This window comes from Gemella sp. 27098_8_155 (genome assembly GCF_041433725.1).
GTDB classification, from domain to species: Bacteria; Bacillota; Bacilli; order Staphylococcales; family Gemellaceae; genus Gemella; species Gemella haemolysans_D.
Map to the genome: position 1 here is coordinate 1 of NZ_JAPWCA010000012.1, position 57,671 is coordinate 57,671.

General features: G+C 29.8%; 56 protein-coding genes and 6 tRNA genes (1 of these 62 running past the window's edge). 11 read left to right on the forward strand and 51 right to left on the reverse strand.

All coding sequences use genetic code 11. From position 1 onward, the window contains the following. Positions 1 to 70 precede the first annotated feature (70 nt). A complete protein-coding gene (locus tag O5Y44_RS05925) occupies positions 71 to 1,549 on the reverse strand; it encodes an aldehyde dehydrogenase family protein (RefSeq protein ID WP_371465716.1) in 1,479 nt (492 codons plus the stop codon). Between the two features lie 367 nt (positions 1,550 to 1,916). Between O5Y44_RS05925 and O5Y44_RS05930 the strand changes: the two genes are divergently transcribed. Next, on the forward strand, positions 1,917 to 2,462 hold the full coding sequence (locus tag O5Y44_RS05930) for a thermonuclease family protein (protein ID WP_371465717.1): 546 nt from the start codon (positions 1,917 to 1,919) through the stop codon (positions 2,460 to 2,462). A 76-nt stretch (positions 2,463 to 2,538) separates the two neighbouring features. On the opposite strand, the gene O5Y44_RS05935 is transcribed toward O5Y44_RS05930, so the two are convergent. The 4 genes from O5Y44_RS05935 to O5Y44_RS05950 form a co-directional block, all read right to left on the reverse strand. Beyond that, on the reverse strand, positions 2,539 to 3,909 hold the full coding sequence (locus O5Y44_RS05935; RefSeq protein ID WP_371465718.1) for an amino acid permease: 1,371 nt from the start codon (positions 3,907 to 3,909) through the stop codon (positions 2,539 to 2,541). A gap of 265 nt (positions 3,910 to 4,174) precedes the next feature. After that, positions 4,175 to 5,290, reverse strand: a complete 1,116-nt coding sequence (gene ald, locus O5Y44_RS05940) for an alanine dehydrogenase (protein ID WP_371465719.1) — start codon at positions 5,288 to 5,290, stop codon at positions 4,175 to 4,177. A 688-nt stretch (positions 5,291 to 5,978) separates the two neighbouring features. Beyond that, the gene (rpsD, locus tag O5Y44_RS05945; protein ID WP_003145898.1) at positions 5,979 to 6,581 is read right to left on the reverse strand and encodes a 30S ribosomal protein S4; all 603 of its coding nucleotides are present in this window, start codon (positions 6,579 to 6,581) and stop codon (positions 5,979 to 5,981) included. 265 nt (positions 6,582 to 6,846) lie between these two features. Beyond that, on the reverse strand, positions 6,847 to 7,509 hold the full coding sequence (locus O5Y44_RS05950; RefSeq protein ID WP_371465720.1) for a gamma-glutamyl-gamma-aminobutyrate hydrolase family protein: 663 nt from the start codon (positions 7,507 to 7,509) through the stop codon (positions 6,847 to 6,849). A gap of 359 nt (positions 7,510 to 7,868) precedes the next feature. On the opposite strand from O5Y44_RS05950, the gene O5Y44_RS05955 reads away from it, so the two are divergent. Then, positions 7,869 to 8,489, forward strand: a complete 621-nt coding sequence (locus O5Y44_RS05955; RefSeq protein ID WP_371465721.1) for a hypothetical protein — start codon at positions 7,869 to 7,871, stop codon at positions 8,487 to 8,489. Positions 8,490 to 8,660: 171 nt separating this feature from the next. Here the strand turns inward: O5Y44_RS05955 and rpsI are convergent, their stop codons facing one another. The 15 genes from rpsI to O5Y44_RS06030 form a co-directional block, all read right to left on the reverse strand. Continuing rightward, positions 8,661 to 9,053: a 30S ribosomal protein S9 gene (rpsI, locus tag O5Y44_RS05960; protein ID WP_003145894.1), complete on the reverse strand. Its 393-nt coding sequence runs from the start codon at positions 9,051 to 9,053 to the stop codon at positions 8,661 to 8,663. Between the two features lie 19 nt (positions 9,054 to 9,072). Beyond that, positions 9,073 to 9,510 (reverse strand): 50S ribosomal protein L13, encoded by a 438-nt coding sequence (gene rplM / locus O5Y44_RS05965; RefSeq protein ID WP_003144827.1) that lies wholly within the window; start codon positions 9,508 to 9,510, stop codon positions 9,073 to 9,075. Between the two features lie 253 nt (positions 9,511 to 9,763). After that, entirely contained in the window at positions 9,764 to 11,227 is a 1,464-nt protein-coding gene (gltX, locus tag O5Y44_RS05970) for a glutamate--tRNA ligase (protein ID WP_271964784.1), read from the reverse strand. A 305-nt stretch (positions 11,228 to 11,532) separates the two neighbouring features. Next, complete coding sequence (locus O5Y44_RS05975) at positions 11,533 to 13,395, reverse strand: acyltransferase family protein (RefSeq protein WP_316447724.1); 1,863 nt, start codon at positions 13,393 to 13,395, stop codon at positions 11,533 to 11,535. Between the two features lie 11 nt (positions 13,396 to 13,406). Further along, entirely contained in the window at positions 13,407 to 15,575 is a 2,169-nt protein-coding gene (locus tag O5Y44_RS05980) for a Tex family protein (RefSeq protein ID WP_371465722.1), read from the reverse strand. 1 nt (position 15,576) lies between these two features. Then, the gene (gene alr, locus O5Y44_RS05985; protein ID WP_316447722.1) at positions 15,577 to 16,704 is read right to left on the reverse strand and encodes an alanine racemase; all 1,128 of its coding nucleotides are present in this window, start codon (positions 16,702 to 16,704) and stop codon (positions 15,577 to 15,579) included. A gap of 4 nt (positions 16,705 to 16,708) precedes the next feature. Next, a complete protein-coding gene (gene acpS / locus O5Y44_RS05990; protein WP_316447721.1) occupies positions 16,709 to 17,062 on the reverse strand; it encodes a holo-ACP synthase in 354 nt (117 codons plus the stop codon). Between the two features lie 513 nt (positions 17,063 to 17,575). Then, the gene (locus O5Y44_RS05995) at positions 17,576 to 18,301 is read right to left on the reverse strand and encodes a zinc metallopeptidase (RefSeq protein WP_371465723.1); all 726 of its coding nucleotides are present in this window, start codon (positions 18,299 to 18,301) and stop codon (positions 17,576 to 17,578) included. 239 nt (positions 18,302 to 18,540) lie between these two features. Beyond that, on the reverse strand, positions 18,541 to 19,848 hold the full coding sequence (gene der, locus O5Y44_RS06000) for a ribosome biogenesis GTPase Der (RefSeq protein WP_003145884.1): 1,308 nt from the start codon (positions 19,846 to 19,848) through the stop codon (positions 18,541 to 18,543). 102 nt (positions 19,849 to 19,950) lie between these two features. Then, on the reverse strand, positions 19,951 to 21,159 hold the full coding sequence (gene rpsA / locus O5Y44_RS06005) for a 30S ribosomal protein S1 (RefSeq protein ID WP_316447730.1): 1,209 nt from the start codon (positions 21,157 to 21,159) through the stop codon (positions 19,951 to 19,953). 81 nt (positions 21,160 to 21,240) lie between these two features. Then, the gene (trmD, locus tag O5Y44_RS06010) at positions 21,241 to 21,972 is read right to left on the reverse strand and encodes a tRNA (guanosine(37)-N1)-methyltransferase TrmD (RefSeq protein WP_048803329.1); all 732 of its coding nucleotides are present in this window, start codon (positions 21,970 to 21,972) and stop codon (positions 21,241 to 21,243) included. Further along, the gene (gene rimM, locus O5Y44_RS06015) at positions 21,972 to 22,481 is read right to left on the reverse strand and encodes a ribosome maturation factor RimM (protein WP_271965738.1); all 510 of its coding nucleotides are present in this window, start codon (positions 22,479 to 22,481) and stop codon (positions 21,972 to 21,974) included. The genes trmD and rimM overlap by 1 nt, the downstream gene beginning before the upstream one ends. 24 nt (positions 22,482 to 22,505) lie before the next feature. Beyond that, entirely contained in the window at positions 22,506 to 24,065 is a 1,560-nt protein-coding gene (locus O5Y44_RS06020) for a PhnE/PtxC family ABC transporter permease (protein WP_316447729.1), read from the reverse strand. Continuing rightward, positions 24,040 to 24,777, reverse strand: coding sequence for a phosphonate ABC transporter ATP-binding protein (gene phnC / locus O5Y44_RS06025; RefSeq protein ID WP_271965736.1), 738 nt, complete (start codon positions 24,775 to 24,777; stop codon positions 24,040 to 24,042). Before phnC ends, O5Y44_RS06020 begins: the two co-directional genes overlap by 26 nt. 205 nt (positions 24,778 to 24,982) lie before the next feature. Beyond that, positions 24,983 to 25,330, reverse strand: a complete 348-nt coding sequence (locus O5Y44_RS06030) for a DUF6568 family protein (protein WP_271965735.1) — start codon at positions 25,328 to 25,330, stop codon at positions 24,983 to 24,985. A gap of 206 nt (positions 25,331 to 25,536) precedes the next feature. Here O5Y44_RS06030 and O5Y44_RS06035 point away from each other — a divergent pair, with 206 nt between their 5' ends. Next, positions 25,537 to 26,877 (forward strand): ISL3 family transposase, encoded by a 1,341-nt coding sequence (locus O5Y44_RS06035; RefSeq protein WP_371465724.1) that lies wholly within the window; start codon positions 25,537 to 25,539, stop codon positions 26,875 to 26,877. Between the two features lie 123 nt (positions 26,878 to 27,000). Here the strand turns inward: O5Y44_RS06035 and O5Y44_RS06040 are convergent. From O5Y44_RS06040 to O5Y44_RS06105, 14 genes are all read right to left on the reverse strand, one after another. After that, positions 27,001 to 27,076: transfer RNA gene (locus O5Y44_RS06040), tRNA-His, on the reverse strand. A 26-nt stretch (positions 27,077 to 27,102) separates the two neighbouring features. Beyond that, a tRNA-Phe gene (locus O5Y44_RS06045) sits at positions 27,103 to 27,175 on the reverse strand. Positions 27,176 to 27,180: 5 nt separating this feature from the next. Continuing rightward, a tRNA-Asp gene (locus O5Y44_RS06050) sits at positions 27,181 to 27,256 on the reverse strand. A gap of 31 nt (positions 27,257 to 27,287) precedes the next feature. After that, a tRNA-Glu gene (locus O5Y44_RS06055) sits at positions 27,288 to 27,362 on the reverse strand. Positions 27,363 to 27,372: 10 nt separating this feature from the next. Further along, positions 27,373 to 27,460, reverse strand: a tRNA-Ser gene (locus O5Y44_RS06060). A 2-nt stretch (positions 27,461 to 27,462) separates the two neighbouring features. Beyond that, positions 27,463 to 27,536, reverse strand: a tRNA-Asn gene (locus O5Y44_RS06065). A gap of 198 nt (positions 27,537 to 27,734) precedes the next feature. After that, the gene (locus O5Y44_RS06070; protein ID WP_316447507.1) at positions 27,735 to 28,619 is read right to left on the reverse strand and encodes a phosphate/phosphite/phosphonate ABC transporter substrate-binding protein; all 885 of its coding nucleotides are present in this window, start codon (positions 28,617 to 28,619) and stop codon (positions 27,735 to 27,737) included. A gap of 157 nt (positions 28,620 to 28,776) precedes the next feature. After that, complete coding sequence (locus O5Y44_RS06075) at positions 28,777 to 29,547, reverse strand: YlmH family RNA-binding protein (protein WP_316447506.1); 771 nt, start codon at positions 29,545 to 29,547, stop codon at positions 28,777 to 28,779. Positions 29,548 to 29,551: 4 nt separating this feature from the next. Next, positions 29,552 to 29,806 (reverse strand): YggT family protein, encoded by a 255-nt coding sequence (locus O5Y44_RS06080; RefSeq protein WP_371465746.1) that lies wholly within the window; start codon positions 29,804 to 29,806, stop codon positions 29,552 to 29,554. A 29-nt stretch (positions 29,807 to 29,835) separates the two neighbouring features. Continuing rightward, entirely contained in the window at positions 29,836 to 30,252 is a 417-nt protein-coding gene (locus O5Y44_RS06085; RefSeq protein ID WP_271986836.1) for a cell division protein SepF, read from the reverse strand. A gap of 267 nt (positions 30,253 to 30,519) precedes the next feature. Next, positions 30,520 to 31,668 (reverse strand): AI-2E family transporter, encoded by a 1,149-nt coding sequence (locus O5Y44_RS06090; RefSeq protein WP_316447505.1) that lies wholly within the window; start codon positions 31,666 to 31,668, stop codon positions 30,520 to 30,522. A 20-nt stretch (positions 31,669 to 31,688) separates the two neighbouring features. Then, positions 31,689 to 31,895 carry a DUF1146 family protein gene (locus tag O5Y44_RS06095; RefSeq protein WP_316447504.1) on the reverse strand — a complete coding sequence of 69 codons (207 nt, stop codon included), beginning with the start codon at positions 31,893 to 31,895 and terminating at the stop codon, positions 31,689 to 31,691. Positions 31,896 to 31,919: 24 nt separating this feature from the next. After that, positions 31,920 to 32,873, reverse strand: coding sequence for a magnesium/cobalt transporter CorA (gene corA / locus O5Y44_RS06100; protein ID WP_316447503.1), 954 nt, complete (start codon positions 32,871 to 32,873; stop codon positions 31,920 to 31,922). Between the two features lie 68 nt (positions 32,874 to 32,941). Then, on the reverse strand, positions 32,942 to 33,697 hold the full coding sequence (locus tag O5Y44_RS06105; protein ID WP_371465725.1) for a TrmH family RNA methyltransferase: 756 nt from the start codon (positions 33,695 to 33,697) through the stop codon (positions 32,942 to 32,944). Positions 33,698 to 33,818: 121 nt separating this feature from the next. Between O5Y44_RS06105 and O5Y44_RS06110 the strand changes: the two genes are divergently transcribed. Next, a complete protein-coding gene (locus O5Y44_RS06110; protein ID WP_003145865.1) occupies positions 33,819 to 34,205 on the forward strand; it encodes a rhodanese-like domain-containing protein in 387 nt (128 codons plus the stop codon). A gap of 163 nt (positions 34,206 to 34,368) precedes the next feature. Continuing rightward, a complete protein-coding gene (locus O5Y44_RS06115; RefSeq protein WP_271965727.1) occupies positions 34,369 to 34,629 on the forward strand; it encodes a TM2 domain-containing protein in 261 nt (86 codons plus the stop codon). Between the two features lie 108 nt (positions 34,630 to 34,737). Here the strand turns inward: O5Y44_RS06115 and O5Y44_RS06120 are convergent, their stop codons facing one another. The 3 genes from O5Y44_RS06120 to dnaG form a co-directional block, all read right to left on the reverse strand. Further along, complete coding sequence (locus tag O5Y44_RS06120; RefSeq protein ID WP_316447502.1) at positions 34,738 to 36,162, reverse strand: peptide MFS transporter; 1,425 nt, start codon at positions 36,160 to 36,162, stop codon at positions 34,738 to 34,740. 365 nt (positions 36,163 to 36,527) lie between these two features. Beyond that, on the reverse strand, positions 36,528 to 37,613 hold the full coding sequence (gene rpoD, locus O5Y44_RS06125) for an RNA polymerase sigma factor RpoD (RefSeq protein ID WP_271965798.1): 1,086 nt from the start codon (positions 37,611 to 37,613) through the stop codon (positions 36,528 to 36,530). A 12-nt stretch (positions 37,614 to 37,625) separates the two neighbouring features. Then, positions 37,626 to 39,416 (reverse strand): DNA primase, encoded by a 1,791-nt coding sequence (gene dnaG, locus O5Y44_RS06130; RefSeq protein ID WP_271986845.1) that lies wholly within the window; start codon positions 39,414 to 39,416, stop codon positions 37,626 to 37,628. Positions 39,417 to 39,844: 428 nt separating this feature from the next. On the opposite strand from dnaG, the gene trkA reads away from it, so the two are divergent. Both trkA and O5Y44_RS06140 read left to right on the forward strand, forming a co-directional pair. After that, positions 39,845 to 41,224: a Trk system potassium transporter TrkA gene (gene trkA, locus O5Y44_RS06135; protein ID WP_271986846.1), complete on the forward strand. Its 1,380-nt coding sequence runs from the start codon at positions 39,845 to 39,847 to the stop codon at positions 41,222 to 41,224. 3 nt (positions 41,225 to 41,227) lie between these two features. Further along, positions 41,228 to 42,721 carry a TrkH family potassium uptake protein gene (locus tag O5Y44_RS06140; protein ID WP_271965801.1) on the forward strand — a complete coding sequence of 498 codons (1,494 nt, stop codon included), beginning with the start codon at positions 41,228 to 41,230 and terminating at the stop codon, positions 42,719 to 42,721. 21 nt (positions 42,722 to 42,742) lie between these two features. Here O5Y44_RS06140 and O5Y44_RS06145 read toward each other — a convergent pair whose 3' ends face one another. From O5Y44_RS06145 to O5Y44_RS06175, 7 genes are read right to left on the reverse strand one after another with little or no spacing between them, the layout of a single operon-like run. Further along, a complete protein-coding gene (locus tag O5Y44_RS06145; RefSeq protein WP_371465726.1) occupies positions 42,743 to 43,060 on the reverse strand; it encodes a hypothetical protein in 318 nt (105 codons plus the stop codon). Then, positions 43,053 to 43,883, reverse strand: a complete 831-nt coding sequence (gene rsmI / locus O5Y44_RS06150; RefSeq protein ID WP_371465728.1) for a 16S rRNA (cytidine(1402)-2'-O)-methyltransferase — start codon at positions 43,881 to 43,883, stop codon at positions 43,053 to 43,055. Before rsmI ends, O5Y44_RS06145 begins: the two co-directional genes overlap by 8 nt. Further along, positions 43,884 to 44,195 carry a GIY-YIG nuclease family protein gene (locus tag O5Y44_RS06155; protein ID WP_371465729.1) on the reverse strand — a complete coding sequence of 104 codons (312 nt, stop codon included), beginning with the start codon at positions 44,193 to 44,195 and terminating at the stop codon, positions 43,884 to 43,886. It abuts the gene before it with no gap. Continuing rightward, positions 44,179 to 44,913 (reverse strand): tRNA1(Val) (adenine(37)-N6)-methyltransferase, encoded by a 735-nt coding sequence (locus O5Y44_RS06160; RefSeq protein WP_371465730.1) that lies wholly within the window; start codon positions 44,911 to 44,913, stop codon positions 44,179 to 44,181. Before O5Y44_RS06160 ends, O5Y44_RS06155 begins: the two co-directional genes overlap by 17 nt. Position 44,914: 1 nt before the next feature. Continuing rightward, on the reverse strand, positions 44,915 to 45,751 hold the full coding sequence (locus tag O5Y44_RS06165; protein WP_371465732.1) for a DNA polymerase III subunit delta': 837 nt from the start codon (positions 45,749 to 45,751) through the stop codon (positions 44,915 to 44,917). Further along, positions 45,741 to 46,367: a dTMP kinase gene (tmk, locus tag O5Y44_RS06170; protein WP_371465733.1), complete on the reverse strand. Its 627-nt coding sequence runs from the start codon at positions 46,365 to 46,367 to the stop codon at positions 45,741 to 45,743. Before tmk ends, O5Y44_RS06165 begins: the two co-directional genes overlap by 11 nt. 21 nt (positions 46,368 to 46,388) lie before the next feature. Next, on the reverse strand, positions 46,389 to 47,567 hold the full coding sequence (locus O5Y44_RS06175) for an aminotransferase class I/II-fold pyridoxal phosphate-dependent enzyme (RefSeq protein WP_371465734.1): 1,179 nt from the start codon (positions 47,565 to 47,567) through the stop codon (positions 46,389 to 46,391). Positions 47,568 to 47,859: 292 nt separating this feature from the next. Here O5Y44_RS06175 and O5Y44_RS06180 point away from each other — a divergent pair, with 292 nt between their 5' ends. Beyond that, positions 47,860 to 48,945, forward strand: a complete 1,086-nt coding sequence (locus O5Y44_RS06180) for a branched-chain amino acid aminotransferase (protein ID WP_271965809.1) — start codon at positions 47,860 to 47,862, stop codon at positions 48,943 to 48,945. A 195-nt stretch (positions 48,946 to 49,140) separates the two neighbouring features. On the opposite strand, the gene O5Y44_RS06185 is transcribed toward O5Y44_RS06180, so the two are convergent. From O5Y44_RS06185 to rny, 4 genes are all read right to left on the reverse strand, one after another. Next, positions 49,141 to 49,926, reverse strand: a complete 786-nt coding sequence (locus tag O5Y44_RS06185; RefSeq protein WP_371465735.1) for a formate/nitrite transporter family protein — start codon at positions 49,924 to 49,926, stop codon at positions 49,141 to 49,143. Between the two features lie 348 nt (positions 49,927 to 50,274). After that, positions 50,275 to 50,739: an IS200/IS605 family transposase gene (gene tnpA, locus O5Y44_RS06190; RefSeq protein WP_371465736.1), complete on the reverse strand. Its 465-nt coding sequence runs from the start codon at positions 50,737 to 50,739 to the stop codon at positions 50,275 to 50,277. Positions 50,740 to 50,948: 209 nt separating this feature from the next. Beyond that, positions 50,949 to 51,740, reverse strand: a complete 792-nt coding sequence (locus O5Y44_RS06195) for a formate/nitrite transporter family protein (protein ID WP_371465737.1) — start codon at positions 51,738 to 51,740, stop codon at positions 50,949 to 50,951. Positions 51,741 to 52,191: 451 nt separating this feature from the next. Continuing rightward, positions 52,192 to 53,745, reverse strand: a complete 1,554-nt coding sequence (gene rny / locus O5Y44_RS06200) for a ribonuclease Y (protein ID WP_271986857.1) — start codon at positions 53,743 to 53,745, stop codon at positions 52,192 to 52,194. 483 nt (positions 53,746 to 54,228) lie between these two features. Between rny and rplK the strand changes: the two genes are divergently transcribed. Next, positions 54,229 to 54,654 (forward strand): 50S ribosomal protein L11, encoded by a 426-nt coding sequence (gene rplK, locus O5Y44_RS06205; protein WP_003145837.1) that lies wholly within the window; start codon positions 54,229 to 54,231, stop codon positions 54,652 to 54,654. A gap of 13 nt (positions 54,655 to 54,667) precedes the next feature. Continuing rightward, complete coding sequence (gene rplA, locus O5Y44_RS06210) at positions 54,668 to 55,360, forward strand: 50S ribosomal protein L1 (protein ID WP_271965652.1); 693 nt, start codon at positions 54,668 to 54,670, stop codon at positions 55,358 to 55,360. Between the two features lie 134 nt (positions 55,361 to 55,494). Here rplA and O5Y44_RS06215 read toward each other — a convergent pair whose 3' ends face one another. From O5Y44_RS06215 to O5Y44_RS06225, 3 genes are read right to left on the reverse strand one after another with little or no spacing between them, the layout of a single operon-like run. Beyond that, positions 55,495 to 56,328, reverse strand: a complete 834-nt coding sequence (locus O5Y44_RS06215) for a hypothetical protein (protein ID WP_371465739.1) — start codon at positions 56,326 to 56,328, stop codon at positions 55,495 to 55,497. Then, positions 56,321 to 57,034, reverse strand: coding sequence for an ATP-binding cassette domain-containing protein (locus tag O5Y44_RS06220; RefSeq protein ID WP_371465740.1), 714 nt, complete (start codon positions 57,032 to 57,034; stop codon positions 56,321 to 56,323). Before O5Y44_RS06220 ends, O5Y44_RS06215 begins: the two co-directional genes overlap by 8 nt. Continuing rightward, entirely contained in the window at positions 57,021 to 57,410 is a 390-nt protein-coding gene (locus tag O5Y44_RS06225; protein WP_371465741.1) for a GntR family transcriptional regulator, read from the reverse strand. Before O5Y44_RS06225 ends, O5Y44_RS06220 begins: the two co-directional genes overlap by 14 nt. Positions 57,411 to 57,651: 241 nt before the next feature. Between O5Y44_RS06225 and O5Y44_RS06230 the strand changes: the two genes are divergently transcribed. Then, a protein-coding gene (locus O5Y44_RS06230) for a TIGR04283 family arsenosugar biosynthesis glycosyltransferase (protein ID WP_371465743.1) crosses the window boundary here: on the forward strand, positions 57,652 to 57,671 show its 5' end (the start). 664 nt of this gene lie beyond the right edge of the window; only the first 20 of its 684 coding nucleotides appear in the window; it begins with the start codon at positions 57,652 to 57,654; the stop codon falls past the right edge of the window.

A 57,671-nucleotide genomic window follows, 5' to 3' on the forward strand; every position in this document is an offset into this window, starting at 1 on the left:
TAACAAAAGAAGTAACTCAAAACTATATTAATTCTGAGTTACTTCCTGATCATGGTTTTATTTAATTATACTAGTTGTAAAATCCTGATACATCATCACTTAAATCAATTAGGATGTTTTTCATTTGTGAATAGTGTTCTAGTATCACTTTGTGAGTTTCACGTCCAATTCCTGATTTTTTGTATCCTCCAAATGGTGCGTGTTCTGGGATTTGATTATAAGTATTAACCCACATTCTTCCTGTTTCTACTCTACGGGCGATATTTAAAGCACGAGTAATATTTGTAGAGAATACTGCTCCAGCAAGTCCGTATTCACTATCGTTAGCTTGAGCAATTACTTCTTCATCTGTTTTGAATTTAATAATTACTGACACTGGTCCGAATACTTCTTCTTGTGAGATACGGCATCCATTGTTTACTCCAGCGATCAATGTTGGTTTAACGAATGCCCCTTTATCACATCCATTATCTGTATAACGTTCACCACCAACGATTACTTCTCCACCTTCTTTTTTAGCTATTTCGATATAATTAACAATTTTTTCTGCTTGTTTTTCATCTATTTGGCTACCCATTTGTGTATTTGGATCTAGCGGATCACCGATTTTAATTTTTGCAAATTTTTCTTTTACTTTTGCTACAAAATCATCGTAGATTCCTTCTTGTACAAAAATTCTTGAACCTGCACAACATACTTGACCTTGGTTAAATAAAATACCTAATTGTACCCCGTCAAGTGCTTTTTCAATATTAGCATCATCTAAGATAATATTAGCAGATTTACCTCCTAATTCTAATGTAGCTGGAATTAGTTTTTCTGCAGCTGCCACTGCAATTTTTTTACCAATTTCTGTAGATCCTGTGAATGCAAGTTTATTTAATCCTTGATGATTTTTTAGGAATTCCCCTGATTTACTTCCTCGTCCTGTGATTACATTTAATACACCTTTCGGCAATACATCTTGAATTAATTCTACGAATGTTAGTATGCTAAGCGATGTAATACTTGATGGTTTTAGCACAATTGTGTTTCCAGCAGCTAAAGCTGGTGCAATTTTCCAAGCTGCCATTAAGAATGGAAAGTTCCAAGGAATAATTTGCCCTACTACTCCAATAGGTTCCCTTAAAACTAAGCTTAGGAATTTTTCATCTAATACTGTTGCTTGTCCTTCATCAGCTAATATACACCCTGCAAAGTATCTGAAATGTCTTGCACTCAATGGAACGTCTACATTTAATGTTTCACGAATTGGTTTTCCATTATCTAAAGATTCTACGGCAGCTAATAATTCTGTATTAGCATCAATTATATCTGCAATTTTGTTTAGTAAAGCTGCACGTTCAGATACTGTTGTATATTTCCAAGTTTTAAATGCTTCTTGCGCAGCTTCTACTGCTCTATTTACATCTCCTTCTGTTGCATCTGGGAAGTTTGCTAAGTATTCAGAATTAGCTGGATTATATGATTTTAATACTAATTTATCTTCAGCATCTACCCACTCCCCATTGATAAACATTTTAAAATTTTCTTTTTTTAATTTAGTCATATTCTTTTCTCCTTTGTTTTTTATCGTAGTCTTATACTATCATTGAAAGAGTGCGTTTACAAAGCATCTGTTTAGGTAATTACCCTTACTATTAAAATAAAATGTTATTTAGAATATTTTAAACAATAATTTAACCTTGTATATATAAGTTTAAAATACTGTTACTTATATTATTTACCACGATAAATATAAACCTTATAAATTGAGATTTTTATTATATTTATCGTTTTTAACTTTATAATTATTAAAGATAATTTAATATTATATATATTTAATTTTAGTGTTAAATTATTCATTATTTATTTCATCTATTTTCTTTATTAGTTATGATAAAAGTGTTAGAATTAAATATACAGGGGGGATTATTATGAATAAAAAAGTCTTTATGGTGTTCTTTATTCTTTTTTTAACAGTATTTATGATTATTATTTCAATTATTAATACTCATAGAGAAGATTATAAAGAAGCCACAGTGAATGGAATTTTGATTAAAGGTGATAACACCAAATATAGGGTTAAATTTCTCAAAAAAATAGATGGTGATACAATTATCGTTCAATTTAATCATAAAGAACTAAAAGTTAGATATTTACTTATCGATACTCCAGAAACAGTAAAACCTGGTGTGAAAGTTCAAAAATATGGACCTGAGGCTAGTGAATTAAACGGAAAACTTTTGTCTAATGCTAAAAATGTTGAAATTGAATTTGATGTTTATCAAAAAGAAGATAAGTATCATAGAGCTCTATGCTACGTTTATGCTGATGGTAAAAATGTTCAAGAAGAATTACTAGTATCTGGTTTAGCTGAAATAAAATACGTAAAACCACCTGATACTAGATACCTAGAAAAATATAAAAAGGCACAAAATAAAGCAAAAAGTAATAAACGTAACCTATGGTCTGGTGTATAAATTAAATATTTATAAAAAAGCAACTCAACAATTAAGATCTCTAAGAAATCTCTTTTGATGAGTTGCTTCTGTTTTATTATTTTAATTTACTGTTTTTGTATGAGAATGTGAAGTAAATTATCATACCTACGATTACCCAAACGATGAAGATAATCCATGTTGTTAATGTAACACTGTATAGTAATGCTCCAAATAAAACGATAGATATAATTGGTAATACTGGCATTCCAGGTACTTTAAATCCACGTTTTAAGTCTGGGAATTTTTTGTAGAATACTATAGTAGTATAACTTACTAACGCAAATGCTATGATTGAAGCTACGTTAGCTAAGTCTGCTAGGTTACCTAATGGTAAGAAACCAGCTAGAACCGCTGTTAAAATTCCTAATCCCCAAGTTACAGTACTAGGTACTTTATTCGAATTAACTTTTGTTAATCCTTTTGGTAATAATCCATCACGAGCAATTGTATAAGTAATACGAATACCTGCATACATGAATGATAAAATACCAGCCATAAGTCCGATTACCGCACCAAGAGACACGATACCTGCAACTTTGTTTTGTCCAACTTCTTCTAAAACGAATGCTAACGCATCTCCAGTTCCAAGTCTGCTGTATTCAACAACACCAGTTAATACTAAACATACTAGAATATAGAAAGCCGTACAAACGATCATTGTAATAATAATTGCTTTAGGCAATGCTTTTTCAGGATTGATTGTTTCTTCTGCAGAAGTAGAAATCGCATCAAATCCTAAGTATGCAAAGAATACTGTTGTTGCAGCTAACATAACTCCAGAAAATCCAGTTGGAGCAAAGTTATTTGTCCAGTGTGTTGGTTCAACGTAAAATGCACCAACAACAATGAATAAAATTACAATACCTACTTTTGCAGCTACCATAAGATTATTTACCATTTTACTACTTGAAGTTCCTTTTGATAGAATAAAAGTAATTAACAGTACGATAACAATCGCTGGGATATTTCCATATCCTCCAAGTGAAGGTAATGTATAAATTTCTTTTGGAAGGTCTATACCTAACCCAGCTAATAGACGTGAGAAGTAACTAGACCACCCATTGGCTACTGTTGCAGCTGTAAGAACATATCCTCCTATTAATACCCATCCTATCGCATACGCTACAATCTCACCAACTGATACATATAAGTAAGTATATGTACTACCACTTGATGGAATTGTCGATGCTAGCTCTGCATAACAAAGTGCTGCTAAACAACATGCTAATCCTGCAATTAGGAATGAAAATACAACTGCAGGTCCTGCTTCTGCTGAAGCTTTACCTGTTAATACTAAAATACCTGATCCAATAATAGCCCCAATCCCGAATAGAACTAAGTCCATAGTTTTCATCGTGGGGTTTAACGTTTTGTTACGCGACTCAGCTAAAATTAAGTCAATTGATTTTTTTCTAAAAACGCTCATAATATCCTCCTAATTTATAATAAATATTCTCCCCTATTAATAATATTTATTAATTATATCATAGTTATAGATTATTTGCTACTAATTATTTTACTTATGTAAGTAAAGAATAAAACAAATAATAAATAACCTAATAAAATAATATATTTTCTCTTTTACAATTTTTACCTACTATCTAATAAAAGGAAGTGGATAACATACTATAAATATACATACCACTTCCTCTACAATATAACTATTCTATATTTTATTTTTTAATATTATATTACAAAGCTTGCTCTACTGGAGTATATTCATATCCTAAATCATCTGCAACTGCTTTGAATGTTACTTTACCGTTAGCTACGTTGATACCTGGTACTAATTCAGGGAATTTAGCTACTGCTTCTTTAACTCCTAATTTAGCTATTAGTTTAACATATTTAGCTGTAGCATTACATAATGCGTATGTTGCTGTTTCAGCTACTGCACCTGGAATATTAGCAACTGAATAGTGTAATACACCTTCTTCTACAAATATTGGTTTATCATGACTTGTAGGACGACCTTCTGTATATTCTGTTGTACCACCTTGGTCGATAGCTACGTCTACAATAACACCTCCATCAGGCATATCTTTAATCATTTCTTTAGTAACTAGTTTTGGTGCTTTAGCCCCTGGAATTAACACTGTACTTACTACTAAATCAGCAGTTTTAATTGCATTTGCAATATTTAATTTATTAGAGTAAACTGTTTCTACTTTACCACCAAAAATATGTGATAATTCAGTTAAACGATCTAAGTTAACGTCTAACATTGTAACACGAGCTCCTAATCCTGAAGCTGCTGTAGCTGCTGCAGTTCCTGCTACCCCTGCACCAATAACTACAACATGACCTGGTTGAACTCCTGGAACACCTTGTAATAATTTACCTTTACCACCTTGTACTTTTGATAAGAATCTTGTACCCTCTTGAATAGCCATTCTTCCCGCAATTTCACTCATAGGTCTTAATAACGGTAAAGTACGACCTACTTTTACTGTTTCAAAAGCAATACCGATAGTCCCTGATTCTACCATTGCTTTAGTTAATTCTGGATCTGCTGCTAAGTGTAAGTAAGTATAGATAATTAAACCTTTTCTGAAGTATTTATATTCTGATGGAATTGGTTCTTTTACTTTATAGATTAAATCTGATTTATTCCATACATCTTCTGCTTTATCTAATAAAACAGCCCCTACTTTTTCATACTCCGCATCTGAAATACCCGAAGCTAATCCAGCTCCTTTTTCTACATAAACAGTGTGCCCATCTAGTACTAATTCATGTACTACTCCCGGAATTGCAGACACTCTACTTTCATTGTTTTTAATTTCTGTTGGTACTCCGATAATCATTTCCCTTACCTCCTAATTTTTTCTGTACTTATATATTACCACAATTCTTGTATTAATGAAAGCGTTTTTCTAATGAAAGTAATGGTGAAAATATTTTCCCTATTTTATTATATTAATACAGGAACAAAAACCTATAAAATAGCTATTCTTTAATTTTACTTAATACTATTTTTGTGAAAATAAGTATCAATTGTTTTAGGAAAAGAAATTTGAAAAACAGCTGTTATATTTTCTAAGTAATTCTGTTTCATAAGAATAAAAGGATTAATTTTATTTTCAAAATTTTTAATTTATACAAAATTATTTACTAGAAGTATATACTTTTATTGAAAACTAAAATATTTATACAAAATTAATTTTTCCTTTTCAGTTTATTATATTTCACATTATTTGATGAAAAATATAACTTCTTGATAATACAATAAGCATTGATGTGATATAACTAACTATTTATGCTTTTATTGGAAACTCGATATTAAAAAATATAATTAGAGTTATTTCTTATATTATTTTTCTTCTTTTTATGATAAAATAATAATAGTGAAAAGAGGTATTCTCTTTGACCTTATAATCTATAATAATTTTAAAGCAAAAAACAAATAAATTTTTTCCTTTTTTTATTTTGAGCAGATTTTGCTCATAAACAAAAACAAGCCCTTTAAACATTAGTTTAAAGGGCTTATTTTTATTATCTGCTGTAGTACTCAACGATAAGTTGTTCGTTGATTTCTGGGTGTAATTCACTTCTTTCTGGAAGTCTTACTAATGATCCTTCTAATTTATCAGCATCAAAAGTTAAGTACTCAGGTACAAAGTTAGTGATTTCAACAGCTTCTTTAATGATTTCAAGGTTTCTAGATTTTTCTCTTACTGAAACTACTTGACCTGGTTTAACAGCGTAAGAAGCGATATCTACTTTTTTACCATCTACAAGAACGTGACCGTGGTTAACTAATTGTCTAGCTTGACGGTTAGTTCTAGCTAATCCTAAGCTGTATACTACAGAATCTAAACGTGTAGCAAGTAATGCCATGAAGTTTTCCCCGTGAAGACCTTGTAATTTACCAGCTTTATCGAATAATTTACGGAATTGTTTTTCGTTCATTCCGTGTAGGTAACGAAGTTTTTGTTTTTCTTGTAATTGTAAACCATACTCAGATAGTTTTTTTCTTAAGTTAGGACCGTGTTGTCCTGGTGCGTAAGGACGTTTAGCTAACTCCTTACCAGTACCGCTTAGTGAGATTCCTAAACGACGAGATTTTTTCCAAGTTGAACCTGTAAAACGAGCCATTATGTGCTCCTCCTTTTATCTTTTTGTTTTTATTTTTGTGAAAACAAAAAGCACGATTATCGTTGTTGTATATGTTATAAAACTGGAACTTCGCCTAGCAGCATAGGCTACGAGTTGCCACATTAAATAATGTATAACATAGAGGCAATAACAATTAATCCACTGCTATTATTTTACACAAAGATTAGTTTACCATTATTTTGAATAATAGTCAACTATTTTGATGCTGTATTCTTATTTTTTATTAATAATGTAATACAAAATTCTATTCACATAGATTTAGAAATTTTTTAAATGTATCAATTTCATAATCAACCTCTGGATGCCACTGTAATCCAATTAAGTTTCCTTTTTCAATTGCTTCTACAGTTCCATCTTCAGAAACCGCTGTTACTTTAAATCCTTCTGCAACTCTATTTACTGCTTGATGATGAATTGAATTAACCTCTGCTTTATTTCCATATAAACTATGGACAAATGAATTTTCTTCTATATCTATATTGTGACGAACTAATTTTTCTTTACTTGTATGATCATCAATATGCTGTTTCAATGAACCACCATGATAAATATTTAAGCTTTGTAAGCCACTACAGATTCCAAGTATTGGCTTATTATTTTTTTCAAAAAGCTCAATAAGTTTGAAATCTAATTCATCTTCATACGGATCCTCAGGATATTCTAAACCTTCTAGGGGTTCTTCCCCATAAAACTTAGGATTAATATCCCGATCCCTACCAGCAATTATAAGGCCACTACACATGGCTACAATTTCCTCAATTCCGTTTTGAGAACAAACTGGGAATAATATAAATCCAGCTTTTTCCGCTACTTCTGAAAAATAACCATTAATGTATAGACGTCTTTTTGCTATACCAGCATCTGATTGGTAATCGACACTTCTTGTTGAAATTGCAATTATTTTCATATGCAATGACCTCCTTTTTTAAATTTTATGACTCTTATTATATAAATATTATAGAAAATTGTCAAGAATAGGATTTTCATGAAAATATATGAAAACTTTAAGTATATTAATAAGTTTAAATATTAAACTTAATTTATGTATCAATTATTTTTTTATAAACTATCTTGGTTAAATATTATTAAGGATTAGTACTATTTAATTTATCTTCACTTGAGAATAGTGAACTTTTAAAATTACCATTATATCTATATATTAAATTCAGAATATTAATCTAATGTTAAACTTAATACATTCTATTGTAAATATACTGAAACATATGTATAATAGTAATGTGTTAAATATTAAGGAGGAATAATTGAATGAATTATTTATTGACTGTTAAATATCCTAAACAAGAAGTTATAGAGGATGGCAAAGAGTCGGTTACAAATGTTAAGGAAAATCATGAGGATTTAACTTCAGAGGAACTTTTAGAAAAATATCAAGAGTTTCAACGCGTAGGATATGATGTCAAAGTTAACTTTGTTACTTCTGATGTATATGATGAATTCGATGTTTTTAAACTAGCAGAAATCTTAGATCTTAATGCGATTGATTATAGCGCAAAACTTAAATTTATAAATCGCTCAAATAAAGGATCTCATGATTATATCAGTAGTCTAGCAAAATTATTTGATAGATACACTTTTGATTATGATATTTCGATTAAACTGAAGATTAACGAAAAATCAGAAATTGACTTTAAAAATGAAGATACATGGTTTGGAGAAACTCCAATCTATCAAATAAATCCAAAAATTAACGTAAAAGATGCTAAATTATTTAAAAACTTATATGATGAATTAAATGAAATAGCTCAAGTTAGTGCAGAAATTAAGCCAAAAAAATTAGAGGAGAAAATACTTTTATTATCATTAGATAATTATCCAGCAGGAACTGAAGTTATTTTCACTCTAAAAGACTCTGAGATTTATGAATAGAATAAATTAAATTTAGAAACTGAGGATACTAATTAATTATTAGCATCCTCAGTTTCTTCACTTTTTACTAACTATATTTTGTTCCTTTTTTCATCAAATTCAAAAAAGAACAAAAAAAGGCAACAGAGAAAGTTCTCTGTTGCCTTGACGTACTTTGGTATAAGACCAATATTAACGTTTTGAGAATTGAGGAGCACGTCTCGCACCACGAAGACCGTATTTTTTACGTTCTTTCATACGAGGGTCACGAGTTAGTAATCCTGCTGGTTTTAAGTCTTTACGGTATTCTGGGTTTACTTCTAGTAAAGCACGTGCAATTCCGTGACGGATTGCTTGAGCTTGTCCTGTGTATCCTCCACCGTTAACGTTAACTAAAACGTCATAGTTACCTGTAGTAGATGTAACTTCTAAAGGTTGCATTAAGTCTAATACTAATGATTCTAATGGTAAGTATTCACGCATTTCTCTGTTGTTGATAACAACTTTCCCTGTTCCAGGTACTAATCTTACACGTGCTACTGAGCTTTTACGGCGTCCTGTACCGCGATATTCTACTTGTGCCATTTAATTATTTCCTCCTATATTATCCACGTAATTCGTATTTTTCTGGTTTTTGTGCTGCGTGTGGGTGTTCAGCTCCACGGTAAACGTGAAGTTTCATTCCTTGAGCTCTACCTAAAGTATTTTTTGGTAACATACCTTTGATAGATAGTTCTAAAAGTTCTTCTGGATATTTTTCTACCATTAATCCAGCAGTTCTTTCTTTTAACCCACCTGGGTGCATTGTGTGACGACGGTAAATTTTATCAGTTAATTTTTTACCAGTTAACACAATTTTCTCAGCGTTGATAATGATTACATTATCCCCAGTATCGATGTGTGGTGTATAAGTAGGTTTGTGTTTCCCTCTTAAAATTGAAGCTACCTCTGATGATAAGCGACCTAAAGTTTGTCCTTCAGCATCGATTACATACCATTTTTTTTCTACAGTTGATGGCTTTGCCATATATGTTTGACGCATGTCTTTTTTCCTCCTAGATGTTGTTTTTAATCTGTCATAACGACTAAGTTTTCCGGGGCTTACTCGTGAAGATATATAAACAATATCATAAGTAATAATACCTTATTTACTGATAAATGTCAAGATATTTTCTTTACTTTTATTTATATTTCTTCTCTTATTTTTCCCAGCTGGAAAATTAAAATTAAGGGCTAATCTAAAATTAGATATTCTCAATTTATTTCACCCTTAATTTATAAAAATTTAAAACTTTTTATTTAATTGTTTCTAATGCAGCTTTTACTCTAGATGCTACTCTTTCTTTACCTAGTAATTCTAAGCTTGTGTTTAATTCTGGACCGTGCATTGATCCTGTAGAAGCTATACGAATTGGCATGAATAAGTTTTTACCTTTTACTCCAGTATCTTTTTGAATAGCTTTGATTAAAGCTTTGATATTATCAGCAGTAAATTCTTCTACTTCTTCAACTTTTGTTAAGAAATCTTCGAATACTGTTGCTGTTGTTTCTTGTTTTAAAATTTCTAATTCTTCTTCATCAAATTTTACTTCTTCTACGAAGAATTGTTTTGTTAATTCTACAATTTCAGCACCATAACTCATTTGTGGTTGGTATAGAGAAATTAATTTTTCAAACCAAGCTTTATTTGCTTCCACTTCTTCAGCAGTTGCAACACCTTCTTTTACGAAGAATGGTAATGATAAGTCTACGATTCTTTCTAAAGGTTGTGCTTTAATATATTGGTTATTAATCCAAGTTAGTTTGTTATTATCGAAGAACGCTGGTGATTTACTTAAACGTTTTTCATCGAAAATTTCAACAAATTCTTCTTTAGTGAAAATTTCTTGTTCACCTTCTGGAGACCATCCTAATAATGTAATGAAGTTAAATAATGCTTCTGGAAGGTATCCTAATTCATCATATTGTTCGATGAATTGAATGATTGTTTCATCACGTTTAGATAATTTTTTCTTGTTTTCATTTACGATTAGAGTCATGTGACCAAATCTTGGTGGTTCAAATCCTAATGCTTCATATACAACAAGTTGTTTCGGTGTATTTGAAACGTGATCATCTCCACGTAGAACGTGAGAAATTTGCATTAAATGATCATCGATTGCCACCGCAAAGTTATATGTAGCTACTCCATCATTTTTAATGATTACGAAATCACCGAAGTCATGTCCTTCAAATGATAATTCACCTTTAACCATATCATCGAATTTATAAGTTCTGTCTTGTGGAACACGAATACGGATAGATGGTTTTCTACCTTCTTTTTCAAATGCTTCTTGTTCTTCTTTAGTAAGATGAGCATGTTTTCCACTATAGCGTGGTGGTAATCCATTAGCAATTTGCTCTTCTCTTTCCGCTTCTAATTCTTCAGCAGTCATGTAACATTTGTATGCTTTATCTTCAGCAATAAGTTGATCTGCGTATTTTTGATAGATATCGATTCTTTCTGATTGACGGTAAGGACCGAATTCTTTTTCTTTTCCAATACCTTCATCATAATCAAGACCTAGCCAATCCATGTATTTAAGTTGGCTTCTTTCACCTTCTTCTTTATTACGTTTGAAGTCAGTATCTTCAATTCTTAGTACGAAGTCTCCACCGTAATGTTTTGCAAAAAGGTAATTAAATAATGCTGTTCTTGCATTTCCGATATGTAAATTTCCTGTTGGAGATGGTGCATATCTTACTCTTACTTTTGTCATAGTTATCTCCTTTTTTACTATTTTAAATATATTTTAATACTAGAATATTATATCACAAACTATATTCATATTTCAATGAAAGTTCAACAATTCACTAAGAAAAGCCTTATCAATTGTTATATTTATGTTTCAATCACAAAAATTATTTAAATTTTTGATATTCAAAAATTCATGAGAAACTAAACTTAATTCCAATTAAATAATACTTCTTCGTTTTTATATTGTTATTATTTTTTAATACAACAAATAAAACTAAGCAGTCTCTTAAAACTACTTAGTTTTATGTATATTATATAATATCTCTTCTAACCTTCTTTAATTTCTACTGGTCGTTTAAGATTTTTCACAATTAAATCAACCATTCTTTCTGCACCGTTCGGTTTTAAATGTACCTTATCTGGTTCAAATAAAGTAGTATTACCATTTGCTACGGAATACCAATCGATTATAGTTACATTAGAGTATTTTTCTTTTGCTTTTGTTAACTCTGAATTTACAGTTTTTTCCCAAGCTCTTGGTACTTTAACATTAACGAAGTAAATATCAGCTTTATCAAAAATCTTCACTAATTCATCAAGTTGACTTTCAGTGAATGGTCCATTAGTTCCTAGTTGGAATATTATCGCTGAATTCTCATTGTTATATTGAGCGTAATTTTTAGCTTCATCCACTGCCATATATAATTGTCGACCTATTTTACCATCGATAACAGCTCCTGGATACAACTCTTTAAATTTCTCTCCGATATCAACTGTCAGAGAATCTCCCATAACAACTACAGAACTATATTTCTTGTCTGAATTATTTTTATCATCTTTATTTTCTTTGTTATCTTTATTCTCATCAGTAGATTTATTTTGATTATTATCACTATTATTATTTTGATTATTTACAAATTGAGTTTCTTTATTGTTTTCCATTTCTTTTACAAAAGCTGTTGAAAGGAATGGAACACCTTTCCCAAATATTCCCATCACAAATAGTAATGATACTACACCTATAATACTAGCGTATACTTTTCTTGCTTTTTTAGGACGTTTTATTATTTTTTTATAAACCAAGTTAACGTAGTTTATAAATCCTAGTTTTCGAATTGGTGTCTCAACAAATACGTAACTTATAATAGCTACAACAAATGTAAGTATAATTCGTAATATTACGTATAAAATATTAGGATTACCAATTTCTGACACTGGTGTAGTTAACACTAAAATTGGAAAATGCCATAAATATAAACTATACGAAATTTTACCAATAAAAACTATTGGTTTGAATGATAGTAGTTTTGACATTATAGTATGTTGTTTCCCACTACTTATTATAATCACTAACCCTAAAATAGCTACAAGTAGGAATCCTCCTCGATATAGCCAAGTATTGTACTCTGAAGTATAAATCATAATTGCTATTAAGATAGCTATCGAAACAAACGATACTAAACTGTAACGTATATTTTCTTTTGGCGTTACTCTTGTATTAAGTTTATCCATAGGATATAAAATCGCTCCTACAACACCAACAAGTAACGAAAATGCTCTAGTATCTGTTCCAAAATAAATTCGACTAATATTATTTATATCGAATAATAAAATATGTGTTATTAGAGATATAAATATTAATCCTACAACAACATATAAAAAATTCTTATTTAATTTATATGTTCCATCTTTGGCTTTCTTTTTCCTATTAAATATTAAAAATAACAATGGGAAAACCATGTAAAATTGTTCTTCAATAGCTAATGACCATAAATGTTTAAATGGACTTTGCGAACCAAAACTATCAAAATAATCTAATTTATGGAATATATACCACCAGTTACTTGAATATATGTAACCAAATAAGGCATCAAGATGACTTTTACGTAGTAATACATCATTGAATAGCACCATCACTATCAATCCTACAGTTATCATAAAATACACTGCTGGTAATAAACGTCTAGCTCTTCTTAAATAAAAATTATATAAATTAAGAGACCCTGTCTTTTTATATTCTTTAATAATCAATGAACTAATTAAATAACCTGATAAAACAAAGAATAAATCAACACCTAAGAAACCACCTGGTAGATAATTTACATCGACGTGATAAATAATAACGGCTAATACCGCCAATGCCCTCAAGCTATCTATACTTGGAAGGTATTTTGATTTGTTATTACTCATTTCTACCTCCTTTAATCTTTAAACATTGCTAGTGCGACACGACCTCGTTCTTTGTCTACATCAATAACATACACATCAACGATTTGTCCTACACTAAGAACGTCTAATGGGTTTTTAATATAATTTTTACTGATTTTTGAAATATGAACCATTGCATCTTGCTTAAGACCTATATCTATAAAAGCTCCAAACTGTGTAATATTTCTAACAGTTCCAGCTAATTTTACACCAATTTGCAGGTCATCTATTGTCAGAATATCTGATTTTAACAATGGTTTAGCAAATGATTCACGTTCATCACGTAATGGCTGTTTTAAATCTTTAATTATATCTTCAAGTGTTTCTATTCCTACACCAATTTTTTCAGCCAGTTCTTTCTTATCTACAGCTTCCACAGTAGTTGCAAACTCTTCAGTCCCAACTTCCTTAGTAGATAATTTCAATTCTTTTAATAAGTTTTCTGCAGCTTTATAACTCTCAGGGTGAATACCTGTAGCATCAAAAATATTTTTACTATCTGGTATTCTAAAGAATCCTACACATTGCTCATATGTTTTCTTACCTAATCTTGGTACTTTAGCAATTTCTTTAATAGTTTCAATTTTCCCATTTTCTTGACGATAAGCCACAATATTTTTAGCTATTTGCTTATTAACACCTGAAACATATGATAATAAAGATACTGAGGCTGTATTAACATTTACCCCTACTTTATTTACCGCTGTTTCAACTACGAAAGTTAGTTCTTTTTCTAAAAATTTAGGTGTTATATCATGTTGATATTGTCCAACACCGATTGACTTAGGATCGATTTTTACTAGTTCACTTAGCGGGTCTTGAATACGACGTGCAATTGATACTGCACTTCTCTCTTCTACGTTAAAATCAGGAAATTCTTCACGAGCCACTTCACTCGCTGAGTAAACACTTGCTCCCGCTTCATTAACTATAACATAATCTATTTTTAGTCCCGCTTCTTTTAAATTTTCTACAACAAATTTTTCAGTTTCACGAGATGCTGTCCCATTACCGATAGCTATTAAATTAATATTGTGTTTATTAATAAATTTAATTAAATCTTTTTTAGATTTCTCTTGTTTATCTGCTGATGCTGGTTTATGCGGATAAATAACCATCTTATCTATAAAATTACCATATTCATCAACAATCGCCATCTTACAACCAGTTCTAAACGCTGGGTCTATTCCTAAAACTTTCTTGTTTTTTAGAGGACTTTGCATTAAAAGTTGTTTTAAGTTCTCTGAGAAAATAACAACAGAGTCTTCTTCTGCTTTTTTCGTTAAATCACTACGAATCTCTCTTTCGATAGATGGATAAATTAAACGTTTCATACTATCCGCAACACATTCTAATAGTAATTCATTTATTGCTGTTTGACGATTTTTTGTTAATCCTCTAAGAATATAATTATGTAGTCTATCTTTATCATTTTCTATACTTACACGAATTATACCTTCTTTTTCCGCTCTATTTAAAGCAAGAATTCTATGTGAAGCAATTTTCGAAATTTGTTCACCGAATTCATAATAGTTTTTATATGTAGAGTTTTCGTCTTTCTCTTCTCCACCTTTTTTTAGTACTGAAGTGATTTGACCAAACTTTCTAGTATTTTCAAGAACATACTCACGATATTTTGCACTGTCTGAAATATTTTCTGCGATAATATCTAGTGCATAATTAATAGCTTCTTCAATACTATTTACTTCTTTTTCAGTATTTATATATTTAGCTGCTTCTTTATTTAAAACTTCTAAAGATTTTGGAAGTTTCAAAATATAGTTAGCTAATTTCTCTAATCCTTTTTCTTTAGCTATCGTAGCCTTAGTACGTTTTTTCTCTTTAAACGGACGATATAAATCTTCTACCCTTTGTAGTTTTTCTTGAGCTAAAATATCTTTTTTCAACTCATCAGTAAGTAGACCTTTTTCTGAAATTAATCTAATTACTTCTTCTTTTCTTTCTTCAAGAGATTTTAAATAATTAAATTCATCTTGTATTTGTTTTATAGCAACTTCATCTAAAGAATTTGTTAATTCTTTTCTATACCTAGCGATAAAAGCAATTGTATTTCCCTCTTCTAATAGATTTAATACATTTACCACATACTTATCTTGTATCTTTAGCTTAGTTGCCAAATTTTTTGTAATTTTCTCGTACATTCTATAACTCCATCTTATTATTATAATAAACTCTTGGAACACGTTTATTTATACAACAAAATATTTCATAACTTATTGTATTTTGATATTCTGCAAAAGCATCTACTGAAACATTTTGACCGTTATATTCTCCAAAGAATAGTACATCGTCTCCTACTTTTACATTTTCACTACAACGAACCATAAGTTGATCCATACATACACGTCCAACAATTTCACACTCTTCAGATCCAACTCTAATTTTAAATCCTTGAGCTCTCCTTAGTAAGCCATCAGCATATCCTATAGGCACTGTCGCGATATATTCATCTTGTCTAGCTTCATAGCTAACACCGTACCCAAGTTTTTGTCCTGCTTGGAATTTTTTTACATGTGTCACTTTACTAATTAAACTAGCTACAGGTTCTAATTGTACCTTATCTAATTTTTCAATATTTCCACTTGGATAACATCCATATAGTGCAATACCTATTCTAGAAAGATTGTAATGATCTTCTCTATCACTATATTTTACAGTTCCTGCTGAATTTTCTATATGAATATATTTCGGTTTATGAGTGAAAACATTAAGAGAATTTTCGAAATTTTCTGTTTGATAATTGTCATAATTATCATCATCCCCATCAGCATTTGAATAATGTGAAAAAATCCCTTCAAAATCAAGTTTTTCTGAATCTAATAAGTTATCAATCTCTTTTAGTTCTTCTAAATCGGAAGTTCCAATTCTTCCCATTCCCGTGTCTATTTTAACATGAATTTTTAATTTTCCTTCTATTTGCTGCGATTGTACTAAAGCTTCTTCTAACCATTCTTTAGACGGACATGTTAAAGAAACATTATTTTCTACTGCATATTTAACATTTTGGGGATTTGTAACTCCTAATACAAGGACCATACTATCTTTAATAACATCTTTTAGCTCTATTGCTTCTTCTAATGTAGCTGTTGCGAAATGCCTAACTCCATTTTTATATAGATAATCTGCGATTACTTTCGAACCCAATCCATAAGAATCTGCTTTAACAATAGCTAATCCGATTTTTTTGTTATTTAAAGCATTTAACTTTCTGTAATTATTTAATAATGCATCCAAATTTACTCTTAATTGTGTTGGTCTATCATTAATCATTAATCTAATCCCCTTTCTCTAAAACAACAAACGCCACTACTGTTGTATCAGTATGGCTTATAGTCAAATGTGTCCTAAAGTCACCATATTCTATATATGGTTTCCCATTATCATCTTTTTTTACCTCAACATCATGAAAAGAAAACTCCTTAGAAATTCCAACTCCAAGTGCTTTAGAGGTTGCTTCTTTTACCGCAAAGCGTCCCGCAAGGAATTCCATTTTTCTTCTTTTATTTGTTATTTTATAAAATTCATTTAATTCATATTCTGTATATAATTTTTCAAGTCGTTTTTTATCATCAACATATTTTTCGAAGCGATGAATATCGACGATATCACAACCTATTCCGTAAATCATTTTTTACCTCTTCATTATATAGTCTTACAATATTATAACACTAATATGGATATTATGAAAGCTATATTAACTTGTTATTTAGCTTTATTATTTACTTAACTAGGAGTAAAACAAAAATAGTAATTTTTGTATAGAGTTCCCCCACAAATTCTATACAATTTCTAAAAAGTTTCCACAAGGCGAATTAAGGTTTCGATTTGTTAGAGTGTCTATAAGTTTTAATATGGGAGTGACTCAAAAATCGTGATTTCGAAGAAACAAGATTTTGTCGAGTCACCCCCGCACAGGTTATTAGATATCTAAAAAGCTTTTATAAAGCAAATTTAGATATCAATAAACCACTGCGTCTATGAATTTTCATATAAACCTTGTTAAAATTTAGGACTTTTGAATCAGCCCCTTTTTGATTAACCCTAATATAAAAAAATAAACGACTAGAAAATCGTGATTTTATGAAAATCTTGACTTCTAGTCGTTTTTTATTATTTTGACCGCATTGGTTAATATTAATTATTAGTCTCTATTACTACTATTTAATAAAATAAAGATGAATCTTAATAGTTCCATTAAAGCAACCATCGCTGCTGCTACATATGTTAATGCTGCTGCAGTTAGAACCTTACGACAGTGTCTGTGTTCTTGATCATCTACAATATTTAAATCAACTACTTGCTCTAAAGCACGTTTTGAAGCATCGAACTCTACTGGCAGTGTTACTACTTGGAATAGTACTGCAAATAGCATAAATCCTACTCCAACCCAAGCGACAGTATAACCAAATTGTCCGATTAATCCTGTTAATAAGAATCCTACCATAATAAGAATAATTGATAAGTTTCCTCCAAGATTCGCTAATGGTACTAGAGAGTGTCTCCATCTCATTGGTTTGTAGTCTGCTACTTTATCTTGAATAACGTGACCGATTTCGTGTGCAGCAATTGCAACTGATGCAACTGTAGGTTGATCATGTACGATTGGTGATAAAACTACAACATTATTAGTTGGATCATAGTGGTCTGATAATTCAACCTCACCTCTTACTACTCTAACACCTGTAATTCCATTTGCTTGCATTATTATTTCTGCAACTTCTTTTCCAGTTAATCCTGATTTTGTTCTTACTTTTTTATATCTTTCGTATGTTCTTTTTACTTTGAATTGTGCCCATAAAGGGATTAACATAATTAGTAAAAAGTAAAGTATATAACTTCCTGACATTCCATAATATCCTAATGGCATATAGATTACCTCCTAATTAGTAAATTATATAAGATAAATTATACCATGTTCTAAATATATTTGCTAGTATTTTGACTAAATTTTACCATTAAATTTTAATGAAAGTAATGCGGATTGTTTCCATTATTTCTTTCATAAAATTATTAACATAAAAGAGCAGTTCTAAAATCATTTTAGAACCACTCTTTTATCGTTTTATTAAGTTAATGTTTTAAAATTTGAATAACTAATCTATTCCACTAGTTTCTTTGTCTTGCTAATAGTTTAATAGGAGTACCTTCAAAGTTAAATGAATCACGAATTCTATTTTCTAAAAATCTCTCATATGAGAAGTGCATAAGTTCTGGATAATTCACGAAAAACACGAATGTCGGTGGATTAATCGCAACTTGTGATGCATAGAAAATATTAAGTCTTTTACCTTTATCTTGTGGTGTTGGATTCATAGAAACAGCATCCACAACGATTTCATTAAGTGTAGAACTTTGAATGCGACGTTGTCTATTTTCATAAGATTCTTTAATTAATGGGAAGATGTTAAATACACGTTGTTTTGTTTTTGCAGAAACATATACGATTTTCGCATAATCTAAGTATGCAAAACTATCTCGAATTTTTTCTTCAAATTCTTTCATAGTTTTATCGTCTTTTTCAATCGCATCCCATTTGTTAACAACGATGATTACACCTTTTCCAGATTCGTGAGCATATCCGGCTACTTTCTTATCTTGTTCAATAATACCTTCCTCAGCATTAAGAACAACTAAGACGACATCTGAACGTTCAATAGCTTTAAGAGAACGAAGAACTGAATATTTTTCACAACTTTCATATACTTTACCGCGTTTTCTAATACCAGCTGTATCGATTACGACATACTCATCTCCATTATGTTTAAAATCAGTATCTATTGCATCTCGTGTTGTTCCAGCGATATCAGAAGCAATTACACGTTCTTCTCCTAAAATAGTGTTAATTAAACTAGATTTCCCAACATTTGGACGTCCTATTAGAGAGAATCTGATCTTATCATCTTCTTCCTCTTCTTCTAGAACTTTAAAGTTTTTACAAACTTCATCTAATAAGTCACCGATACCTAAACCGTGTGATCCAGAAATTGGGAATGGATCTCCAAATCCTAATGAATAGAAATCATAAATCATATGGTTCATATCAAAATTATCAATTTTATTTACTGCAAGAACTACTGGTTTATCAGTTTTATATAATAATTTTGCAACTTCTTCATCATCACTTGTAACACCATCGCGACCATTTGTTAAGAATATAATTACATCGGCTTCATCTATAGCTAATTCAGCTTGCGCTCTGATTTGTTTTTGGAATGGAGTATCTTCTAACTCAATTCCCCCTGTATCAATCATGAAGAATGAATAGTTCAACCATTCTGCTTTTGAATAAATTCTATCACGTGTAACACCTGCTACATCTTCTACGATAGAAAGTCTATCACCAATAATTTTATTGAAAATTGTAGATTTACCTACATTAGGTCTACCTATTATCGCAACTGTTGGTTTTGCCATGTTTTTCCCTCCATATCTTTAAATTTTTACTTTATCTTTATACCTAAAAAATAAAAGCAATAGACAAGCTATCTACTGCCTTTATTTCTCTATTTTTTCAAATTAAAGTTCGATGTCTTTAAATTTGTCCCCTAAACTAAATGAAGTATCTTCATCTTTTAAGTAAGAAGTATCGTATTCTGCTTCTTCTTTAACTTCTTCTTTAACTGGTTTTTCTAAAAGTTCTTTGATTGATAGAGATAATCTTTCGCTTTCGAAATCAAATTCTAATACTTTTACAGTAACTTTGTCACCTTTTTTAAGAACGTCTTCTACGTTTGTTACTCTATCATGAGAAATTTGAGAAATGTGAACTAATCCTTCAACTTCTGGTAAAACTTCTACGAAAGCACCGAATGAAGTTGTGTTACGAACAACTCCTTCCAATACATCACCAACTTTGATTGTAGCACGAGCTACTTCCCATTGAGTTGGTAATAATGTTTTTGCTGAAAGTGAAATTTTTTCATTTTCTTTATCTACAGCGATAACAGCAACTTTAACTGTATCCCCAACTGAAAGTACGTCAGAAACTTTTTCTACACGAGCGTGAGAGATTTCTGAGATGTGAAGTAATCCGTCAACTTCACCAATGTTTACAAAAGCACCAAAGTCAGTAATACGACTAACTTTACCTTCAATAACATCACCTTCATTAATGTTACCATAAACTTCTGCTAATTTTTTAGCTTTTTCTTCTTCTAAAATTGCACGTCTGTTTAAGATAATTTTATTTTTAGATTTATCCACTTCTTCAATTTTGAATGTGTATTCATTTCTTACAAATTTAGATAAATCTTTTCTAAATTTAGTGTCGATATATGAACCTGGGATAAACGCACGTAATCCTTCTACGTCTGCTAATAATCCACCTTTAGTTTGACCTGAAACTGTAGCTTGAATTAATTCGCCGTTTTCGAATTTTTCAATGATTCCTGTCCAAGATAATTCCATTAATTTTTTATATTCAGCATTTTCTAAAATTTTGTGTGATAAATAAATTACACCAGGTACGTCTTCTGATCTTTTTTCACGGTCAGCTCTGATTCCTGTTACTTGAGCTTCTACTTCATCGCCAACTGATAATACTTCTTCAATATTTTCGAATGGTTTTCTTGTAATTTGATTACGTAAAATTACGCAGTCATATTGAGCTCCTGCTACATCAACGTATACTTTATCGTTATCGATTTTAGATACTGTACCAGTTACTTTGTCTCCTTTTTTCAGCATTTCTGAGCTATTTAATAATTCCTCAAATGAAGTTGTCATTACTTCTAATCCTCCTGTGCTTACAATACATACTATATTAATATTATACATCAAAAATATAGTTATGTCATTTATTTTATGTTAATTTTTTAATTCTTTTTTTATTTCATCGAGTAATTTTGTTTCTTCTTTACTCAATTCATAGTTATCTAGTAAATCTGGACGTCTTAGATATGTTCTTCGTAGACTTTCTTTTTTTCTGTAAGTTTCTATATTCTTATGATGTCCACTTGTTAACACATCAGGAACTACCATCCCTTTGTAGTCTTTTGGTCTTGTGTATTGTGGATATTCTAAAAGACCAGTCGAAAATGAATCATCTTTATGAGATTCTTCTTTCCCTAATACATCTGGTACAAGTCTAGCAATACTATCAACCATAGTCATCGCAGCAAATTCCCCACCAGTTAAAATGAAATCTCCAATTGAGAGTTCATCAGTTACAAGGTATTCTCTAATTCTTTCGTCGTATCCTTCATAATGACCACAGATAAATATTAAATGCTCTTCTTCTGAAAGTTCCTCAGCTTTTTTCTGACTAAATCTTTCTCCTTGAGGACATAATAAAATGATACGTGTTTTATCTGTTTTATCTAAACTTTCTACAGCATTAAATATTGGTTCAGGTTTTAAAACCATACCTTGACCACCACCGAATGGATAATCATCTACTTGATTATGCTTATTTCCAGAGAATTTACGATAATCTACTATATTTATGTCTAATAACTTATTATCTTTTGCTTTCCCTAAAATCGAATGATTTAACGAATCAAACATATCAGGAAATAACGTCAGTATATCAATTTTCATTAGTCAATTAGTCCTTCCATAACTTCGATATCTATTTTCTTATTCTCAACATCTATTTTCTTCACTACATCCTCAATATATGGTATCAAGATTTCTTTACCGTTTTGTGATTTTATAACCCAAACATCATTAGCTCCTGGTGTTAGGATTTCAGAAATTTCACCTAAAGATTTCCCATTTTCATCAAAAACTTCACATCCAATGATTTCATGAAAGTAGAATTCATTTTCTTCCAACTCACCAATATTATCTGAATCAATTTTAATTTGCAGATTTTTAAGTTTTTCAGCTTCTTCAATCGAGTCAATTCCAACAAACTTCACTAAAAGGTTGTTTTTATGAGTTCTATAACTTTCTACAGTCACTTCTTTTACAACTTGATTACCACGTGTTATTAATAATTCAGTGCCTTTTTCAAAGCGTTGCTCTTCAAAATCTGTAGATGAAATTACTTTCACCTCTCCTTTCAATGAGTGAGTATTTACAATTTTTCCTACTTTTAAACGCATTTAATCCTCCTATGTACTTTTATACTATTTTTTAACTTTCATTCTAATTAAATATGATATATTTTCTATAATGATTATCGAAAGTGATAACCCAATTAATAATGTTGAAATTCTGTTCCAATTTCTATATTCTATATTATTTACAAGTAAATGTCCAATTCCACCTGCTCCAACCATACCAAGTATCGTAGAATTTTTAATATTTGATTCAAATCTATACAACACTATAGTAACAAATTCAGGGAAATATCCATTAAATATTATTTTTATATAACTAATGAAACTTCCAAGACCTAAACTCTTCGTCATTAGTAGTACATTAGTATTTATCCCTTCTAGAACTTCATTGTACATTTTTGTCATTACACCAACTGTATAAATGTATAATGCAAAAAAGCTACTGATTGCCCCTGGTCCAAATCCTCTAAAGAATATTAAAGCTACTATTATCGGCGGGAATGTTCTTAGTATATTTATGAAAATTTTCATACTTAGCGCTTTATATTTACCAAATAAATTAACCGAAGATAAGTACGATGTAAAAATCGCTGTTACTGCGGCAAATATCGTTGCACTAAAAGCTATTTCAATACTTACCATTAACTCGCTGAACATCTTTGGTACATATTCTAGATCAGGATTTATAATTCCATTTCCCAGCACCTTTAACTGTTTTAATCCTATTAAAAATCTTTCTTGGGTAATGGTAATATATTTAGTGACATACAGAATACTTCCAACTAGTACTATAGGTGTAACAACTCTAATAGTGTTTTTTCTAAAAATAAATTTATCAAAAGTTAGTTGTGAAGAATTACTATAATTTCTAAAAAAGTAACTCACTAAATCGATAAAAAATATTAGAATTACTAGAGTAAGTATAATTATTGATACTCTATCATACCTCAAATGATTCAGCTCTTGCCACAATCTTTGACCTATTCCACCTGCTCCTACTAAACCTAGAACACTTGCTCCACGAATACTAGACTCTAGCGTTAAGAAATATATAGAAACCACCTGTGGTTTTAAGTTAGAAAGAATTGCATTTTTATATATAATAAATTTTGAACTTCCTAGTGACTCCATTGCCTCTAGCTGTTTAATCTCTACTTCTTCTGCATACTCCTTAAGTAATTTAGACGCCGTAAGAAAATTAATTAAATAAATACTTACAAATCCACTGAAAACACCTGTACTAAATAAACTAACAAGAATAGCCGCAATAATTAGAAAAGGTATTGTTCTAAAAATAGAAAACACAGTACTGAATAATTTAGGTATTATTTTTAATTTAAAAAGTACATTTGTCAATATCGGTAAAAACAATAACGCTGTAAATAAAGCTAATATTGATGAAAACAATGCTATATTTATCGTTTCAATTATAGGTTGTTTTAACTCACCCAAGATTGAAAAATCAACAGGATACATTCGGCCTAATAAGTTCTGTATTCTTTTAAAACCTACTGAAAAAGTTTTTGCATCATATTGTATAAACGCAATAAAAATAATACATACTATAAATATGCTAGCTAATATTTTATTTATATATTTTTTAATTATAAAGTTCTTCAAATTCATCTTTAGTCACCATATCAGAATCTTTATAAAATAAAACTTTTCCGTCTTTCAATCCTAAAATTTTTGTACTATATTTTTTCGCAAGATTTACATCGTGTAAATTGATTAAAACAGTAATATCTTTTTCTTTATTTAATTTCTTAAATGTATCCATTATAAGAATAGTGTTCTTTTCATCTAAACTACTCACAGGTTCATCAGCTAATAAAAATTTCGGATCTTGTGCGAGCGCCTTAGCGATTGCTACCCTTTGCTTCTGTCCACCAGATAAATACTTAGACTTTTTAAAAGCCTCCTCTTCTAAACCAACCTGTTTTAAATAACCTACTCCTTCATTATACTCTTTCTTAGTATAACCAAGTAAAAGGCCTAATGGAGATTTTTTTACTAAATATGGAGTCAATACATTTTCAACTGTATATAAATTATCAAGAACATTATAATCTTGGAATATAAATGCAATTTCTCTTCTAATAAGCTTTAATTTTTTCTTATTGTAATTGACTATATTTTTACCAGCTATATTAATTTCTCCAGATTTAGGTTTATTCAATAGATTTAAGCAACGCAGTAAAGTTGATTTACCAGCACCACTCTTTCCCACTACAGCTACAAATTCCCCTTGATCAACATTAAATGAGATGTCATTTAATATATTTTTTACTCCATAGTTAAATACTAGATTTTTAACTTCTAACTTCTCACTTTTCACTTCATCACCTCATTATCATATAATGAATTTTAAAATAAACTAATTCTAACTTTAGTAAAATTTTATAAGTACTATTATATCACTTAAAACAGTTTTTTTCAGTATTTTGCTACTAAATTTAGTACATTTATTAAACTGTTTACATTTAACTAAAAATAATCGTAAAATAATAAACTCGCCTATATTAAATAGACGAGTTATATTTTTATTTAATGAATGTTGTAATTTCTTCTACAGATAAGCTAGAATCACATACAACTTTAACTTCACCAGCTTCAGCAACTAATAATCCTGGTACAGTTCTAATAGAATATTTTTCACGTAATGATTCAATTCCTGATGCATCAGAAAAGTCCTCAGAATTAATAAAGAATGCTTCTACTTTATTAGAAACAACGACTTCACTTAATTTTGGCATGAATCTTCTGCAGAATGGGCATGATGATCTACCAATAAACAATACAAATTTTTCTTTTGATTCAATTTTTTCAAAAGCAGTTTTTGAATCTATTACTTTAAAGTTCTCTAAGTCTTGTTCGAAAGTTTTTTCCATGTTATTTTATCTCCTTAAGTTTATAGGTTTAATTTTACTCTTATTTTTTAAAAATTTCTATTTATTTGCTTACAAACTTTGGTTGTATACTAAATCCGGGGCATGGAAAAATTCCAGCCCCGGATTTCAATTTTTATATACAAAAAGACAAATACCCAATATAATTAAAGTGTAGAAAAATAATTAACTAAGAAAGGATATTTGTCATGTCTAATTTTATCACAAATTTACTATTAATAAAAGACCAAAATATAACTATGGATGATAAACTTGATTTAATTAATGTAGACGGTCAAGATACATTCGTATTTCATGGGACTTTATCATACAATCCAAAGTGTTGTACAAACTGTGGTTGTATAAAAGAAGGAAATAATATAGTTAAAAATGGATTCACAGATCCATTAAAAGTAGCTTTATTAAAGATGTCAGAATGCCCTACATATCTACGATTAAAGAAACAACGCTTTAAATGTAAAGAATGTAATTCTAAGTTTTGTGCTGAAACATCATTTGTACAAAAATACTGCAGTATATCTAAAAATCTTATATTCTACATTATGAAGAATCTTTCTAAGACAATATCATTTAAAGATATAGCTGAATTAAGTAATGTATCAGTATCTACAGTAGTAAGAGTAATGAAATCATGTAGAGAAGCTGTAGAAGTTAAGACTCATTCAAACCTACCAGAACACCTATGTTTTGATGAGATAAAGTCAACTAAAGACAGTAAAAATGGAATGAGCTTCGTATTCTTAGATGCTAAAACACATGATTTTATAGATATTGTAGATGGAAGAACACAACATATATTAAAACAATACTTTATGAGATATCCAAGGAAAGTAAGAAAGAAAGTAAAAACAATCTGTATAGATATTTATCCTCCTTATATGAATATGATTAGAGAGATGTTCCCTAACGCTAAAATAATTATAGATAGATTCCATATAGTACAAAATGTTAATAGAGAATTAAATAAAGCTAGAATAAAACTAATGAACCAATATAAGAATAAAAAAGGCTCTATTTACACTGTTTTAAAGAACTTTTGGAAAGTAATATTAGAAGATAGAGATAAAGTAAATTCAACAAAAATATTCTATTCTAGAAGCTTTAAACGCTATGTAACTAGAAAAGAAGTATTAGATTATATATTAGCTATAGATGATGAGTTTACAGCTAGTTATGAGAGAGTACATGAGATTAGAGAAGCTATTAAGGCTAAAGCTTCTGTAGAATTAGAGAAGTATATAGATATGGATACTAAGGGATTATCTAAAGGTGTATCTAAAGCTATAAATACTATGAAAAAGCACAAAGAGTATATGCTTAATGCTGTTAAATATAAGTATTCTAATGGTCCATTAGAAGGATTTAATAATAAAATAAAACTACTAAAGAGAGTATCTTATGGATATTCTAGCTTTAGTAATTTCAGATTACGCATTTTAATTATGTCTAGATTATTTGTTTCTGAGTATAAAAATAATGTCAAACTTAAAGAAAACAAGAAAAAATCTAAGCAGCAAAATGCTGCCTAGATTTCATTTCCTATTTTTCTCCATGCCCCGAATTTGACAAAGAGCCCAAACTTTAAAATTCCATTTTATAAAAAAAAAAGAAGTAATGTACTTCTACACTACTTCTTTGCTAATTTCTAAAAATGGGGCGGCTGAGGGGAATCGAACCCCCGAATGTCGGAACCACAATCCGATGCGTTAACCACTTCGCCACAGCCGCCAAAATATTAATTTTAAATAAAAAAATGCCTTGAGACAGAGTCGAACTGCCGACACATGGAGCTTCAATCCATTGCTCTACCAACTGAGCTATCAAGGCAAAAATGGCGGTCCCGACGGGAATCGAACCCGCGATCTCCTGCGTGACAGGCAGGCGTGATAACCGCTACACCACGGGACCTAACTCTTATTCTCAATGTATTTAATTCAAATGGTGACCCGTACGGGATTCGAACCCGTGTTACCGCCGTGAAAGGGCGGTGTCTTAACCACTTGACCAACGGGCCAATAAAAAAACGGAGCAGGAGGGATTTGAACCCTCGCGCCGGTTTCCCGACCTACACCCTTAGCAGGGGCGCCTCTTCAGCCTCTTGAGTACTACTCCAACTCCACAGGCAGGACTCGAACCTGCGACCCTCTGATTAACAGTCAGATGCTACTACCAACTGAGCTACTGTGGATAAATATTTGTGTTCCTAACGAACAATATTTATTATACAAAAGTATTAACATAATGTCAATACTTTTGTATAACTTTTTTTATTTTTTCAATTACATATTTATGAACTCTCTATTATTCTTGATAAGATAGGATTTTTAGAATTCAGTTTTAAATAATTTTTTTTTATTAAATTAATATTTTTTTGAAATTATTCGTATTATTTTACTTTATTCAAGTCAATATTCATTTTTTCAGAGATTCTCACTATAGCTTTATATGCGTCATTATTTGGTTCTTCAAAACCAGTAATACTGAATAGATTTGTTAAAATCTGAATTGTTTCTTTATCATTTTGAATATCTAATAATGCCTGTTTAATTTTTTTCTGTGTTTCTTCATCTAAATTATTTGATGCTACTACTGTAACTCCTGGTATTAGCTCACTTTTTGCTATTGGTGTAACATCTTCTTTTAGCGTAGGAAATTCTTTTGTATATTTTCTAATTACATTTTCATAGCTAGCTACTGCATCTACATCTTTATTTAGTAATAATTGTAAACTTTTGTCATGACCTCCACTAAATTGATACTTTATGTCTTTGTCTAAATCAATTCCGGCATCTTTCAACATTGCACCAGCATAAATGTAACCTGAAGCAGATGAAGGATCAACAAAAGCAATTTTTTTCCCTTTCAAATCAGCTAAGCTTTTTATATTAGAATCTTTTCTAACAAAAACTTCTGCAAAATAACCAGGTTTTCCACTAGTACTTCTTCCTACTAGTAAGTTTTTTGTATTACTTTGTTTATTAGAAAGCACTGCAGAAAATGGAGGTACCAACCCAAAATCAACACTTCCACTACCTATACCTTCTATCACCCCAATATAACTACTAGCAGTGAATACCTCAACTTTCATCCCTAGTTTATCTCCTAGAGCTTTAGCAAATGGAGATAAATCGTCTACCAACTTTTCGCTATTACTACTAGGTACTACACCAAGTTTTAACACTTTTTCTTCTTTAGTTGAACTCTTTTGGGAACAACCAATTAAAGAAAATACCAATAAGAAAGAAAAAATAGTTAATAATATTTTTTTCATTTTACTTACCTCATAATTATTTGTATAAATTTGTTTTATGCAATTAAGTATAGCACAATACACTCAACAATAAAATGAAAACGCTCATTTTTGAAAAAATAATAAAAAAATGTCTCAAAATACGACTTTATGTCGATATATTGAGACAATCATTTGATTAAATTAATTTTGATATTGTAATTCTATATTTTAAACTCTTTTTATTTTGTTTGTATTCTTTAACCACGAATCTTCCGTACTTCCTAATAGAAATTATATCTTGAATTGCGCAATTTTTCTCACCATTTCTAACGATTACATGGTTTAACTTTATAAAATCTTGATCTAAGAACTCTTTCACCTTACTTCGAGACTTATTAGTAATTTTTGCTACTATTGAATCTAATCTAAATGAAGAACTTACTATTTCAAAATCTTCATATTTCTTTTCTATAGCAACATCAGCTAATTCAACTCTCTCAAAATTTAGATTTACTCTACCAGCTTTCGTGAATTCCATCGCTATATAGTCGGCAATTTCTTCATCAACAAAAATATAAACTTCATTCTCAAGAACAACAATATCCCCAAATCTATTTATATTAATACCTAAGTTATGAATTGCTCCTAAAATATTTCTATGCTCGATCTTGTTAAATTTATTATTATATTTAGCTTTCAAGCAAACAATATCATAATCTACATCATAATATTCATTTGAAATAATCTTTGCTTTCTTTTTCTCAGCATCATTATATCCACCAAAAAATTCTATTTTAAAATCACTATAATTATATGCAACTATTTGTTCTAAAATTACCTGTTCGAAATTAGTTAGAAACTTTGTAACAGTATTTCTATTTTCCACAAAACTTATACTTTGCAAAAGTTTTTCGGCTACTTCTTTTTGTTCTACTGATGCTTGCTGTAAAAAATTTAATTTTTTCATAATACTATACTGTCTTAAACAACAATGCTATTATAAGGTTTTGTATTACACTTAATACAATAAGCGCTACGACAGGCGAAATATCCAACATTCCAATGGGTGGTATGAACTTTCTAAATAGTTTTAAATATGGTTCACAAATAGCTTCTAGGAATTCTACTATAAAATTATTTTTGATTTGCGGTACCCATGATGTTAGAATATACGCTAACATACTGTATTCATAAAAATTAAATAAATAGATTATGAATTTATACACCCAAAAATATTCTGTTATATTTAGCAAAATTAATACTCTCCTTCGTAAAAGTCTCCTGAAACCTCAACTCCATTAGGAACACATAGATAAATATCTTCACCTATAGTTTTTAATCTTGCTCCAAGTGCATATATTCCACCTGAAATAAAGTCTAACAATCTATCTGAAGTTTCTACATCTAATTTACTTAGATTAATAATAACTACCTTGTTACGTTTAATATCATCAACTATATCTTTGCTATCAGCGAAAACTAAAGGTTCTGTTAATATTACATTATTTGTTCTTCCTGATGGTTGACTTTGTACATTTGGTTTACTTTGCACTGGATTCTCCTTTTTTACAACTCTTTGTTTTGGTTGTTCTTGTCTTACTTCTTCTCTTTCTACTACTTCATCTTCAAAATCATCTTCATTAACGAATAAATTATTGAATTTTTTCATCATACTCATATTCTCAAACCTCAACTTACTTATATTTAACTACAATATTATAGCATATTTCTAGCAATAATGAAAATGATTTACTACTATCTACCTTTTTTTATATATTTAAAATTATATTAATTTTTCAAAATACATTTCTAATATCAATATATACCATCATAATTATTAATTAACTTATTAAATTATATCTATCTCAAATACCTATTTCTTAAGTTCGAAAATAAAAATGAACCTTAGAGTTATAAACTCTAAAGCTCATTTTATCAATTACCCATAAAATTTATCGTATCTTTCTTTTAGAGATATTAATAGTTTAGAAATTAATACTTTCAATATCGAATAAACAGGTATTCCTAAGATAGCTCCAACTACACCCGAAATATTCACTCCTATCAAGATTACAAAAATAACTGTTAAAGGATGCATATTCATGCTTCGTCCCATTATGTTAGGAGAAATTATATTTCCTTCTAGAAACTGTACAACACCCCAAACTACTAACATTTTAACTACCATAACCCAACTCGTTGACGCTGCAACTAACATTGCTGGTGTAATAGCAATAACCGGTCCTAAATAAGGAACTATACTTAAAAATGCAGCAATAGTAGCTAGTGAAAATCCATAGTGTAATCCTATCACATTATACCCTATAAATAACATCACTCCTATGCATAATGAAACCAGCATTTGACCTTGGATATACGATCCTACTTTGTCATCAATTTCATCAATTGTTTCTGCAACTGGTTTTTCTAATTTTTTTGGTAATAAACTTATTACAAACTTATTGAATTTAGATGCATCTTTTAATAAGAAAAATAGCACGAAAGGCATAGTTACCAACACCGAAGCCGTTGAAGAAATAGATGAAACTATCCCCTGTGCAACTGATGTTGCAATCGTTATTAATCTTTCACTAATTTTCGAAGCGTTTAAGTTTGTATTAACATACTCTACAACCACCTGAACATAAGCATTATCAGAATATTCTTCTAAATACCCTTTTACAACTTCAACATATCTAGGCATTGCTGTAATCAGGTTTTGCGTTTGCTCAACAATTATAGGTACTACTCCAATAATAACAATTAGTACCGTAATTATACCAACTAAAATCGCAAGTAGGCTCGCAGAAAATCTTGAAATTTTCTTAGAAAAGAAATTTACAAGTGGATTTAACATGTAATAAAATACATACGCTACTATTATCGGTGTAATTATACTAGAAATTATTGTATTAATTGGAGTAAATATATAAGAAATTTCTGTATATAAATAAATAGCGATTCCTAATAAAATAACTATTAATAATATATAGATTATGAATTTCCCTCCAATAAAAGCTAATAATTTATCTTCTCTTGATTTTTCTAATCTTGATTCTCTTTTATTTTTTTCTAATTCTTTATCCATAAAATTTCCTTTCTACTAAATTACTTAACTATAGTTAAAGATAATTCATAAATTGTAATAATAGTCTTATAAGCAATATACCCTAGCACAAATGAAGCTAGACTTACAAAAACTTTAATTTCTCTAGTACTGTTTTTCTTGAAGAATTTTCCAAAATCAATTCTTAACATAGAGAAATTCGCTAATAATATCATAAAAAACAAAACTGTCAGTTTAAAAATACTCATAAGTAATCCTCGATACTTAATATGCTATTTAAACATATCAAGCCAACCTTTTTTCTTGAATACCCAAAGCATTCCAATTGTAATCCCGAACATTATAGCAACAACTAAAAAATACCCGTATTTCCATTCTAACTCAGGCATATTTTTAAAATTCATACCGTACAATCCTACTATGAAGGTTAACGGAAGGAAAATTGTAGATATAACCGTTAGGGTCATCATAATATTGTTCGATTTCAATGAGTTATAAGTCATGAAGTTTTCACGGATATCACTAGCTAACTCACGGTTCGCTTCTATAATCTCTGTTTGTTGAACAAGGTCATCATATATATCGTGGAAATACTTTCTATCATTATCAGTCATTTCGACACGACGAGAAACTAAAAATCTATGCAATACTTCTCGCATAGGTCTTAATCCACGACGAAGCTTTAATAAGTCGCCTCTTAATTCGAAAACCTCATCCATAATCTTGCTTCCAGATTTATAAAAATCAGATTCCTCAATTTCATCCAAACGGTTCTCGATTTTTGAGATAATCGGAATATATCCTTCAACTATTTCTGAAACTAGCATATGCATTACATGTAATGGCGAATATTCTGCGCCACGTTGAAGAATTTTAGGTACTATTTTATTAACATAACGTATATGTGAGAGGTGGAAAGTTACGATATAATTCTTTCCAACAAACATGTTAAGTGTTTCATAATCATCATCTATATTTTTTAAAACATGAGACACTAAGAATATTTGTTGTCTTGAAATTTCAATTTTTGGTCTTTGTAAAAGTGTTAAACAGTCTTCTATTAAAAGTTCGTGAAACTTAAAGAATGTTGTTAATAGATTAATTTCACTACGTGTTGGAGTATCAAAGTCAACCCAAAACCATGCTATATCTTGATCTTTAAGTCTTTCTAAACTAATATCAGTAAGAATGTCACCTTTTTTATCTACTGCCATAGTTTTTAACATTAGATTTCACCTCTCTCGTTATTTTCACAATTACAATAATACCACACTTATAAAAAATAGTAAATTTATTATTTTAAATTGGTAGAAATATAGTGCATCACAATTCCAGCAGCAATAGAAACATTAAGACTTTCTGCTTTTCCTGGCATCGATATTTTAAGCAAGTTATTTACTTTACATAATATTTCTTCACTTATTCCAGAACCCTCATTCCCAAATATTACAGCAACATTTCCTGTAATATCATCTAACTGTTCTATATATTTATCTGCTTTTAAACTTGTTGCGAAAATACTAAAATCTGTCATTTGATCCAGTAAATCTAATAAATCCACATTATCAAAACAATCTATATGAAAGTTACTCCCTTGTGTACTTCTAATAACTTTTTGTCCATATAAGCTAGTTGTACCTTTACCTAAAATAATACAATCAAAAGAAAATGCATCTGCAGTTCTAATAATTGTACCTAGATTTCCAGGATCTTGAACTCTATCTAGAATAAGAACTTTCTTATATTTATTTATATCCAATTCTTTATTTTCTATACAACAAACCGCTATAATTCCTTGTGTAGTTATAGTATCAGATAAATGTCTCATTACACTATCAGCAACTTTAGTAATCTCTCCTTCAAAATCTTCAATTAATTTATACTCATCGAAACTTTCAGAAATAACAATTTCTTCAACTACATTCACCTGCATAGCTTCTTCTACTAGATGTTTTCCTTCTATCAAATATTTTCCATATTTTTTTATATTTTTATTCTCTTTTAATTTTTGTATATCTTTAATTTTCTTATTACTAACTGATGTTATCATTTTTTCTCCAATAAATTTATTTTGTACTTTTAGCTTTCATAATAATTATAAACAATATTGAAGAAATATTCAAATTATGATATAATTCACTTACAGATATTACAATAAAAAGGAGTTCATTATGTCATCATTCTTACTATCAACAATAGTTATTGTGGTCGTTTTAGGTGCAGTTGGACTTTTTAATTACTTCAGATTAAAAGGTGCTGTAACAAAACTTCCTTATGAAGAATTTAGAAAAAATCTTAGAAAAGTTCAATTAATTGATGTTAGAGAAAAAGAAGATTTCAAATACGCTCACATTAACGGTGCTCGTAATATGCCATCTTCTCAATTCAATTTCCTTTATACATCTTTGAGAAAAGACCAACCTATTTATCTTTGTGATAAAAATGGAACATTAGCTCCTCGTGCTGCCCTAACTCTTAAAAAGCACGGATATACAAATGTATATATGCTAAAAAATGGTCTACAAGATTGGAAAGAAAACCTAAAAACTAAAAAATAATTTTTAAGTACTTAATTTAATCTTAATAAAGATTGTTAAGTACTTTTTTACTTTTAAGGAATTTTATCATTAATACCTATAAAATAATGCACTGATAATTATTTATTGAACACTACTATAATTTATGGTATTATATGCTTAAATTACAAATGGAGGTCAATTTATGACTAAATATTACTATGATCCTAATATGAATCGTGGATACATTCCCGGAAGATATGTTAACAAAATTGTATATCTTCTAATTACATTTTTCTTAGGACATTTTGGAATTCAATATTTTTATGTTGGAAAGAATTTTAAAGGAATACTGTGCCTATTATTTTGTTGGACATTCATTCCATCGATTATAGCTGTTTTCTCGTTTATAATTACACTATTTAGACCAGCTAATGAACATGGTGATATTTTTATCCATTATTAATTAGGTAATGAATTCAAATGCTACTTAAATACTAAAAAAAATAAACTCAAGGCTATCACATTCGTAATAACCTTGAGTTTTTATTATTTTTACCGTCTTCTTTTTTTATTAAGCTACTTCAGCTTCTTTTTCTTCAGCATCAGCTATAGCTTTTGCTTCTTCTTCTAATTTATCAATATGCATAAATTTATTTAGGTATCCTTTAAGTAGAACTAATACTGCACCAAGAACAATAACTACTCCTCCAATATAAGTAAATACTTGAGTATAGTTTAATTGAACTGTTAATTTAGCTAAGTATCCAGAAATAATATTTGCTAATGAGAATGTTAGATACCAGATACCCATTGCTAATGATGCATATTTTGCTGGAGCAAGTTTATTGAACATCGCCATTCCGATTGGAGATAAGAATAATTCCCCAACTGTTAATAATACATATGTTAAAAGAATATACATGATGTTAATTTTCATTCCACTTTCAACATCACCATTTATTGTGTTTAACCCTAATACCATTACGACGAAAGCTAATCCTGAAATTATCATTCCTAGTCCCATTTTAGTACCAGTATCTAAGTCTCCTCGTTTTGTTTTACTTAATTTAACCCAAAGTGCACCGAACACTGGAGCTAAGATTGCACATAATAGACCATTGAATGAAACTAACCAAGGTGTTGGCACTGTCCATCCGAAGATATTTCTATCCACCGCTTTTTGAGTTAAGATAGCAAATGATGTTTGAGTTTGGAACCAAGCAGCCCAGAATAAAGTTGAAAAAACAAACATTACTGCCATAGCTTTCATTCTATCCATGTCAATTTTTGTTAATGGGTGATTAACAGATTTTTTAGCAGCTTTACTTGCTGTCGGATATTTACCTTTATCTTTTAACCAAGTAGGAGCAAAAAATGCAAATACTGCAAATTGTAAGAATGCAAGTGCAGCAGCAGCTAAGAATCCAACACGATATCCATATGATACAATTTTTCCGTCATTAGCAACATTTGCAAACCAACTGTCTGTAATTAATCCGAATACTATTGGCCCAAATAAACTACCAATGTTAATCGCCATGTAGAAGATACTGTATGCTGCATCTTTCATCGTAACTTGGTCACGCTCATATAAGGCACCAACTATAGCACTAATGTTACCTTTACCAATACCCGCTGCAACAAGTAAAAGAATTAAACTTGAAATTACTGTCCATAATTCACTAGTTGAAAAGTATAAAGCAATATAACCTATACAACTAAATAATGTCCCCAAGATAATAGATTTTTGAAGACCTAGGTATTTATCTGCTAACCAACCACCAATAAGAGCCATCATATATCCTGCAGCAGCATAGTAGCCATATAATGTTACCGCGAATCCTTTTTCAAGACCTAGTCCACCTTCTGATGTTCCAGTTGTGAAGAATAGAATCATGAACCCTATGATACCATAAGCATAAAAGTTTTGTATAACAGTTGTAACATTTACAAGATGAAGACCTTTAGGATGTTTCATTTTTTCTTTCTTTTCCATAATAACTTCCTCCTTAATTTATTTATTATATCTTCATCTATTATTATATATTAAGCGTTTCTCAAAAGCAATTTATATTCTTTTTTTTGAAATCATCTCTATTTGTTCACATAAATATATTTTACTATTATACTTAAATTTTGTATTATAACAGTAAATTTTAACCTTATTTTATTTGTATTTTTTTAATACAAACTCTATAATATGTAAATAATACATTATCGACGTCTCATTACAAAAAAACATAAAAAAATAAAGCAGTTTGTACACTGCCTTATTTTTTTATTATTCTTTTATATTTTTTATAAGTTTTTTTCTTAATCGTATACTTCACATAAAGTTGATTACATCAACGTTTATTATACCTATTCCATGAACCCTTTTAGTTTATTAAGCTTAGATGGGTGCTTTAATTTTCTAATAGCTTTCGCTTCAATTTGACGGATACGCTCACGTGTTACCCCAAACGCACTACCTACTTCCTCAAGTGTGTGAGTCTTACCATCTTTTAGACCAAAACGTAATTTCAATACATTTTCTTCACGATCAGTAAGTGTTTCTAAAATCTCTTCTAGTTGTTCTTTTAATAATTCGTTAGCCGCATGCTCTACTGGAGATTGTGCATCTTTATCTTCGATAAAATCTCCTAAATGCGAATCATCTTCTTCACCAATCGGTGTTTCTAATGATACAGGTTCTTGAGCTATTTTTAGTATCTCACGTACTTTTTCTGGCGTCATATTCATTTTTTTAGCGATTTCTTCCGGTTTAGGTTCACGTCCTAAATCTTGAAGTAATTGTCTTTGAATACGAATCAGACGGTTAATTGTTTCAACCATGTGAACAGGGATACGAATTGTTCTAGCTTGGTCAGCAATAGCACGAGTAATCGCTTGACGAATCCACCATGTAGCATATGTTGAGAATTTGAATCCTTTTGAGTAATCGAATTTTTCAACAGCTTTAATTAATCCCATATTTCCTTCTTGAATTAAGTCTAGGAATAACATTCCACGTCCAACATAGCGTTTTGCAATACTTACTACAAGACGTAAGTTAGCTTCAGCTAAATCTTTTTTAGCTTGTTCTTTTTCCGCTTCTGTTCCTGTTTCAATAATTTTAGAAAGTTCTAATTCTTTTTCTTTTGATAATAAAGGAACTTTACCAATTTCTTTTAGGTACATTCTTACAGGGTCATTTGTTCTGATTCCCGCTGGAACTGATAAATCTTCTAAATCTAGTTCCTCTTCCTCTTCTTCTACATGATTTGCATTAATTAAAATAATGTCTTCATTATTTAATTCTTCATAGAAATCATCCATCGCTTCTGAAGAAATGTCTAATTTTGATAATGCATCTACAATCTCTTCTTGAGTTAATTCACCCTGTTTTTTACCTTTTTCTAACAATTCTTTTTTTATTGTTTCAAAATCTTTTGCTTTCTTAGCCATGTTCTTCTCCTTCTATTTCTTATACTTTTTCAACTGTGATAGTAACTCTTTTTGAGTTTCTACATCCATCTCTTGGATTGCAACCCTAAGCCTATCTTTTATCTCTTCTAATGTTATTTGATTATTTGAAAAATACTTGATATAGTCACTTACAACTTCTACAGTTGGATTTTCTTCTATTAGAAAATCTGTTTCATCAATATAAGTTGCAAGTCTGACAACCTCATCATCTTCAATACTATGAATGAATTTATGAATATGAAACTCAAGATTATTATTATAGTAAATAACCAAGTAATCCATAAGATTCACAAATACTTCTTGTGGAAAATTGCATTTCTCTAGATCATTGTATTTTTCAATAAACAATGCCCTATCAACAAAAAAGTATTTAAATAACTTGCACACCTTTTTGTCATAATTCGTTACTCTAAACAGCTGTTCTGGATTAGACGGTGCTACCCATTCTACAGCCGCTTGTTTTCTTTTCACATTCACTTGACCTAATTCTCTAAGAAGAACTTGTCGTTCGATTCCGAACTCCTCTGCCAAATTAGTAAGCAATATGTATCTTAATGATTCATCTTCCATATAAGCAATATTTTTAAGTAATTCATTTTTATACTGAATTCTTAGTTCAATATTAGTCTTAGAATCATTTTTACAATATTCAATTTTATAATTAATAAAGTGTTCTTTATTATTTTTTATATAGTTTACAGCATCAAAATCTTGATTTTTAGAATTTTTATCTGATAAAAACTCATCTAAATCTTTAGCCCCAGAAAATTTTAATTTATAGACATTATCAGTAGTCTGGATAATTCTATTCCCAATTTCTATCTGTGCTTTTGAACCAGCCTCATCATTGTCTAAACTTAATGTGACCTTCTTCACAAGTGATAAAATCTCTTTTAATTTATTATTGTCTATATTTGTCCCCATCAAAGCAACAGCATTCTTTATACCATTTTGATGAGCTTTAATTACATCCATATAACCTTCACATAATATTACTTCATTCTCTTTAGCTATAAAAGCTCTCGCATCCGAGAAGTTATATAAGACTGTTCTTTTTTCAAAAATTTTCGTTTCATGCGTATTGTAGTATTTCGCAACACTTTTGTCCGAAGACATAGTTCTCCCCGAAAATGCTACAACCTGATTTTGATTATTTTTTATAGGAAACATTACTCTGTCTTTAAAAACATCATAATAATTGCCACTTTCATTTTTTCCTAATAGTCCGGCTTCAACCATTAAATCTAAATTAATTTGATTAGAATTAAAAAAGTTTAAAGCTATGTTATTATCACGGGGAGCATAACCTATGTTAAAGTATTTAATAACATCGATACTCAGTCCCCTATTTAATAAGTAATTAAGTGCTTCTTCAGCCTCTTTTGTATTTAGTAAAATATAGTTATAATAATCTGCTAAAAGCATGTGCCCATAATACATTATGTCCAGCTCATTATTCAAATCGTAATTAGCTTCTAAATTCACTTTTGACTCTATATTCAGCCCTAACCTTGCCCCAAGCTTTACGATTGCCTGATTATACGTAATATTTTCAATTAGCGAAACAAATTGGAAAATATTCCCACCTTTACCACATCCAAAACAATGGGCTATTTTTTTCTCCGGAGAAACAGTAAACGATGGTGTTTTCTCATTATGAAACGGACATAAACCTAAATAATTTTGTCCTCTTTTTTCTAATTTGACATATTCACTAACTAGACTAACTATATCAATATTATCAAAAATATAGTCAATGTCTTGTTTAGATATTTTTGCCACCTTATTCCTCCTCTTCCTCAATTTACCATTAAGAATAAATGATTAGATTATTTCCCAACACTAATTATAACATAAACAAAGGTATTTTAATAGACTTTGTTAAAATATTTATATTATCACTCTAAGTTAATTTTCCTTTTCAAAGTTAATATTATATTATTTCTATACTCATACATTAAGATTTTATTATGATAAGTTTCATTAGAATATTACTGTTGTCAATTCTATAGTATAAAGATTAAATATTCCAAACTCACTTAAAATGATATTTTTAAAAGATTATAATTATACATTTTGTTAAGATATAAATTTAATCAAACTTTTCCTTAAATCTGCCTATTATATCACGTCAATCATAAGTAAAATCATATGATATAGCAATTTCTCTCAATTTAGGTTATAATATGAATATCATTAAAAAAAGGAGTATGAAAGTGAAAGTAATTATAGTCGGTGGTGGTAAAGTCGGAGAGCTTCTTTGTGCCGATTTTTCTAACACATTTGATGAAGTCACAATTATAGACACAAATGAGCGTCGTGTTGAAAAACTCGTTGAAACCTATGATATTAACGGACTTATTGGTAATGGTGCAAATTCAGATGTTTTAGCAGAAGCAGATGCAGCTAATTCTGATATGTTTATTTCTGTTACTACAAGTGATGAAATCAACATGATAGCTTGTATTGCAGCTAAACAAATGGGTGCAAAATATACAATAGCGAGAATTCGTAACCCTGAATATTCTAAAACAAAGGAATTCATTAAACAATCTTTAGGAATAGATCTTATGGTTAACCCTGAGTACGAAGCAGCTAAACAAATTTTCTATATGCTTAAGTATCCTACCGCAACAAAAGTAGAAAGTTTTTCAAACAATAAATTTAATATTTTAGAAGTATTAATAAGTGAAAATAGTTTACTAAAGGGTGTTTCACTTATTGATAGTAGAAAATACATTGATTTCCCTTCACTAGTATGTTTAGTAGAAAGAAAAGGAGACGTGTTCGTTCCTCGTGGGAATTATGTATTTGAAGTTGGAGATAAAGTTCATATAACTGCTTCAAATAAAAATTTAAAAAAATTTTATAAACTTTTAGGAAATAAAGAAAATTTAGAAAAGAAAATAACTTCATCTTTAATAATAGGTGGAGGGAAAGTAGCCTACTATCTTGTAGAATTTTTACAAAAAGCATCTTTCTATACTAAAGTAATAGAAATTGATAAAGAAAGGGCAATCTCTTTCAGTGAAACATATCCTGAAATTGATGTTATTTGGGCTGACGGCAGCGATCGTGATACTTTAATTGAAGAAGGTATCCAGACATTTGATAGTTGTATATCTTTAACTGGTTTAGATGAAGAAAACATTATAATTAATTTATATGCACATAAACTTGGAATTAAGAAAACAGTAGCAAAAGTTAACCGTGCATCTCTAAAACAGATAGCTGAGGATATCGGTCAATATTCTTATATCACTCCTAAAGAAATAGTAGGAAATATAATAAAAAAACATACAAAATCGTTGCAATGTAGGCGCACAACAGATATAGAAAACTTCTATAGGATATCAAACAATAAAGCTGAAGTAATTGAATTTAAAATCTCAAGTGAAAATTCAAAAGTTATCGGTATTAAATTAAAAGATCTTGATATTAACGATAATACTCTTATAGCATTTATAATTCGTAATAATAAACAAATCTTCCCAAATGGTGATGATGAAATTAAAGTGAATGATAATGTCGTTGTAGTTAGTTATCAACAGAAAATTGAACATATCGATGATATTCTTGCTAGGAGGTAATCTATGAATTTTAAAATGATTTTTAACGTTCTAGGTAAAATGCTTATTCTTTTGGCCGCTTTACTATTACTTCCTACAATTATTTCATTAATATATAAAGAACCTACTTATGTGACTAACTCATTTTTAATTACTATAATGATATGTTTTATAATATCATTATTACTACATTTTTTAACAAAAGATGTTACTGAACGTGATTTCTATAAAAGAGAGGGTTATGTAATAGTTACCCTTACTTGGGTTATTTTTTCATTAATTGGAGCACTTCCTTTCTATATTTCGGGAGAGATACCTCATTATATTGATAGTTTCTTTGAAACAGTAAGTGGTTTTACTACTACTGGTTCAACCATTTTAGAAGATATTGAGACTTTAAGTAAAAGTTTACTTTTTTGGAGAAGTTTCACACACTTTATAGGTGGTATGGGGGTTATTGTATTCGCTCTAGCAATTTTACCAAGATCTCCTCATACTATTCATATAGCGAAAGCTGAAGTTCCAGGGCCATATTTCGGGAAAGTTGTATCTTCTATGAAACAAACAGCAATTTATCTTTATGGAATATATATATCACTTACAGTACTTCTATTTATATTCTTAATGTTTGGTGGAGTTGGATTTTTTGATAGTATAAACCTAGCTTTCTCTACTGCTGGAACTGGTGGTTTTTCAGTAAGAAATGCGGGAATTGCATATTACAACAGCACTTACGTTACAGTTGTGATCGCAATATTTATGCTTATTTTCTCAATGAATCTAAGTTTACTTTACTTTATTATTTTTAAAAGATATTTTAAAGTATTAAAAAGTGAAGAACTAAGATGGTTCTTTGGAATGATTGGTATACTTTCTGTAATCATGTTTTTAGATATCTACCGTTCATATGATACACCAAATCATAGTTTATTAGATGTATTTTTTACAGTTTCATCTGTTGTATCTACTACAGGTTTTACATATAATGACTTCAATATTTGGCCAGTATTTTCAAAAATGATAATCTTAATACTAATGATTGTTGGAGGATGTACAGGAGGAACTGCTGGTGGAATAAAAATTCCACGACTTATTTTCTTCGTTAAAAATGCCAAACTAAGTATAAGTAAAGCTTTAAATCCAAGGAAAATAGCAATGGTTAAAATCGATGGGAAAGTAATAAAAGACACCACTCCACTTTCTAACTATTTACTATTATTCGGATTTGTATATGTTATTATACTATTCTTAATAACATTCCAAATTAATGACTTTGAAGATGCAATTTCTTTAACAGTTACATCAATTAGTAACGCTGGACCAGCATTCAATCACTATGGTCCAATGAGTAACTTCTCACAAATACCATATTTTACTAAAATAATATTATCTATATCAATGCTATTAGGACGTTTAGAATTAATGCCATTAATAGTATTCTTCTCAGCTAACACATGGAAAAAGCGTAGAAAAAAAGCTAGAGAAAGTCAAAGAATAATTAATAATTTTAATGAGTAATGTGAAACAAAAAGACGAGTTCTACTTATAGATCTCGTCTTTTATCATTGAAACTATCTCTTGAATTTCTTCATTAATTCGTTCATCAAGTTCCTCTTTTGTAATTAATTCATCATTATGAGCTTCGGTATATCCTAAAATTATACCTAGAGAATTCTTAACATTATGCAACATAATTTTTTTCTTCTGTTCATTTTTATCTAAATCTGAACTTCTTCTATATATTAGATATATATTTAGAAATACAAATACTGTTAAAGGTAGGAAAAATATTTTAATGTGAATTGCGGCAATTAGAAATATTATTATCAATACATTTACTACTATGAAATTAATCATATTTTTCATGATATAAACTATAAACCTCTTTTTTATTTATGCCGTATTCTTTAGCAGTATTTTTAATAGCTTCTGATTTTTTTTCACCATTTTGCACTTTTTCATAAATGATTTCTACGATATCATCAAGATTAAGTTCATCTTTTTCTTCATCTTTTGAAGGAGAAATAATAACAACAAACTCCCCTTTTTCCTTAATCTCTTCACCCAACATACCTAATATTATACTAGCTTCAAATGTTTCAATTTGTTCAAACATCTTTGTAAGTTCTCTAGCTACTGCAATTTTTCTTGTTGGGGCGATTTTTACGATTTCTTCCACTAAGTTCTTCACTCTGTGTGGACTCTCATACAAAATACCAGTTGTTTTTGAGTTTAAAATAATTTCTAACTTTTGTTTAAGTTCTTTAGTTTTTCTTGGTAAAAATCCGTAAAAAGTATAATTATATGATTCTATTCCACTTGCCACTAATGCAGTAAGTCCTGCATTAGCACCAGGTAGGGCTACAACCTCTAAATCAGCACTTTTCACTTTTTCTACAAGTACATACCCTGGATCTGAAATACATGGCATACCAGCATCTGTTACCAACGCTATTTCTAGACCCTCTTCTAAGTATTCTATTATTTTATCACTCATCTTATCTTCATTATGTTCATGGTAACTAAGTAATTTTTTACCTTTTATTTCATAATGGTTCAATAATTTTTGTGTATTTCTTGTATCTTCACAAGCTATAATATCTGCTTCTTTTAGCACTCTTAATGCTCTTAAAGTAATATCCTCCAAATTACCTATTGGTGTTCCTACTAAATATAACATTTATTTTTCCTCTATTTTTTTATTTAAATCTTTTACTTCTTGCCTTTTACTTGCATCCAAATTTAATAAAATATATTCTTCTTTTTTGGCACGCGAAAATTTCTTAAATAAACTTTCAGCTCTCGTCGCTTCACTTTTAGTCTCAAATTCTTCAAAATATAAAAGTTTTACCGGTACTCTCACCCTAGTGTATTTTGCACCTTTTTTTACATTATGAGTTTTTATTCGTCTAACAATATCTGTCGTATATCCAGTATACCAAGTTTTATCACTACACTCAACTACATACATAAAACTACTCATAAATACCATACACTTTCTTCATTTCTTCAGTATAACTACCATCTTCATTATAAATATAAAATGGTTGTTCTACTTTAATATCACTTACTTTTGAGATACTACCTTCTATTAATACAATTTTACTAGTATCACTTGTTGCTTTGCTATAAACAAATCTAATTCGTTTAATAGCTAAGCCATTTTTTTCACATTCAGAAATAATATCACTTATTCTGTATGTTCGATGTACCATAGCAAATTTACCATTTTGTTTAACCAAATATCTTATTGCTTTTACAATATCACTTAAATTACATAGAATTTCATGACGTGAAATATTATGATTATACTTCTCACGTTGATTCGGCATATTCTCCACTGGAAAATACGGCGGATTACAAATTACATAATCAAATGATGATGGTCTATAATATTCTTTCACATTCTTCACATCACCATTTCTTACCTCTATATTCATAATTCCATTAAGTTCTAAGCTTTTTTTAGTTAGTTCAACTAAATCTTCTTGAATTTCTAACATTTCAATCTTAGCATCTGACTTTTCTCTTAGAATAATTGAAATTCCACCATTGCCACTACAAAGTTCAATTATATTTTTTTTAAAACTTCTCGGTACATTAGAAAAATAAGGAAGTAAAAAAGAATCTGTTGACATACTATAATGATCAACCTTCTGCAAAATTTTATAATTCTTTGAAACTAAATCAACTCTCAAATTCTCTTCCATACTAACCTCGTAATAAAAATTCTAAATTAATTTTATCCAATAAAACTGTAAATAAAAATTTTTCTAAAACTAATGTAGCATTAACATTGGCATTCAAATCAGATAAAGCATATAGAACTTTCTCTTGAACTTTACTTATATTCACTATGTCATATCGATTAGATTCAGAATAACTGTTTGTAGTTTTAATACTCAAATATTTAAAAAAATCTAAAATTTCTTCCTTAACTTTAAGTAAACCCAGAACATAGATATTAGCCATATGCGGCTTCCTGCTATATCTTTTTACATATTCAGAAACAATCTTAATCATTTCATCATTTTCTGTAACTTCCCTATCTTCACTCTGTCCTACTAATTTTATCTGTTGACATCGTGAAATAATAGTCGGTAATACGGCACTAATATTTTTACAGCTAAGAATAGCAATAATATCATCTTCGGGTTCTTCTAAAAACTTAAGTAAACTATTCGCAGCTTGTTCTGTCATTTTTTCAATATCTTTTATCCAATATATTTTCTTTCCATAAAATGATTTAACACTTAGGTCAGATTTCAATGTTTGGATTTCATCTTTTTTTATAGAAGTATCACTAGTTAATTTATAAAAATCTACATAGTTTCCGTGATTTATGCTGCGACAATTGTTACAGCTCTCACAACTAAAAAATTCTTTATTTTTATTTTCTAAACAAAATATTGCTTTAACAAAACTTAAAATAAACTCATCAGAATATAAACTATCCTCGCCTATTACTAGATAGGCGTGGGATAGTTTATTAGTTTTTAATGTATTTGTTAAAGATTTTATTACAATTTCATCTTTACTAAAGTTCATTGTCTAAAAATCCTTCCAGTATTGAAAGTGCCTGTTTTTGAACATTTTCATAAGTATCACTTGCATCAATTACTTTGATGCGCTCTGTATATTCTTTCGAAAGGTCATCATAACCTCGTTTTACATTTTTATAAAAGTTTAAACTTTCCTGATCCATACGGTTATTATCGTCTCTATTTTTAGTACGAGCTAAACCTACCTCAACATCTACCGAAAAGTATAAAGTTAAATCAGGTTCTAAGTTATCAGTAGCATATTCATTAATATCCAATATATCTCGTTTACTAAGTCCACGACCATAAGATTGGTAAGCTACTGAACTATCAACAAAACGATCACATATAACTATATAACCTTCATTTAAATGTGGGAGTATTTTTTTTACAATATGATCACGTCTACTTGCACAAAATAGCAAACTTTCAGTTTTAGCGTCAATATCGTTAGAACTATCAAATAGAAGTTCACGAATTTTTTCACTAAAATCTGTTCCTCCTGGTTCACGTGTTGTAATTACCTTATAACCTTTTTCTTTTAAATACTCGGTAGCAAAGTTAATAAAGCTCGTTTTACCTGAACCATCTGAACCTTCTACTGTTATGAATTTACCTTTCATTTGAATAACCTTTCTACTATATTATTTATTCATAAATTGAGAAATTCTTTCAACTGCTTCTTTAATATTTTCGATACTAGTTGCATAACTAATTCTAAAGAAGTCATTATATGCACTACCAAAAGCTGTTCCCGGAATAACTCCAACGCGAGCTTCTTTCGCTAATAACTTACAGAATTCCATAGCACCTAAATCACGGTACTTAGCTGGAATTTTAGCAAAAATATAAAATGCTCCATCTATTTCAGGAATTTCAAATCCTAATTCACGAAGTTTTGGAACCATATAATCTTTTCTTTCTCTATATGTTTCAATCATGTGTTTATTGTATTTATCTACATTTTCATCATTAAGCGCTACTACTGCTGCATCTTGAATGAATGTAGCTGCACCAGAAACTGTAAATAAGTGGAATACTCCAATTTTTCTAACCATAGCTAATGGAGCCGCGATGAATCCTACACGCCACCCTGTCATAGCGTGAGATTTAGATAATCCACTAATAAGAACAGTTTGTTCCGGAATAAATTCTGCTAATGATGTATGTTTATAATTGTATGTAATATCCCCATATATTTCATCACTAATTACAAAAATATCATATTTTCCTAATATATCAGCAATAGCTTTAACTTCTTCTCTTGTATATGAAACACCACTTGGGTTGTTTGGATAGTTAATTAAAATTGCTTTTGCATCTTTATTTTCTTCTAAAGCTTTTTCTAAATCGCTAGGAAGAACTTTAAATCCATTATCAACTGTATCTATAAATTTGATATTACATTTATTTAAAATACCAACTCCCTCGTAAGCTGAGAAATATGGTGTTACTACTATAATAGTATCCCCCTCGTTAGTTACAGCAGAAATTGTGTGTTCTATCGCAGCAGATGCTCCAATTGTTACGATAATTTCATCAGGGCTATAATTTAAATTATATCTTTTCTCTAAATTATTTGCCCATGCTGTACGTAACTCTGCAATACCGTTATTTACTGAATAGTGTGTTCTATTATTATCTAGAGCACGTTTTGCAGCTTCTTTAACTTCTTCTGCAGTGTCAAAATCTGGCTCTCCTAAAGTTAATTTGATAATTCCTTCTATAGAAGAAGCATATCTATCAAACTCTCTTATCGGCGAACCTGTAAGGTTTGCAAGTGATGTGTTGAACTTATTTTCTAATGATTTTTTAATTTCCATAAATTTATCTTCCTTCTTTATTATATTAGATACATTGTTAATGTAATACTACTAATATTGTATCATATTTTCAGTAAAAATAGAATTCTTATTAGTAATATCGAATAAAATTCCAAACAATGTTTACGTATAATTTTATAGTATTTTCAGAAAATTTTCAATAAGTAATTTCGGATATTTCAATTAAAATTTCAGAAAATTTAAAGAAAAGTATTGAAAAAAACTTTAATTAGTATTATAATAATTTTAACAAATTTTTAAAATTAATTGTTTATAAAAGGAGAAATATAATATGACAAAACTTACAGTAAATGATATAAGAGTAGAACTTACTAAAAATCCAAAAGAAAAAACGCCAGATGATAAATTAGGATTTGGTTCAGTATTCACTGATCACATGTTCGTTATGGACTGGTCATCAGAAAAAGGATGGTATGATCCACGTATCGTACCTTACGGACCAATTCCAGTATCACCAGCATTAAACGTGTTACACTACGGACAAAGCGTTTTTGAAGGAATGAAAGCTTATAACGCAAATGGAGAAGCTGTTCTATTTCGTCCAGAACAAAACTTTAGACGTTTAAACAATTCATCAGACCGTATAGCTTTACCACAATTAGATGAAGAGTTCGCATTAGCAGCTCTTAAAAAATTAATCTCTATCGATAAAGACTGGATTCCAAAAGCTGAAGGTACTTCACTATACGTTAGACCATTCTTATACGGTTCTGAAGAAGCACTTGGAGTACACCCTAACCATGAAGTTAAGTTTATAATCATCTTATCTCCATCAGGAAGCTACTTCAAAGCTGGTCTTCAACCAAATAAAATCTTCGTAGAACACGAATATGTACGTGCTGTACGTGGTGGATTCGGATTCGCTAAAACTGCAGGTAACTACGCTGGATCTCTTAAAGGTCAAAAGAAAGCTCAAGAACTTGGTTACTCTCAATCTCTATGGCTTGATGGAGTAGAACAAAAATACATCGAAGAAGGAGGAGCAATGAACATCTTCTTCAAAATCGATGGAACATTCGTTACACCTGAGTTAAACGGTTCTATCCTTCCAGGTATCACTCGTGCATCAGTATTAGAATTACTTAAATCATTAGGTGAAAAAGTAGAAGAAAGAAAACTATCTCTAGAAGAAGTTTACGAAGCATATGACAACGGAAAACTTGAAGAAGTATTCTTATGTGGTACTGCTGCTGTAATCGCTCCTGTTGGTGAATTATTCGATGGTACTAAGAAATTAGAACTTATCAAAGATGATAAACCAGGAGAATGGACTCAAAAAATCTACAACCTACTTACTGGTATCCAACTTGGTAAAGTTGAAGATAAATTCGGATGGGTTGTTAAAGTAGAAGAATAATATAAAAATAAAAGATTCCAAGTTAAATAGTTTGGAATCTTTTTTATCTTGTTGTTAAGCATTCAAAATTTATCTAAAGTACAAATAATATACAATACAGTAAAAAGATGAAGTATAGTATAACACCAACTTCATCTTTTTTATTTATTTGCTAATATTATTAATGTAAATTATATTCTATCAACTTTTATAAGCTTATTTTTTGTAAGCAAATGTGTATAGAGCAGAAACTAATGTAACAGCCCCAACAAAGTTTCCTAAGAATACTGTTCCCATGTTTTGGATAAATTGTAAAACAGAGATATTTGCACCTTCAAACATTGCAGCTGGGATTGCGAACATGTTCGCAACCAAGTGTTGGAATCCAATAGCAACGAATGTCATAATTGGGAACCATACACCAAACATTTTACTACCTACATCTTTAGCAGCGAAGTTTAACCATACTGCCATACCTACTAACCAGTTACAACCAACAGCTGAGAAGAATACTTGCCAGAATGTTAAGTATACTTTTGATTCACCAGCTGAAATAGTTTTAGCTGCAATAGCTCCACCAGTTAAACCAGTTAAATGACCTAAGAAATAAGCAATAACTAGTGAACCTACAAGGTTGGCAAATGTAATAACAACCATATTTTTAGCTAATAGTTTAAAACTAATTTTCTTATTGAACCATGCAACAGTTACAGCCATCATATTACCTGTAACTAACTCTCCACCACCTACTAAAATACAAATAATTCCGATTGGGAAAACAGATGCCCCTAATAATGCACCAATTCCTCCAAATTCTTTAGGAATTGATCCTGATACACGAAGTAAAGCTAAGAAACCTACCCCGATAAATGCACCACCTAAGAATCCTAAGCTTAACATGTATTTAAGGCTTGCAGTCGCTTTAGCAACACCTTTTTTACAAGTTAACTCATACGTTTCTTGTGGCTCTAAAAATACTTTAGATTCTACAGTGTTTGTCATGATAACACTCTCCTTAATAAATTTATAATAATTACATAGATACAACTTTTCTATATCTACAATAAAGATTATACAATAACAATGATATTTTTTCAACCCCTGTTTTAATACAGATTTCATTAAAATGTGTACAAATTAATAAACTTAGTTGAAACTTATTTCACATAACTAAACAAATATATTACCACTTTCAATATAAGGTAATAAAATAATGACCACCCCTGAAAAGGGGTGGTTTTCTCTTCGGGTATAACCCTTTGTTACTAACACGCACCTCAAGGCGCTGGCTTTCACATTCGTTCAAGCCCTATTGTATTTTAACGCCCACTACCCGTTAAACGGGTATATCTATTTTTTCTTATCTCCAAATGGATTTGTATATTCTTTTGTTGTCAGTTTGTCTATCGCAATGTCATGCGATTCTTGTTCTCTGATATATTTCCTTATTGTACTTTCATTTAAACCTACTGTACTTACATAGTATCCTTCTGCCCAAAACTTTCTATTCCCATACTTATATTTCAGATTTGCATGCATATCAAATATCATGAGTGAACTTTTCCCTTTCAAATACCCCATAAAACTTGATACACTATATTTGGGTGGTATTGATAACAGCAAATGTATATGATCTGGCATTATATGTCCTTCTATTATTTCCACTCCTTTATACTTACATAACCTTTTTATTATATCTACTATATCTCGTTTGTATTGATTAAATTCTATTTTTCGTCTATACTTAGGGGTAAATACAATATGGTATTTACATAACCACTTTGTATGCGATAAACTATTATGTTTATTTGCCATAATTAAAATCATCCTTTCTTTATTTTAGAGCTTGAACTACTCTTATTTTATCAAGAAAGGATGATTTTTCAATTGTTTAACTTTTGTCTCGCACCCGCATAGCGGGTGGTTTTTTGTTTCGGAGACTTCGCCTACTCAACTGGCTAAAGCCCTTAATAAAAACCATTGGGAATAAAACGCTTCCCAATGGTTATATTAAATTATAATTTTTAATTATTATTTTTATAAGCTATTGTATATAAACCTGCAACCAATATCGCTCCACCTAAAAAATTTCCTAAAAAAATTACACACATATTATTAATAAATTGCATTATTGTAATATCTGCACCACCAAACATAGCTGCTGGAATAACAAACATGTTGGCTACAACGTGTTGAAAACCAACGGCTACGAATGTCATAATTGGAAACCATGTACCAATTATTTTTCCACTTACATCTTTAGCACAGAAAGATAACCATGCACCCATACCTACTAACCAGTTACATCCGACACCTGAAAACACACCTTGCCAAAATGTCGCGTTAACTTTTGACTCAGCAGTAGCTAAAGTTTTCGCAAATGTCGCTCCTTCAGTAAGTCCTGTCACATGTCCTAAAAAATATGCTACAAAAACAGCACCTACTAAATTTGCTAATGTTATAATAATCAAATTTTTCACCAGCATTCCTAGACTTACTTTTTTATTGAAAAAAGCTAATGTAACTGCCATCATATTACTAGTAATTAATTCGCCACCTCCTACTAGTATACAAATCAAACCAATTGGAAAGACAGCTGCTCCTAATAAGACCCCTAATCCTCCAAATTCATGTGGAATAGATCCTGCAACTTTTAAATAAGCAAGATAACCTACCGCTATAAATGCACCTCCCAAGAAACCTAGACTTAACATATATTTTAGGTTTCCTGAAGCTTTAGCCACACCCTTTTTACTAGTGTATTCATATAATTCTTGAGGCTCTAAATAAGCCTTTGTGTGTATATATTCTGACATAACTTTTGTCTCCTTATTATATTCTACAGATATTATATAACAAATGATTTACATTAACAAATACAGTATTAGGACTCCCTTGTTATATATTTTTATTTTAATATATATCATAAATTATTAACTAAACATCATTTTACCCGCTCCATTACTATTTCACTAAATTACTCTATACTACAGCTTTATATATAACACTTAAATTATAGATATATATTTTTTTATTTTTAAAGTTTTATATTTATTATTTTTTAAATATAATATTTTTAATTAGAATATATAACTATTATTATCCTGCTATTAAATTGACTTCTTATATATTGTTTTAGATTTTTCCTATTAGTATCATAGAAAATTACTTATAATTTTTATATAATTCTAAAAAATTATATATTCAAAATCTGTATACAAATAAGCATATAAAAAAGCGATTGGACATTTCCAATCGCTTAATTTATTATCTTGCAAGCTTAACCGCTCTAACCTCACGAATAACATTAACTTTAATGTTTCCTGGGTATTGCATCGTTTCTTCGATTTTATTTTTAACTTCTTTGGCAATTTTGTAAGTTTTTGTATCATCTACTTCTTCAGGATTTACGATTACTCGAATCTCACGACCTGCTTGAATAGCAAATGTTTTCTCAACACCTTTGTGTTCATTTGCGATTTCTTCAAGTTTTTGTAGACGTTTAATATAATTCTCTAATGACTCTCTTCGAGCTCCTGGACGTGATGCAGAAAGTGCATCCGCTGTGGCAACAATGACAGAAATAGGATTTGTTGGTTCTGTATCTCCATGGTGTGAAGCAATTGCATTAACAACAATCGCATTTTCTTTATATTTAAGAGCTAAAGCAACACCAATTTCAACGTGCGAACCTTCTACTTCATGATCAAGTGCTTTACCGATATCGTGTAGTAAACCTGCACGACGAGCTGTAGCAACATCTAAGTCTAACTCAGCCGCGATAAGTCCGGCGATATACGCTACTTCCATAGAGTGTTGTAATCCATTTTGACCATAACTTGTTCTATATTTTAACTTACCTACGATCTTAACTAAATCTGGGTGCATGTTGTGGATTCCAAGATCAAATGTAGCTTGTTCCCCTGCATCTCTAATAACTTGATCAATATTTTTACGTGCTTTGTCAACAGCTTCCTCAATTTTTGAAGGATGAATACGACCATCATCGATAAGTGATTTAATTGCTGTTTTTGCAATTTCACGACGGATAGGATCATATCCAGAAAGGATAACTGCTTCTGGAGTATCGTCAATAATTAAATCTACTCCAGTCAATGTTTCTAAAGTACGAATATTTCTTCCTTCACGTCCGATAATACGACCTTTCATATCATCACTTGGAAGATCAACAACTGATACCGTAGTTTCACTAACTACATCTGTTGCAAAACGTTGTAACGATTGAACAATAAGTTCTTTTGCACGTTTATCTGCAACGTTTTTCGCCTCTAGTTCTTTATTTCTAATATATATTGCCATGTCTTTAGCCATATCAGTTTCAACTGTGGCCATAATCTCTTCACGAGCTTGTTCTTCTGTTAAGTTTGCAATTCTTTGCAACTCTGTTTCTTGTTGAATTTTAAGTTGATTAACCTCACTACTTTTCTCTTCAAGAAGCTGAGATTTTTCTTCCAATTTCATCTCTCTTGAACTTAACAGTTCATCTTTTTTATTCAGAAGTTCTGTTTGACGTTCTAATGAAGATTCTTTTTGAACGATTCTATCTTCTTGTCTTTGAATATCTTGTTTTTTAAATTCTGCTTCTTTATTAGCAATATTGATTATCTCTTCAGCTTCTTTTTTAGCTATTGTAGTTTCTTTTTCTACTATATATCTAGCTTCTTTTCTTGCTTCACCAATAATATGTTCGGCATCTTGCTTAGATAATTCTAATCTCTTTTGAATAGAATTTTTTGAAATAATATATCCAAATAAAAGTCCAACAAGTAAAGCTGCAATACTGATTATTCCATAAATCATTTTGCAACCTCTTTCTATTTTGAAAAATTTTTTATTATGATATTGTACTTTTGTCAGAATTTTAAACTCTGGCAATCTATCACATACCATAACTACAATTCTACACTACCTATAGTAAAAAGTCAATAGTTCGCTTAGGGAAAATCTAGTTACTACATTCTTTTTCTTCTATATAATAGCTCAATTAATTAATTAAGTTGTTCTCAAATTTTCTTTAATTATTTTATAGAAATCACTTGATTAAAATTTGACTTAGTTGTATTATTTTACTATCTACTCAATAACTAAGTAGAAATATTTTTGTACTTGATTATAAAAAATTGAATTTTTTTAAAAAAAACTCAACAAAATACTTGCAATTCCATATTTGCTATGGTATTATAATCAAGTATGTAAAAATACAAAACTTGATTGAGTGGGAGAACGAAAAATTTCAAGTCGTTCAAATGACCACATCACGAAAAATATATAGGAGGTTTTATCGTGGCTAAAAAAGTTATAAAAGTTGTTAAATTACAAGTACCAGCAGGTAAAGCTAACCCAGCTCCACCAGTTGGTCCAGCGTTAGGTCAAGCTGGTGTAAACATCATGGGATTCTGTAAAGAATTCAATGCTCGTACACAAGACCAAGCAGGATTAATCATTCCAGTAGTAATCTCAGTATATGAAGACCGTTCATTTACTTTCATTACTAAAACACCACCTGCACCAGTATTACTTAAAAAAGCAGCTAAAATTGAAAAAGCATCTTCTGTACCTAACCGTGACAAAGTTGCTACAGTTTCAAAAGCTCAAGTTCAAGAAATCGCTGAACTTAAAATGGCTGACTTAAACGCAGCTTCTGTAGAAGCAGCTATGCGTATGATCGAAGGTACTGCAAGAAGTATGGGTATCTTAGTAGGAGAATAGGAGGATAATTATAATGGCAAAAAAAGGTAAAAAATATCTTGAAGCAGCTAAATTAGTAGATTCTTCTAGTCTATACTCTGTAGTAGAAGCAATCGAATTAGCTAAAAAAACAAGTACAGTAAAATTTGACGCAACTGTAGAAGTTGCATTCCGTTTAGGAGTTGACACTCGTAAAAACGACCAACAAGTTCGTGGAGCAGTAGTTCTTCCTAAAGGAACTGGTAAAACTGCAAAAGTTTTAGTTTTTGCTAAAGGTGATAAAGCAGCAGAAGCTGAAGCAGCAGGAGCTGACTACGTAGGACAAGGTGAATACATCACTAAAATCCAACAAGGTTGGTTTGATTTTGACGTAATCGTAGCTACTCCAGACATGATGGGAGAAGTTGGTAAAATCGGTCGTGTATTAGGACCTAAAGGATTAATGCCAAACCCTAAAACTGGTACTGTAACTATGGACGTTACTAAAGCAGTTAATGAAATCAAAGCTGGTAAAGTTGAATACCGTGCTGAAAAAGCTGGTGTTGTTCACACTCCAATCGGTAAAGTTTCATTCTCAACTGAAGACTTAGTTGAAAACTTCAACGCTATTCAAGACGCTTTAGCTAAAGCTAAACCAGCTGCTGCTAAAGGAACTTACTTCAAATCTGTAGCTGTAACTACAACTATGGGTCCTGGAGTTCGCGTTAACACTGCAGAATTCAAATAAGAATTATTTAATAAAAAGAAGATTTGGTTATCCAAGTCTTCTTTTTTTATCCCGTCTTTTGACTAGATTTTATCTTCTATACAAAAAAGAGGCTCGCTATACAGTATTTTAAGCCTCTTTCAAATTTTTTTATTTTATTCCTTATTGTAACCTATGACTAATCCTACTTTAGACGCTTCTTTAGACGCTTCTTTTACTCCTTCTGCAAAACCTTCTGCATAGCCTTTACTAGCATCTTTATAAAATTTATATCCACTTGAACTTGACAACAACAATAACAAAATTAATATAAGTTTTATTCTATCCTTTTTACTTACTTTAGTATCCCTTTTACTGTTGCTTATAATATTTACACTCACAAAGTGATAAACTATTGTAATTACTATTAACAATAATAATTTTATAATATTAAATTGTGCACTATCATATTTTGGTCCTGTAAATGTGCTATAAACTCCAATTAATGAAAATCTAAATATACTTACTATTAATTGATTAATTAAAATATCTCCTAAAAAAAAGTATATAAGTGATTTTTTAGTATATATCATCTGTATTATCGCTAAATTAGATAGAGCTATAACTACAACTATAGCATAAATATACTCAATTGGATTAGCTCTACGATACAGAAAATCTAACCCAAATGCAACCAGTCCTCCTACAAATAGACTTATATATGTAGTATAATAAATATATCTTGCTTTATTATTAAATGAAATAGGAAGGTATTCAATAAACTGTTGCTCGGGATCATCATATTTTCTTCCATTTATGACTATAATTAATGAGCTAATCAGAGCTAATATTATATATGTTTTGTCAAATAATAATTCTAGTATAGTAGTTATTGTAACAAAGTAATATAATATATATAATCCTTTGTAAAATAATGGCATACTATAGTTTCTACTTGATATTAAATTCCAAATTGCTCCAAATTTTGTTTCATATTGTTGTTTAATCATTTTCAACCTCTCCTTTCAATACAGAAAGTAAAATACCCTCTATATTAGTTGTATTAAATCGTGCTTGTAATTCGACGATATCTTCGTTAATCGTAATTCTCCCATTTTCAAAAACAATAATGTAATCTGCTAAACTCTGTATTATGTATGGTTCTTCAGTCACTATAATAATAGTTTTATCTTCATCCATATATTCTCTAAGAAGCGCTATCATTTCTTTTCTAGCTATTAAACCAACACCGGAAAATAGATTATCTAAAACTAATAGTTTAGATTTTGTATAAATTCCTATAGAAAATAATAGTATTTTCCTCTCTCCTTGTGAAAGTTCATATATTTTCTTATGACGATATACTTTATGTTTACTCAGAAATTCAAAACATTTCTCTAAATTAAATCTCTCATCTAATTTATATATTTTATATAGAACCTCATATACTCGTAAAGAATCTGAAAACAAAGGTTTATCTGCTACATATGAATAAAGATTTTTAATATCTACTTCATTTTCATGAAAATTTAGATTATCATAAGTAATTACATTTTCCCCTGAAGGTAAACCTCCTAGAAGTGTTTGAAGAAATAATGTTTTACCACTTCCACTGTTACCTGTAATTGCATAGACATACCCATCTTGAAACTCCAAATCAATTGGTCCAAGTTGAAATGTTCTTTTATTAATCAATAATTTATTAACTTTTATCATTACTCTTCTCCTCCAATACACTATTAAATATATCCTTAATATCATTTATATTAAGTCCATCATTAACAGCCTTATCAATTATACTCTTAAGTTCGTCTAAGTATTCTTCTTTTTTTATCGTTAATACAGTAGCTAAATCTATATCATTTACGAAATATCCAACAGCACCTTTTGAATATATTAGCTCTTCTTGTAACAATACCTCATATGATTTTTTTATTGTAATGATACCAACCTCTAATTCTTTTGCTAAACTCCTAATAGAAGGTAATTGATCATTATATTTTAAGCTACCATTTAGAATATTACTTTTAATTTGCGTTGCCACCTGCTGATATATCGGAACAGATGACATATTAGAAAGTTTTATATTCATCATTGTCCTCCTTATTAATTTATTTTAAGCAAACTACAACATTATTTAGATATTAAAAACGTTTCCTTGTATCTACTGTGATTATACAATAGATACAGTTAGTTTGTCAATAAATATTTTAAAATTAATTTTTATTTTTATTAAATACAAATTTAATCTAGTAATTTATATATATTTTTTTATTTTGAAAAATTTCTTATCATGTTATAATTGTATTAACTATTATTTTAGGAGTGTATTTATGATTACTATTATTGTGCC

Excerpts from the sequence above, each read along its gene's own strand:
- der (WP_003145884.1), bottom strand. The coding sequence starts at position 19,848 with ATGGCAAAACCAACAGTTGCGATAATAGGTAGACCTAATGTAGGTAAA.
- ald (WP_371465719.1), bottom strand. The coding sequence starts at position 5,290 with ATGATTATCGGAGTACCAACAGAAATTAAAAACAATGAAAGTAGAGTG.
- O5Y44_RS05950 (WP_371465720.1), bottom strand. The coding sequence starts at position 7,509 with ATGAAAATAATTGCAATTTCAACAAGAAGTGTCGATTACCAATCAGAT.
- corA (WP_316447503.1), bottom strand. The coding sequence starts at position 32,873 with ATGTTAAAAACTATGGCAGTAGATAAAAAAGGTGACATTCTTACTGAT.
- O5Y44_RS05935 (WP_371465718.1), bottom strand. The coding sequence starts at position 3,909 with ATGAGCGTTTTTAGAAAAAAATCAATTGACTTAATTTTAGCTGAGTCG.
- O5Y44_RS06090 (WP_316447505.1), bottom strand. The coding sequence starts at position 31,668 with ATGGATAAAGAATTAGAAAAAAATAAAAGAGAATCAAGATTAGAAAAA.
- gltX (WP_271964784.1), bottom strand. The coding sequence starts at position 11,227 with ATGACAAAAGTAAGAGTAAGATATGCACCATCTCCAACAGGAAATTTA.
- O5Y44_RS06140 (WP_271965801.1), top strand. The coding sequence starts at position 41,228 with ATGAATTTTAAAATGATTTTTAACGTTCTAGGTAAAATGCTTATTCTT.
- O5Y44_RS06155 (WP_371465729.1), bottom strand. The coding sequence starts at position 44,195 with ATGGTATTTATGAGTAGTTTTATGTATGTAGTTGAGTGTAGTGATAAA.
- O5Y44_RS06120 (WP_316447502.1), bottom strand. The coding sequence starts at position 36,162 with ATGGAAAAGAAAGAAAAAATGAAACATCCTAAAGGTCTTCATCTTGTA.
- rpsD (WP_003145898.1), bottom strand. The coding sequence starts at position 6,581 with ATGGCTCGTTTTACAGGTTCAACTTGGAAAAAATCTCGTCGTTTAGGA.
- O5Y44_RS06095 (WP_316447504.1), bottom strand. The coding sequence starts at position 31,895 with ATGAGTATTTTTAAACTGACAGTTTTGTTTTTTATGATATTATTAGCG.
- tnpA (WP_371465736.1), bottom strand. The coding sequence starts at position 50,739 with ATGGCAAATAAACATAATAGTTTATCGCATACAAAGTGGTTATGTAAA.
- O5Y44_RS06070 (WP_316447507.1), bottom strand. The coding sequence starts at position 28,619 with ATGAAAAAAATATTATTAACTATTTTTTCTTTCTTATTGGTATTTTCT.
- O5Y44_RS06195 (WP_371465737.1), bottom strand. The coding sequence starts at position 51,740 with ATGTCAGAATATATACACACAAAGGCTTATTTAGAGCCTCAAGAATTA.
- O5Y44_RS06085 (WP_271986836.1), bottom strand. The coding sequence starts at position 30,252 with ATGATGAAAAAATTCAATAATTTATTCGTTAATGAAGATGATTTTGAA.
- O5Y44_RS06145 (WP_371465726.1), bottom strand. The coding sequence starts at position 43,060 with ATGATTAATTTCATAGTAGTAAATGTATTGATAATAATATTTCTAATT.
- O5Y44_RS06035 (WP_371465724.1), top strand. The coding sequence starts at position 25,537 with ATGTCTAATTTTATCACAAATTTACTATTAATAAAAGACCAAAATATA.
- alr (WP_316447722.1), bottom strand. The coding sequence starts at position 16,704 with ATGATTAATGATAGACCAACACAATTAAGAGTAAATTTGGATGCATTA.
- O5Y44_RS05995 (WP_371465723.1), bottom strand. The coding sequence starts at position 18,301 with ATGCCATTAGGATATTATGGAATGTCAGGAAGTTATATACTTTACTTT.
- rplA (WP_271965652.1), top strand. The coding sequence starts at position 54,668 with ATGGCAAAAAAAGGTAAAAAATATCTTGAAGCAGCTAAATTAGTAGAT.
- O5Y44_RS06180 (WP_271965809.1), top strand. The coding sequence starts at position 47,860 with ATGACAAAACTTACAGTAAATGATATAAGAGTAGAACTTACTAAAAAT.
- O5Y44_RS06115 (WP_271965727.1), top strand. The coding sequence starts at position 34,369 with ATGACTAAATATTACTATGATCCTAATATGAATCGTGGATACATTCCC.
- O5Y44_RS06110 (WP_003145865.1), top strand. The coding sequence starts at position 33,819 with ATGTCATCATTCTTACTATCAACAATAGTTATTGTGGTCGTTTTAGGT.
- rpsA (WP_316447730.1), bottom strand. The coding sequence starts at position 21,159 with ATGACAACTTCATTTGAGGAATTATTAAATAGCTCAGAAATGCTGAAA.
- rny (WP_271986857.1), bottom strand. The coding sequence starts at position 53,745 with ATGATTTATGGAATAATCAGTATTGCAGCTTTACTTGTTGGACTTTTA.
- rimM (WP_271965738.1), bottom strand. The coding sequence starts at position 22,481 with ATGCGTTTAAAAGTAGGAAAAATTGTAAATACTCACTCATTGAAAGGA.
- O5Y44_RS05955 (WP_371465721.1), top strand. The coding sequence starts at position 7,869 with ATGAATTATTTATTGACTGTTAAATATCCTAAACAAGAAGTTATAGAG.
- O5Y44_RS05925 (WP_371465716.1), bottom strand. The coding sequence starts at position 1,549 with ATGACTAAATTAAAAAAAGAAAATTTTAAAATGTTTATCAATGGGGAG.
- O5Y44_RS05975 (WP_316447724.1), bottom strand. The coding sequence starts at position 13,395 with ATGAGTAATAACAAATCAAAATACCTTCCAAGTATAGATAGCTTGAGG.
- O5Y44_RS06165 (WP_371465732.1), bottom strand. The coding sequence starts at position 45,751 with ATGAACTTTAGTAAAGATGAAATTGTAATAAAATCTTTAACAAATACA.
- O5Y44_RS06105 (WP_371465725.1), bottom strand. The coding sequence starts at position 33,697 with ATGATAACATCAGTTAGTAATAAGAAAATTAAAGATATACAAAAATTA.
- O5Y44_RS05980 (WP_371465722.1), bottom strand. The coding sequence starts at position 15,575 with ATGTACGAGAAAATTACAAAAAATTTGGCAACTAAGCTAAAGATACAA.
- rplM (WP_003144827.1), bottom strand. The coding sequence starts at position 9,510 with ATGCGTCAAACATATATGGCAAAGCCATCAACTGTAGAAAAAAAATGG.
- rsmI (WP_371465728.1), bottom strand. The coding sequence starts at position 43,883 with ATGTTATATTTAGTAGGAACACCAATAGGTAATTTGGAGGATATTACT.
- O5Y44_RS06160 (WP_371465730.1), bottom strand. The coding sequence starts at position 44,913 with ATGGAAGAGAATTTGAGAGTTGATTTAGTTTCAAAGAATTATAAAATT.
- rpoD (WP_271965798.1), bottom strand. The coding sequence starts at position 37,613 with ATGGCTAAGAAAGCAAAAGATTTTGAAACAATAAAAAAAGAATTGTTA.
- trmD (WP_048803329.1), bottom strand. The coding sequence starts at position 21,972 with ATGAAAATTGATATACTGACGTTATTTCCTGATATGTTTGATTCGTTA.
- O5Y44_RS06030 (WP_271965735.1), bottom strand. The coding sequence starts at position 25,330 with ATGGAAAAAACTTTCGAACAAGACTTAGAGAACTTTAAAGTAATAGAT.
- O5Y44_RS05930 (WP_371465717.1), top strand. The coding sequence starts at position 1,917 with ATGAATAAAAAAGTCTTTATGGTGTTCTTTATTCTTTTTTTAACAGTA.
- trkA (WP_271986846.1), top strand. The coding sequence starts at position 39,845 with ATGAAAGTGAAAGTAATTATAGTCGGTGGTGGTAAAGTCGGAGAGCTT.
- O5Y44_RS06225 (WP_371465741.1), bottom strand. The coding sequence starts at position 57,410 with ATGAATATAAAACTTTCTAATATGTCATCTGTTCCGATATATCAGCAG.
- acpS (WP_316447721.1), bottom strand. The coding sequence starts at position 17,062 with ATGATTTACGGAATAGGTTGTGATATCGTCGATATTCATCGCTTCGAA.
- O5Y44_RS06215 (WP_371465739.1), bottom strand. The coding sequence starts at position 56,328 with ATGATTAAACAACAATATGAAACAAAATTTGGAGCAATTTGGAATTTA.
- O5Y44_RS06020 (WP_316447729.1), bottom strand. The coding sequence starts at position 24,065 with ATGAATTTGAAGAACTTTATAATTAAAAAATATATAAATAAAATATTA.
- rpsI (WP_003145894.1), bottom strand. The coding sequence starts at position 9,053 with ATGGCACAAGTAGAATATCGCGGTACAGGACGCCGTAAAAGCTCAGTA.
- O5Y44_RS06220 (WP_371465740.1), bottom strand. The coding sequence starts at position 57,034 with ATGATAAAAGTTAATAAATTATTGATTAATAAAAGAACATTTCAACTT.
- O5Y44_RS06075 (WP_316447506.1), bottom strand. The coding sequence starts at position 29,547 with ATGAAAAAATTAAATTTTTTACAGCAAGCATCAGTAGAACAAAAAGAA.
- O5Y44_RS06185 (WP_371465735.1), bottom strand. The coding sequence starts at position 49,926 with ATGACAAACACTGTAGAATCTAAAGTATTTTTAGAGCCACAAGAAACG.
- O5Y44_RS06175 (WP_371465734.1), bottom strand. The coding sequence starts at position 47,567 with ATGGAAATTAAAAAATCATTAGAAAATAAGTTCAACACATCACTTGCA.
- tmk (WP_371465733.1), bottom strand. The coding sequence starts at position 46,367 with ATGAAAGGTAAATTCATAACAGTAGAAGGTTCAGATGGTTCAGGTAAA.